Annotated in this window: 55 protein-coding genes, 6 tRNA genes and 1 other annotated feature (2 of these 62 only partly in view); of the genes, 33 read left to right on the top strand and 28 right to left on the bottom strand. The window is 51.6% G+C overall.

The features are described from left to right. The 8 genes from hisF to hisL form a co-directional block, all read right to left on the bottom strand. Positions 1–506 carry the 5' portion of an imidazole glycerol phosphate synthase subunit HisF gene (gene hisF / locus PGR09_RS09970; RefSeq protein WP_045391773.1) on the bottom strand. Its footprint begins 271 nt before the window's first position, so 506 of the gene's 777 nt are visible here — the first part of the coding sequence; its start codon is at positions 504–506; its stop codon lies beyond the left edge, outside the window. After that, positions 488–1,225 (bottom strand): 1-(5-phosphoribosyl)-5-[(5-phosphoribosylamino)methylideneamino]imidazole-4-carboxamide isomerase, encoded by a 738-nt coding sequence (gene hisA, locus PGR09_RS09965; protein ID WP_047045942.1) that lies wholly within the window; start codon positions 1,223–1,225, stop codon positions 488–490. The genes hisF and hisA overlap by 19 nt, the downstream gene beginning before the upstream one ends. Continuing rightward, entirely contained in the window at positions 1,225–1,815 is a 591-nt protein-coding gene (gene hisH / locus PGR09_RS09960; protein WP_430916100.1) for an imidazole glycerol phosphate synthase subunit HisH, read from the bottom strand. The genes hisA and hisH overlap by 1 nt, the downstream gene beginning before the upstream one ends. Beyond that, positions 1,815–2,882, bottom strand: a complete 1,068-nt coding sequence (gene hisB, locus PGR09_RS09955) for a bifunctional histidinol-phosphatase/imidazoleglycerol-phosphate dehydratase HisB (RefSeq protein WP_047066723.1) — start codon at positions 2,880–2,882, stop codon at positions 1,815–1,817. The genes hisH and hisB overlap by 1 nt, the downstream gene beginning before the upstream one ends. Beyond that, positions 2,879–3,940 carry a histidinol-phosphate transaminase gene (gene hisC / locus PGR09_RS09950; RefSeq protein ID WP_337087437.1) on the bottom strand — a complete coding sequence of 354 codons (1,062 nt, stop codon included), beginning with the start codon at positions 3,938–3,940 and terminating at the stop codon, positions 2,879–2,881. Before hisC ends, hisB begins: the two co-directional genes overlap by 4 nt. Beyond that, the gene (gene hisD / locus PGR09_RS09945; RefSeq protein WP_047078084.1) at positions 3,937–5,241 is read right to left on the bottom strand and encodes a histidinol dehydrogenase; all 1,305 of its coding nucleotides are present in this window, start codon (positions 5,239–5,241) and stop codon (positions 3,937–3,939) included. The genes hisC and hisD overlap by 4 nt, the downstream gene beginning before the upstream one ends. 39 nt (positions 5,242–5,280) lie before the next feature. After that, positions 5,281–6,180 (bottom strand): ATP phosphoribosyltransferase, encoded by a 900-nt coding sequence (hisG, locus tag PGR09_RS09940; RefSeq protein ID WP_045379285.1) that lies wholly within the window; start codon positions 6,178–6,180, stop codon positions 5,281–5,283. A gap of 47 nt (positions 6,181–6,227) precedes the next feature. Beyond that, positions 6,228–6,350 (bottom strand) — a sequence feature (His leader region). Then, entirely contained in the window at positions 6,326–6,376 is a 51-nt protein-coding gene (gene hisL / locus PGR09_RS09935; RefSeq protein WP_009654477.1) for a his operon leader peptide, read from the bottom strand. It overlaps the preceding feature by 25 nt. Before the next feature lie 176 nt (positions 6,377–6,552). Between hisL and PGR09_RS09930 the strand changes: the two genes are divergently transcribed. The 4 genes from PGR09_RS09930 to plaP all read left to right on the top strand — a co-directional run bounded on the left by PGR09_RS09930 (position 6,553) and on the right by plaP (position 9,942). Beyond that, positions 6,553–7,377, top strand: coding sequence for an SDR family oxidoreductase (locus PGR09_RS09930; RefSeq protein WP_045391752.1), 825 nt, complete (start codon positions 6,553–6,555; stop codon positions 7,375–7,377). A 36-nt stretch (positions 7,378–7,413) separates the two neighbouring features. Continuing rightward, positions 7,414–8,295 (top strand): LysR family transcriptional regulator, encoded by an 882-nt coding sequence (locus PGR09_RS09925; RefSeq protein WP_315711178.1) that lies wholly within the window; start codon positions 7,414–7,416, stop codon positions 8,293–8,295. Between the two features lie 236 nt (positions 8,296–8,531). Continuing rightward, complete coding sequence (yoeI, locus tag PGR09_RS09920; RefSeq protein ID WP_098949253.1) at positions 8,532–8,594, top strand: membrane protein YoeI; 63 nt, start codon at positions 8,532–8,534, stop codon at positions 8,592–8,594. After that, a complete protein-coding gene (plaP, locus tag PGR09_RS09915) occupies positions 8,584–9,942 on the top strand; it encodes a putrescine/proton symporter PlaP (protein ID WP_015365827.1) in 1,359 nt (452 codons plus the stop codon). The genes yoeI and plaP overlap by 11 nt, the downstream gene beginning before the upstream one ends. Positions 9,943–10,046: 104 nt before the next feature. Here the strand turns inward: plaP and PGR09_RS09910 are convergent, their stop codons facing one another. Beyond that, positions 10,047–10,358: an ArsR/SmtB family transcription factor gene (locus tag PGR09_RS09910; protein WP_015365828.1), complete on the bottom strand. Its 312-nt coding sequence runs from the start codon at positions 10,356–10,358 to the stop codon at positions 10,047–10,049. A 238-nt stretch (positions 10,359–10,596) separates the two neighbouring features. Here PGR09_RS09910 and fusA point away from each other — a divergent pair, with 238 nt between their 5' ends. Beyond that, positions 10,597–12,699, top strand: coding sequence for an elongation factor G (fusA, locus tag PGR09_RS09905; RefSeq protein ID WP_047045925.1), 2,103 nt, complete (start codon positions 10,597–10,599; stop codon positions 12,697–12,699). A gap of 38 nt (positions 12,700–12,737) precedes the next feature. Here fusA and sbcB read toward each other — a convergent pair whose 3' ends face one another. Together sbcB and PGR09_RS09895 are read right to left on the bottom strand one after the other, a co-directional pair. Then, positions 12,738–14,159: an exodeoxyribonuclease I gene (gene sbcB / locus PGR09_RS09900; protein WP_430916098.1), complete on the bottom strand. Its 1,422-nt coding sequence runs from the start codon at positions 14,157–14,159 to the stop codon at positions 12,738–12,740. Positions 14,160–14,314: 155 nt separating this feature from the next. Further along, positions 14,315–15,463: an acyltransferase family protein gene (locus PGR09_RS09895; RefSeq protein WP_213797628.1), complete on the bottom strand. Its 1,149-nt coding sequence runs from the start codon at positions 15,461–15,463 to the stop codon at positions 14,315–14,317. A gap of 386 nt (positions 15,464–15,849) precedes the next feature. Here PGR09_RS09895 and dacD point away from each other — a divergent pair, with 386 nt between their 5' ends. The 7 genes from dacD to cobT all read left to right on the top strand — a co-directional run bounded on the left by dacD (position 15,850) and on the right by cobT (position 21,828). Beyond that, positions 15,850–17,016 carry a serine-type D-Ala-D-Ala carboxypeptidase DacD gene (dacD, locus tag PGR09_RS09890; protein WP_015365831.1) on the top strand — a complete coding sequence of 389 codons (1,167 nt, stop codon included), beginning with the start codon at positions 15,850–15,852 and terminating at the stop codon, positions 17,014–17,016. 151 nt (positions 17,017–17,167) lie between these two features. Then, a complete protein-coding gene (gene sbmC / locus PGR09_RS09885; protein WP_047036583.1) occupies positions 17,168–17,638 on the top strand; it encodes a DNA gyrase inhibitor SbmC in 471 nt (156 codons plus the stop codon). 101 nt (positions 17,639–17,739) lie between these two features. Continuing rightward, positions 17,740–18,798 carry an FUSC family protein gene (locus PGR09_RS09880; protein ID WP_430916097.1) on the top strand — a complete coding sequence of 353 codons (1,059 nt, stop codon included), beginning with the start codon at positions 17,740–17,742 and terminating at the stop codon, positions 18,796–18,798. 168 nt (positions 18,799–18,966) lie between these two features. Next, a complete protein-coding gene (locus PGR09_RS09875; RefSeq protein ID WP_015365834.1) occupies positions 18,967–19,290 on the top strand; it encodes a DUF496 family protein in 324 nt (107 codons plus the stop codon). Positions 19,291–19,462: 172 nt separating this feature from the next. Then, on the top strand, positions 19,463–20,005 hold the full coding sequence (gene cobU / locus PGR09_RS09870; protein WP_289578546.1) for a bifunctional adenosylcobinamide kinase/adenosylcobinamide-phosphate guanylyltransferase: 543 nt from the start codon (positions 19,463–19,465) through the stop codon (positions 20,003–20,005). Further along, positions 20,002–20,742 (top strand): adenosylcobinamide-GDP ribazoletransferase, encoded by a 741-nt coding sequence (gene cobS, locus PGR09_RS09865; protein WP_047045915.1) that lies wholly within the window; start codon positions 20,002–20,004, stop codon positions 20,740–20,742. Before cobU ends, cobS begins: the two co-directional genes overlap by 4 nt. Before the next feature lie 27 nt (positions 20,743–20,769). Further along, the gene (gene cobT, locus PGR09_RS09860) at positions 20,770–21,828 is read left to right on the top strand and encodes a nicotinate-nucleotide--dimethylbenzimidazole phosphoribosyltransferase (RefSeq protein ID WP_430916095.1); all 1,059 of its coding nucleotides are present in this window, start codon (positions 20,770–20,772) and stop codon (positions 21,826–21,828) included. Positions 21,829–21,866: 38 nt separating this feature from the next. Here the strand turns inward: cobT and PGR09_RS09855 are convergent, their stop codons facing one another. Continuing rightward, positions 21,867–22,976, bottom strand: a complete 1,110-nt coding sequence (locus PGR09_RS09855) for an adenosylhomocysteinase (RefSeq protein WP_213797632.1) — start codon at positions 22,974–22,976, stop codon at positions 21,867–21,869. Between the two features lie 199 nt (positions 22,977–23,175). On the opposite strand from PGR09_RS09855, the gene PGR09_RS09850 reads away from it, so the two are divergent. Further along, positions 23,176–23,910 (top strand): HPP family protein, encoded by a 735-nt coding sequence (locus PGR09_RS09850; protein WP_430916094.1) that lies wholly within the window; start codon positions 23,176–23,178, stop codon positions 23,908–23,910. A gap of 8 nt (positions 23,911–23,918) precedes the next feature. Here PGR09_RS09850 and PGR09_RS09845 read toward each other — a convergent pair whose 3' ends face one another. Both PGR09_RS09845 and shiA read right to left on the bottom strand, forming a co-directional pair. Next, positions 23,919–24,659, bottom strand: coding sequence for a lipoyl protein ligase domain-containing protein (locus PGR09_RS09845; RefSeq protein ID WP_289578549.1), 741 nt, complete (start codon positions 24,657–24,659; stop codon positions 23,919–23,921). A gap of 12 nt (positions 24,660–24,671) precedes the next feature. Continuing rightward, positions 24,672–25,991 (bottom strand): shikimate transporter, encoded by a 1,320-nt coding sequence (shiA, locus tag PGR09_RS09840; protein WP_289578550.1) that lies wholly within the window; start codon positions 25,989–25,991, stop codon positions 24,672–24,674. Between the two features lie 287 nt (positions 25,992–26,278). Between shiA and PGR09_RS09835 the strand changes: the two genes are divergently transcribed. The 4 genes from PGR09_RS09835 (at position 26,279) to PGR09_RS09820 (ending at position 29,598) form a co-directional block, all read left to right on the top strand. Then, positions 26,279–26,776, top strand: a complete 498-nt coding sequence (locus tag PGR09_RS09835) for a molybdopterin-dependent oxidoreductase (RefSeq protein ID WP_045391638.1) — start codon at positions 26,279–26,281, stop codon at positions 26,774–26,776. 10 nt (positions 26,777–26,786) lie between these two features. After that, positions 26,787–28,703 carry a putative bifunctional diguanylate cyclase/phosphodiesterase gene (locus tag PGR09_RS09830; RefSeq protein ID WP_045391635.1) on the top strand — a complete coding sequence of 639 codons (1,917 nt, stop codon included), beginning with the start codon at positions 26,787–26,789 and terminating at the stop codon, positions 28,701–28,703. Positions 28,704–28,917: 214 nt separating this feature from the next. Beyond that, positions 28,918–29,250: a DUF1971 domain-containing protein gene (locus PGR09_RS09825; protein WP_045391632.1), complete on the top strand. Its 333-nt coding sequence runs from the start codon at positions 28,918–28,920 to the stop codon at positions 29,248–29,250. Positions 29,251–29,259: 9 nt separating this feature from the next. Further along, on the top strand, positions 29,260–29,598 hold the full coding sequence (locus tag PGR09_RS09820; protein WP_045391899.1) for a DUF1869 domain-containing protein: 339 nt from the start codon (positions 29,260–29,262) through the stop codon (positions 29,596–29,598). 46 nt (positions 29,599–29,644) lie between these two features. Here the strand turns inward: PGR09_RS09820 and PGR09_RS09815 are convergent, their stop codons facing one another. Then, positions 29,645–30,535, bottom strand: a complete 891-nt coding sequence (locus tag PGR09_RS09815) for a LysR substrate-binding domain-containing protein (RefSeq protein WP_430916093.1) — start codon at positions 30,533–30,535, stop codon at positions 29,645–29,647. Between the two features lie 131 nt (positions 30,536–30,666). On the opposite strand from PGR09_RS09815, the gene PGR09_RS09810 reads away from it, so the two are divergent. The 4 genes from PGR09_RS09810 to PGR09_RS09795 all read left to right on the top strand — a co-directional run bounded on the left by PGR09_RS09810 (position 30,667) and on the right by PGR09_RS09795 (position 35,514). Further along, positions 30,667–31,239, top strand: a complete 573-nt coding sequence (locus PGR09_RS09810) for a hypothetical protein (protein ID WP_430916092.1) — start codon at positions 30,667–30,669, stop codon at positions 31,237–31,239. A gap of 271 nt (positions 31,240–31,510) precedes the next feature. Then, complete coding sequence (locus PGR09_RS09805; protein ID WP_045391623.1) at positions 31,511–32,521, top strand: LacI family DNA-binding transcriptional regulator; 1,011 nt, start codon at positions 31,511–31,513, stop codon at positions 32,519–32,521. A 94-nt stretch (positions 32,522–32,615) separates the two neighbouring features. Then, the gene (locus PGR09_RS09800; RefSeq protein WP_047078077.1) at positions 32,616–34,022 is read left to right on the top strand and encodes a glycoside-pentoside-hexuronide (GPH):cation symporter; all 1,407 of its coding nucleotides are present in this window, start codon (positions 32,616–32,618) and stop codon (positions 34,020–34,022) included. Positions 34,023–34,158: 136 nt separating this feature from the next. Next, positions 34,159–35,514, top strand: coding sequence for a right-handed parallel beta-helix repeat-containing protein (locus tag PGR09_RS09795; protein ID WP_315711160.1), 1,356 nt, complete (start codon positions 34,159–34,161; stop codon positions 35,512–35,514). A 43-nt stretch (positions 35,515–35,557) separates the two neighbouring features. Here the strand turns inward: PGR09_RS09795 and PGR09_RS09790 are convergent. From PGR09_RS09790 to PGR09_RS09780, 3 genes are all read right to left on the bottom strand, one after another. Continuing rightward, positions 35,558–35,633 (bottom strand) — tRNA-Asn (locus tag PGR09_RS09790). Between the two features lie 275 nt (positions 35,634–35,908). Next, positions 35,909–36,550, bottom strand: coding sequence for a hypothetical protein (locus PGR09_RS09785; RefSeq protein WP_430916091.1), 642 nt, complete (start codon positions 36,548–36,550; stop codon positions 35,909–35,911). Positions 36,551–36,810: 260 nt separating this feature from the next. Beyond that, a tRNA-Asn gene (locus tag PGR09_RS09780) sits at positions 36,811–36,886 on the bottom strand. 5 nt (positions 36,887–36,891) lie between these two features. On the opposite strand from PGR09_RS09780, the gene PGR09_RS09775 reads away from it, so the two are divergent. The 3 genes from PGR09_RS09775 to PGR09_RS09765 all read left to right on the top strand — a co-directional run bounded on the left by PGR09_RS09775 (position 36,892) and on the right by PGR09_RS09765 (position 38,718). Next, on the top strand, positions 36,892–36,984 hold the full coding sequence (locus tag PGR09_RS09775) for a DUF5951 family protein (RefSeq protein ID WP_221694692.1): 93 nt from the start codon (positions 36,892–36,894) through the stop codon (positions 36,982–36,984). A 95-nt stretch (positions 36,985–37,079) separates the two neighbouring features. Then, positions 37,080–38,519 (top strand): EmmdR/YeeO family multidrug/toxin efflux MATE transporter, encoded by a 1,440-nt coding sequence (locus tag PGR09_RS09770; RefSeq protein WP_430916090.1) that lies wholly within the window; start codon positions 37,080–37,082, stop codon positions 38,517–38,519. Between the two features lie 123 nt (positions 38,520–38,642). Continuing rightward, positions 38,643–38,718: transfer RNA gene (locus PGR09_RS09765), tRNA-Asn, on the top strand. A gap of 92 nt (positions 38,719–38,810) precedes the next feature. Here the strand turns inward: PGR09_RS09765 and PGR09_RS09760 are convergent. Next, positions 38,811–40,265 carry an AMP nucleosidase gene (locus tag PGR09_RS09760; RefSeq protein WP_045390191.1) on the bottom strand — a complete coding sequence of 485 codons (1,455 nt, stop codon included), beginning with the start codon at positions 40,263–40,265 and terminating at the stop codon, positions 38,811–38,813. Positions 40,266–40,393: 128 nt separating this feature from the next. Beyond that, on the bottom strand, positions 40,394–40,633 hold the full coding sequence (locus PGR09_RS09755) for a histidine kinase (protein WP_045390193.1): 240 nt from the start codon (positions 40,631–40,633) through the stop codon (positions 40,394–40,396). A gap of 148 nt (positions 40,634–40,781) precedes the next feature. Here PGR09_RS09755 and PGR09_RS09750 point away from each other — a divergent pair, with 148 nt between their 5' ends. Further along, positions 40,782–42,359 carry an alpha/beta hydrolase gene (locus PGR09_RS09750; RefSeq protein WP_047077737.1) on the top strand — a complete coding sequence of 526 codons (1,578 nt, stop codon included), beginning with the start codon at positions 40,782–40,784 and terminating at the stop codon, positions 42,357–42,359. Here the strand turns inward: PGR09_RS09750 and PGR09_RS09745 are convergent. From PGR09_RS09745 to PGR09_RS09735, 3 genes are all read right to left on the bottom strand, one after another. Then, positions 42,270–43,202, bottom strand: a complete 933-nt coding sequence (locus PGR09_RS09745; protein WP_072056436.1) for a nucleoside recognition domain-containing protein — start codon at positions 43,200–43,202, stop codon at positions 42,270–42,272. The two genes, PGR09_RS09750 and PGR09_RS09745, sit on opposite strands and share 90 nt — an antisense overlap. Positions 43,203–43,280: 78 nt before the next feature. Further along, complete coding sequence (locus PGR09_RS09740; protein ID WP_430916089.1) at positions 43,281–43,994, bottom strand: 4'-phosphopantetheinyl transferase family protein; 714 nt, start codon at positions 43,992–43,994, stop codon at positions 43,281–43,283. Between the two features lie 117 nt (positions 43,995–44,111). Further along, positions 44,112–44,187, bottom strand: a tRNA-Asn gene (locus PGR09_RS09735). A gap of 313 nt (positions 44,188–44,500) precedes the next feature. Here PGR09_RS09735 and nac point away from each other — a divergent pair. The 3 genes from nac (at position 44,501) to ldtA (ending at position 47,493) form a co-directional block, all read left to right on the top strand. Next, on the top strand, positions 44,501–45,418 hold the full coding sequence (gene nac / locus PGR09_RS09730; protein ID WP_430916088.1) for a nitrogen assimilation transcriptional regulator NAC: 918 nt from the start codon (positions 44,501–44,503) through the stop codon (positions 45,416–45,418). A 106-nt stretch (positions 45,419–45,524) separates the two neighbouring features. After that, positions 45,525–46,475: an HTH-type transcriptional regulator Cbl gene (gene cbl, locus PGR09_RS09725; RefSeq protein WP_045390486.1), complete on the top strand. Its 951-nt coding sequence runs from the start codon at positions 45,525–45,527 to the stop codon at positions 46,473–46,475. Positions 46,476–46,551: 76 nt separating this feature from the next. Continuing rightward, complete coding sequence (ldtA, locus tag PGR09_RS09720; protein ID WP_045390203.1) at positions 46,552–47,493, top strand: L,D-transpeptidase; 942 nt, start codon at positions 46,552–46,554, stop codon at positions 47,491–47,493. 52 nt (positions 47,494–47,545) lie between these two features. Here the strand turns inward: ldtA and PGR09_RS09715 are convergent. Together PGR09_RS09715 and mtfA are read right to left on the bottom strand one after the other, a co-directional pair. After that, positions 47,546–47,621, bottom strand: a tRNA-Asn gene (locus PGR09_RS09715). Between the two features lie 100 nt (positions 47,622–47,721). Further along, on the bottom strand, positions 47,722–48,522 hold the full coding sequence (gene mtfA / locus PGR09_RS09710; protein WP_161801904.1) for a DgsA anti-repressor MtfA: 801 nt from the start codon (positions 48,520–48,522) through the stop codon (positions 47,722–47,724). Positions 48,523–48,612: 90 nt separating this feature from the next. Here mtfA and PGR09_RS09705 point away from each other — a divergent pair. Beyond that, positions 48,613–48,702 (top strand) — tRNA-Ser (locus tag PGR09_RS09705). A gap of 646 nt (positions 48,703–49,348) precedes the next feature. On the opposite strand, the gene PGR09_RS09700 is transcribed toward PGR09_RS09705, so the two are convergent. Further along, positions 49,349–51,097, bottom strand: a complete 1,749-nt coding sequence (locus tag PGR09_RS09700; RefSeq protein WP_430916087.1) for a hypothetical protein — start codon at positions 51,095–51,097, stop codon at positions 49,349–49,351. A gap of 1,127 nt (positions 51,098–52,224) precedes the next feature. Beyond that, positions 52,225–53,367, bottom strand: coding sequence for a porin OmpC (gene ompC / locus PGR09_RS09695; protein WP_045390209.1), 1,143 nt, complete (start codon positions 53,365–53,367; stop codon positions 52,225–52,227). Between the two features lie 545 nt (positions 53,368–53,912). Between ompC and drpB the strand changes: the two genes are divergently transcribed. Genes drpB through PGR09_RS09675 form a run of 4 tightly spaced genes read left to right on the top strand, consistent with a single transcriptional unit; the run spans position 53,913 to position 56,880 of the window. Continuing rightward, positions 53,913–54,194, top strand: a complete 282-nt coding sequence (gene drpB / locus PGR09_RS09690; protein WP_045390212.1) for a cell division protein DrpB — start codon at positions 53,913–53,915, stop codon at positions 54,192–54,194. Between the two features lie 42 nt (positions 54,195–54,236). Beyond that, the gene (locus PGR09_RS09685) at positions 54,237–54,932 is read left to right on the top strand and encodes a phosphohydrolase (RefSeq protein ID WP_045390215.1); all 696 of its coding nucleotides are present in this window, start codon (positions 54,237–54,239) and stop codon (positions 54,930–54,932) included. 57 nt (positions 54,933–54,989) lie between these two features. Continuing rightward, entirely contained in the window at positions 54,990–56,414 is a 1,425-nt protein-coding gene (locus PGR09_RS09680) for a DNA cytosine methyltransferase (RefSeq protein ID WP_047045510.1), read from the top strand. Then, entirely contained in the window at positions 56,395–56,880 is a 486-nt protein-coding gene (locus PGR09_RS09675; protein ID WP_045390221.1) for a very short patch repair endonuclease, read from the top strand. Before PGR09_RS09680 ends, PGR09_RS09675 begins: the two co-directional genes overlap by 20 nt. On the opposite strand, the gene yedA is transcribed toward PGR09_RS09675, so the two are convergent. Beyond that, on the bottom strand, positions 56,855–56,977 hold the 3' end of the coding sequence (gene yedA / locus PGR09_RS09670; protein ID WP_045390224.1) for a drug/metabolite exporter YedA. The gene runs 789 nt beyond the window's last position; the window shows 123 of its 912 coding nt (coding positions 790–912); its start codon lies off the right edge, out of view; the stop codon is at positions 56,855–56,857. The genes PGR09_RS09675 and yedA overlap by 26 nt on opposite strands.

The raw sequence follows: 56,977 nt of genomic DNA, 5'->3' as shown, positions 1-56,977 counted from the left end.
CGCTTTTGTACTTCCTGTACCCAATCCAGCGTCTCCCATTGGGTGACGCGAGTTCGGCTCTCATCGCCGGTGTACTGATTAACGTGATATTTTCCGGTCTGTTCATCAAACCAGGTATCAATCCCTACCACGATGCACTGCACGCCAAAGCGATCGGCGAGACGGGTGATTAACGTTGGATCCGCAAGCGCAGGCGAGTTAATTGAAATTTTGTCGGCGCCGAAGGAGAGGATCTGCGCCGCGTCTTCCAGCGACTTAATTCCACCGGCTACGCAGAACGGAATATCAATCACTTCCGCTACGCGCGATACCCAGCTTTTATCGACTACCCGGCCATCGCTGGAGGCGGTAATATCGTAGAACACCAGTTCATCCGCGCCTTCATCGGCATAGCGTTTTGCCAGCGGAACGATATCACCGATAATTTCGTGGTTGCGAAACTGCACGCCTTTTACTACCTGACCGTCGCGGACGTCCAGGCAGGGGATTATCCGTTTTGCCAGCATTGAATGGCCTCCGTTACGTTGAATTTACCTTCCAGTAGCGCGCGGCCGACGATCACCCCGCGAACGCCGGTTCCGCGCAGCGCGGCGATATCGCTGAGACCGCCGATCCCGCCGGAAGACTGGAACGCCACCTGCGGATAACGCGCGCAGACCTCTTCATATAGAGAGACGTTGGAACCCGCCAGAGTACCGTCACGGGAGATATCAGTACACAGCACATGTTGCAAGCCGACCGGCAGATAGCTTTCCACCAGCTCTTCCAGAGTGACGCCAGAGTTTTCCTGCCAGCCGCTCACCGCCACCTGTTTATGACCCTCGGCATCAATGCGTACATCCAGCGCCAGCACCAGATGCTCGGGGCCAAAGCGTTTAAACCAGCCTTTGACCTCCTCCGGCGATTTCACTGCCGTTGAACCGACCACCACGCGCGCCACGCCGGCATCAAGCAGTGCGGCAACGTCTTCTTGCGTACGTACGCCGCCGCCGACCTGCACAGGTACCGTAACGCCGGCAACTAAGGTCTTAAGCAGCGGAATCTGGCGTTTTGCCGGATCTTTCGCCCCAGTCAGATCAACCAGATGCAATACTTCTGCGCCCTGATCCGCATAGGATTGCAGGCGCGGTAACGGATCGTTGCCATAGTCGCGCTGCTGGCCATAGTCGCCCTGATGCAGGCGCACCACGGTACCGTCAATTAAATCTAAAGCTGGAATGATCATTACATCTCCAGGAAATTTTTCAGCAGCTGCGCACCGGAGCTACCTGAGCGCTCAGGGTGGAACTGTACGCCAAAGAAGTTATCTTTCTGTACCGCCGCGGTGAAGGCCTCGCCGTAGTTGCATTGGGCGATAGTGTACGGATTGACCTGCATGGCGTAGCTATGGACGAAATAGAAATAAGCGCCTTCTTCAATGCCGCGGAACAGGCGATCGCCGGCTTTGGCATAGACCCGGTTCCATCCCATATGCGGCAGCGGCAGTCCGTGGTCGGTCATTTTCGGCACTTCTTCATCAATAATGCCCAGTAGCTCAACACCGTTATTCTCTTCGCTGCGCGCACCGAGTAACTGCATGCCGAGACAAATCCCCAGCACCGGCTGGGTACAGGCTTTAATCAAGTCAATGAGCTCGCGTTCGCGCAGCTGATCCATCGCAGCCTGCGCGGTGCCGACGCCGGGCAGAAAAAGTTTATCGGCACGCAGAACAACATCCGGCTCGCGGCTGACCACTGGCTCATAGCCATGGCGGCTCACTGCAGATTTCACCGAGTTGAGGTTGGCGCACCCGGTATCGAGGATCACCACGTTCATCACAATACCCCTTTTGAAGATGGCAACGTGTCGCCCTGGACCCGAATGGCCTGGCGCAGCGTACGGCCAAAGGCCTTGAACAGGCTCTCGACGCGGTGGTGATCGTTCTTACCTTTGGTTTTCAGGTGCAGCGTCACCGCCATGGTATAGGAGAGCGAGCGGAAGAAGTGTTCGACCATCTCGGTGCTCAGGTCGCCGACGCGCTGATAGGTGAAGTCAGCTTTATATTCGAGGTGTGGGCGACCTGAGATATCCAGCGCACAGCGCGCCAGGCATTCATCCATCGGCAACACGAAGCCAAAGCGGTTAATGCCGCGCTTATCGCCCAGCGCCAGCTTCAGCGCTTCGCCTAACGCCAGGCCGGTATCTTCTACGGTGTGGTGATCGTCGATGTAAAGATCGCCGCCGACGTTAATCTCCAGGCGAAAGCCGCCGTGGGTGGCAATCTGATCGAGCATGTGGTCGAAGAAACCCACGCCGGTGTGGATCTTGCTGCCGCCTTCACGATCCAGCCAGACTTTAACGTCAACCTGGGTCTCTTTGGTGATGCGCTCAACGTGAGCGTAGCGGTCGCGACGGGTCAGCTGTTCGCAGATGGTCGGCCAGTTCAGCGTTTCACTGTTATAGCGCAGGCCGATGATGCCCATGTTATCCGCTAACTCTATATCGGTGGCGCGGTCGCCGATGACGTAACTGTGGGCTTTATCCATTACGCCCTCTTCCAGCCACGGCAATACCAGTTGGGTCTTCGGCTTACGACAGTCGCAGTTATCACCAGGCATGTGCGGGCAAATCAGCACGGATTCAAAGTTAACGCCCTGCGAGGAGAAGACCTGCATCATCAGGTTGTGCGGGCCGTCGAACTCCTCCTGCGGCAGGCTATCGGTACCAAGGCCATCCTGGTTGGTGATCATCACCAGCTTATAGCCTTCCTGCTGTAGCTTAAGCAGCGCCGGGATCACCTGCGGTTCGAAGGCCAGTTTTTCAAACCGGTCTACCTGAAAATCAACCGGCGGTTCAGAGATAAGCGTACCGTCACGGTCAATAAAGAGAAACTTCTGGGTCATACATTCTCCGCAGTCAAAGCGTCAATCACGCGCTGGCTCTCTGCACGGGTACCGATAGTGATACGCAAACAGCCGCTTAATGAGGGTTGTTTATTTTGGTCACGTAATATAATGCCCTGATCCCACAAAGATTTAAACACCGCGCTGGAGGCGGTTATCCGCGCCAGCAGGTAGTTGGTCTCGGAATCGAAAACCTGCTCGACGCAGGCGATGCCGCGCAGCGCATTGACCAGGTATGCGCGTTCATCCAGGATCTGCGCCACACGCGCGCGCATAGCGGCAATGCCTGCCGGGCTTAATGCCTGGGCGGCGATATCGGCGACCGGCGTCGAGAGCGGATAAGGCGCGATGACTTTCAGCAGTACATTAATCACCTCTGCGTTAGCCAGCGTAAAACCGCAGCGCAGCCCGGCCAGCGCAAAGGCTTTCGATAAAGTGCGCAGGATAACCAGGTGCGGGTACTCGTTTAGCCAGTTCGCCAGAGATGCCTGGGGGCAGAACTCAATATAGGCTTCATCCGCTACCACGATCGCTTTACCGCGCGTCATTTCCAGCAGGGCGCGGAAATCTTGCGGATCGATTATCTGCCCGGTCGGATTATTGGGGCTGCAGACAAACACCACTTTCACGCCGGTGAGATTCGCTTCGATACCCGGCAAATCGAGCTGCCAGTCGGCGAGCGTCGGCACCGTACGGCATTCAACGCCGATGGTTTCGGCGCTGACGCTGTACATGCCGTAGGTTGGCGGGCAATAAAGGACAGCGTCCTCGCCCGGTTCGCAAAAGGCGCGGATCAGCAACTCGATGCCTTCGTCAGCACCGCGGCTCACCAGTACCTGTTCTGGTTTTACGCCGGCATATTGCGCGTAGTTTTCGATAACCGCCTTCGGCTGTGGTTCTGGATAGCGGTTTAACGTCTGTTCGGTCAACTGGAATTCCACGGCGGTGGGGAATTCGTTGGCGTTCAGCCACACGTCGCCTTTCCCCCCAAGACGGCGGGCGGATTGATACGGCGTCAGCGCGCGGATATTGGCGCGGGCTAAGTCTTCAATGCTCATGCTTGCTCCTTAAGGGCGGCTACGCGCAGCGTTACGGCGTTTTTGTGGGCGGTCAGCAGTTCGGCTGCGGCCAGGATCTCGATAGTCGGGGCGAGGGCGGCGAAGCCTTCACGCGTCAGTTCCTGTACGGTCATGCGCTTTTGAAAATCAGCCAGACCGAGGCTGGAACAGGTCGCGGTGTAGCCGTAGGTCGGCAGCACGTGGTTGGTACCAGAGGCGTAATCACCTGCCGATTCTGGCGACCAGTCGCCGAGGAATACCGAACCGGCGCTGGTGATACCGTCAACCAGTTCACGGGCGTTACGGGTCTGGATAATCAGGTGCTCCGGTCCGTACTGATTTGAGATCTCTACACATTGGGCGAGATCGCGGGCGACAATAATACGGCTGGCGGAAAGCGCTTCACGCGCGGTTTCGGCACGCGGCAGGGCCGCTAGCTGACGTTCAACCGCTGCGGCGACCCGGGAGCCTATGTCGGCGTCCGGGGTCAGCAAGATAACCTGGGAATCCGGGCCATGTTCCGCCTGCGAGAGCAGATCGGAGGCGACGAAATCCGGCGTCGCGCCGCTGTCGGCAATCACCAGAACTTCCGACGGGCCAGCGGGCATATCGATAGCCGCGCCGTCAAGGCGCTGGCTGACCTGGCGTTTGGCCTCGGTGACGAAGGCGTTGCCAGGGCCAAAGATTTTAGCGACTTTCGCCACCGATTCCGTGCCGAAGGCCATTGCCGCGATAGCCTGCGCGCCGCCGACGTTAAAGATATTACGCACGCCGCAAAGCTGCGCCGCATAAAGGATTTCATCGGCAATCGGCGGCGGCGAGCAAAGTACCACTTCCTGACAGCCGGCAATGCGCGCCGGTGTGGCGAGCATCAGCACCGTTGAAAACAGCGGCGCCGAACCGCCCGGAATATATAAGCCGACGGAAGCGATAGGGCGGGTAAGCTGCTGGCAGCGAACGCCGGGTTGGGTTTCAACATCGACAACCTGCAACTGCTGCGCGTTGTGAAAGGTCTCGATATTGTTGACCGCCACCGCCATCGCTTGTTTGAGCTCGTCGCTGAGGCGCGCGCCGGCGGCGGCAATCTCTTCGTCAGACACTTTGAGCGCTGTGACGGTGGTTTTATCGAATTTGGCGCTATATTCGCGTAAGGCGGCATCGCCATTCTCTTTTACGTTAGCGAGGATCCCGGCTACCGTTTTGCTGATGCTCTCGGAAGCTGAAATCGCCGGGCGCGTTAATAGTTGTTGCTGTTGTGCGGCGCTGCAGCTATTCCAGTCGATAATGGTATTGAAGCTCATGGTCATTTCCCCTGTTTGTCCCGTAAACGAATTGCTGGATTACTCCATCATTTTCTCTATCGGTAGCACCAGAATAGAACTGGCGCCCAGCGCTTTCAGTTTTTCCATGGTTTCCCAGAACAGGGTTTCGCTGCTGACCATGTGCATCGCTACCCGCTGTTTGTCTCCTGCCAGCGGCAGAATAGTTGGCCGCTCTGCGCCCGGCAGCAGCGCCACCACTTCTTCCAGCCGTTCGGTCGGCGCGTGCATCATGATGTATTTCGATTCGCGGGCCTGGATAACCCCCTGAATACGGGTCAGCAGACGGTCGATCAGCTGCTGTTTCGCATCGTCCATCTCACCGTCGCGCTGGATCAGGCAGGCTTTGGAACGATAAATCACTTCAACTTCGCGCAGGCCGTTGGCTTCGAGGGTTGCGCCGGTAGAAACGAGATCGCAGATGGCATCGGCAAGGCCAGCGCGTGGGGCGACTTCGACGGAGCCGTTCAGCAGACAGGATTTAAAGGAGATACCTTTCTGATCGAGATAGCGCTTTAACAGGTGCGGGTAAGAGGTGGCGATGCGTTTACCGTCCAGCGCCGCCGGGCCATTCCAGTTTTCATCCACCGGTGTCGCCAGCGACAGGCGGCATCCGCCAAAATCGAGACGGCGCAGGGTGAAATAGCGCGGGTCTTCGCCCTGCGCGCGGCGGCTCAGCAGCTCTTCTTCCAGCACGTTCTCGCCGATAATGCCAAGGTCGACAACGCCGTCCATCACTAGCCCCGGAATATCGTCATCGCGAACGCGCAGAATGTCGATCGGCATGTTTTCCGCAAGGGCGATCAGACGCTGGGTGTGCAGGTTGACTTTAATGCCGCAACGGCCGAGCAGTTCGCGTGAATCTTCACTCAAACGGCCTGATTTCTGAATAGCTATGCGTAAACGGGTGTTGTCTAACATTGTTGTTTTCCTCTGAATACCTGTCTGAATCTGTCCGAATTCGGTCCAAAAAAAAGCCCCCGGAAGTGAATCTTCCGGGGGCTCTCTTTGCGTTCATGCACCACTGGAAGATCCAAACGTCTTCCAGCACACATCGCCTGAAAGACTAGTCAGGATGATGGTGATGATGGTGGTTTTTAAATTGAACGCTGTTCATAAAATTCTCTTTGAATGACTATGCATTTGATGTCTTTTAACCTAAACCAGTTCCGGCGCATAAAGCAAGCCCTTTTTTCCATCATTAATTCATTTCATATTCGTCGAACAAATTGTCAGGTCTCGCAGGCTGGCGTAGCCTAGTATCAGCACAGCGAATGAGTCAGGAGCCAGGGTATGAAAAAGGTCGCGATTGTCGGATTAGGGTGGCTGGGCATGCCGCTTGCGTTGTCATTGCGCGCGCGTGGTTGGCATGTCACCGGCAGTAAAACGACGCAGGATGGCGTAGAGGCGGCGCGGATGTGCGGTATTGAAGGATATCCGCTGCGTCTTGACCCCCAGCTGATCTGTGATGCTGAGGATCTGGACGCGATGATGAACGTCGATGCGCTGGTCATCACGTTACCAGCGCGGCGCACGGGCCCCGGGGAAGATTTTTATCTACAGGCGGTGCAGGAGATTGTCGATACCGCGCTCTCGCGGCATATTCCACGCATTATTTTTACCAGTTCGACCTCGGTTTATGGCAATACTGAAGGGACGATGAAGGAAAATTCGCCGCGCGATCCGCAAACCGCCAGCGGCAGGGTTCTGAAAGAGCTGGAGGACTGGCTGCATGCGTTGCCGGGTACCTCGGTGGATATTCTGCGTCTCGCCGGGCTGGTGGGGCCTTCTCGCCACCCGGGGCGTTTCTTTGCCGGTAAATCGGCTCCGGATGGCCAGCACGGGGTCAATCTGGTGCATCTGCAGGATGTTATTGCCGCGATTGAGTTATTGCTTCAGGCTCCGAAAGGCGGACACATCTATAATATATGTGCGCCAATGCATCCGGCGCGAGGTGTCTTTTATCCGCAGATGGCCCGTGAACTTGGGCTGCCGTTACCGGTATTTACCGATAACCCGGAAGGCGGTAAAGGCAAAATCATTGATGGCAACCGGATCTGCTATGAGCTTGGCTTTGAATACCAGTACCCCGATCCGCTGGTGATGCCGATGGAGTAACCACCAGCAGGCATTCGCGTACCGTAAGGGGGGGCGATGAAACCACTGCTGGATGTCCTCGTTATTCTTGATGCCTTAGAAAAAGAGGGGAGCTTTGCCGCGGCCTCGGCAAAGCTCTATAAAACCCCCTCGGCGCTGAGCTACACCATCCATAAACTAGAAAGCGATCTAAATATCCAACTGCTGGATCGTAGCGGCCATCGGGCGCGCTTTACTTGCACCGGGCAGATGCTGTTGGAAAAGGGGCGTGAGCTACTTCATGCCGCTCGTGAACTTGAGCTGCAGGCTATCAGGTTACATCAGGGCTGGGAAAATACCCTGACCATCAGCGTCGATATGACTTTTCCTTTCTCTCTTTTAACTTCACTCATGGAACAGTTTTATCAACAGCACAACGTGACCCGTTTGCAATTCACCAATGCTGGAGGTTGGGATGCTATGGCGGCAGGCGAGGTCGACATGGTGCTGGGCGCGCTTAACGAGCCGCCAACGCTGGTGGGTTATGGTTTTAGTCTGCTTGGCGAGCTGGATCTGTGTTTTGTGGTCGCGATTAATCATCCGCTGGCGCAGGCTAAGGAACCGCTGAATTTGCGGGTGTTACAGCGATATCGGGCGATTATCTGCGATGCCGGTTTGCTGCAAAGCGAAAAGCAGGAGAGTGTGACGGTTTTTGATATGAACGGCCTGTTGGAGCTGGTATGCGCCGGGCTGGGCTGGGCCTACTTGCCGCGTTATCTGGCTAAGGCCTGGCTGGAGAAGGGCAAATTGGTCGAGAAACGCATTACCACACCCGCGCGGCTGCATCGGGCATGGATTGGCTGGAATGAAGACGTTTTTGGCCTTGCCGCGCAATGGTGGTTACAAGCGATATTAGCAAATAGTGCTATTCGTCAGATCTACAATACTAAAATAGTATGAATATTAGGCGGTTAGAATTCTTAGCCTATTAATAAACCTTACAACATCTTGTCATTAAGCCAGAAGTTGTTGCAAAATACGCAGCCTGAAAACCAGAGACTAGCCGACGCTTTTTTTAAAGTGTCGGTTATTTTTTTGGTCGAAAGACACATCATTCAATACCAAGAGGCCGGGCTTCGTACCGGATAGATATTTACTAAAAACCGACAGTCGTTGTCGCTGAGGAATAGAAAGAAATGGGGCAATTTTTTGCTTACGCGCTGGCCTTCGCCGTAAAAGGGGATAACTATGTCGCATAACGCTACTCCAAATACCTCTCGCGTGGAATTACGTAAAACCCTTACGTTAGTTCCGGTTGTAATGATGGGCCTGGCCTATATGCAGCCGATGACGCTGTTCGATACGTTCGGTATCGTCTCTGGTATGACCGACGGCCACGTGCCGACGGCCTACGCCTTTGCGTTAATCGCTATTCTTTTTACTGCGCTGAGCTATGGGAAGCTGGTACGCCGCTATCCTTCCGCTGGTTCAGCGTATACCTACGCCCAGAAATCCATTAGCCCGACCGTTGGCTTCATGGTGGGTTGGTCCTCTCTGCTCGACTACCTGTTCGCGCCGATGATCAATATCCTGCTGGCGAAAATCTACTTTGAAGCGCTGGTGCCTTCGATTCCGTCGTGGGTGTTTGTTATCGCGCTGGTCGCGTTTATGACCGCCTTTAACCTGCGCAGCATCAAGTCCGTCGCCAACTTCAATACCGTTATCGTGGTGTTGCAGGTGGTACTGATTGCCGTGATCCTCGGCATGGTGGTGTATGGCGTATTTGAAGGCGAGGGCGCCGGTACGCTGGCCAGCAGCCGTCCGTTCTGGTCCGGCGATGCGCACGTTATCCCGATGATTACCGGGGCGACGATACTCTGCTTCTCATTTACCGGCTTTGACGGCATCAGCAATCTGTCTGAAGAGACCAAAGATGCAGAACGCGTTATTCCGCGCGCTATCTTCCTGACTGCGCTGATTGGCGGCCTGATCTTCATTTTTGCTACCTACTTCCTGCAGCTGTACTTCCCGGATATCTCGCGCTTTAAGGATCCGGATGCCTCACAGCCTGAAATCATGCTGTATGTGGCAGGTAAAGCCTTCCAGGTGGGCGCGCTGATCTTCTCCACTATCACCGTGCTGGCCTCCGGTATGGCGGCGCACGCTGGCGTTGCGCGCCTGATGTACGTAATGGGCCGCGATGGCGTATTCCCGAAAAGCTTCTTCGGCTACGTGCATCCGACCTGGCGCACTCCGGCGATGAACATCATCCTGGTTGGCGCGATCGCGCTGCTGGCGATTAACTTTGACCTGGTAATGGCGACCGCGCTGATTAACTTCGGCGCGCTGGTGGCGTTCACCTTCGTTAACCTGTCGGTTATCTCGCAGTTCTGGATCCGCGAGAAACGTAACAAGACGCTGAAAGACCACTTCCAGTATCTGTTCCTGCCGATGTGCGGCGCTCTGACTGTCGGCGCGCTGTGGGTTAACCTGGAAGAGAGCTCGATGATCCTGGGTCTGATCTGGGCCGGTATCGGTCTGATTTACCTGGCGTGCGTAACCAAAAGCTTCCGCAACCCGGTACCGCAATACGAAGACGTTGCGTAATCACGCTTTATGCTAACAAAAGCCGGAGGGAAACCTCCGGCTTTTTTGTTTCTGGCGTCCGCTGAATATCCCCGGTGGCGGCCGGGGGGCAGGGGATGGAGCGCTTACTTCTCCTGTCGCATCACGTTAAGCAGCGTATCCAGCAGTCCTGGAAAGCGGGCATCCAAATCGTCGCGGCGTAGCGAAATTAAGTTTTCCCGCCCCTGAGGACGTTGCCAGATCACGCCGCTGTCGCGCAGTACCCGCCAGTGGTGAGTCATGGTGGATTTAGCGATATCTTCTTTGCGTAGCGCGTTACAACTCTGCTCGCTGCCGTCGGAGAGCGTGCGGATGATTTCCAGCCGCAAGGGGTTACCCAGGGCAAAAAGGACATTTTCCAGGCGAATTTGTTCACGTTCGGGGTGATTGGCGATCATAATATTCCTGTGTCGGCGGTTGTGCTGTTTACGCGAACAGCAGTCCGTATCGGCGGCTGGCGGCTAATATACCCAAACTCCTTTTCTTGCGCCACGCGCGCCGTCGCAACCTGACCGATAACAGTGATAGAGAAAACAGTTCGAATATACTCGTACAGTTGTACTATTATAGATGCCGTAAACCTAACCGCGGCGGATTTAGCCGCTCATTGACAGTCAAAATGACTAAGGACGCATCATGCCCCGACCCATCCCCCTCGAACGTTATCGCAACATCGGTATCTCCGCGCATATCGATGCCGGTAAAACCACCACCACTGAGCGCATTCTGTTTTACACCGGAATGAGCCATAAGCTGGGTGAAGTACACGATGGCGCGGCAACTACCGACTGGATGGCGCAGGAGCAGGAACGTGGGATTACCATTACTTCCGCAGCGGTAAGCTGTTTCTGGCCCGGGATGGACCGCAGCTTTGAGCCCCATCGTATTAATATCATTGATACTCCGGGGCACGTGGACTTCACTATCGAAGTAGAACGCTCGATGCGCGTGCTGGACGGCGCGGTGATGGTCTATGACTCGGTCGGCGGCGTGCAGCCGCAGTCGGAGACCGTCTGGCGGCAGGCCAACAAGTATCATGTACCGCGACTGGCTTTCGTCAACAAAATGGACCGCCCGGGCGCCGATTTCTTCCGCGTGGTGCAAATGATGATCGACCGCCTGAAGGCCAATCCGGTGCCGATTGTGATCCCCATTGGCGCCGAAGAGCATTTCACCGGCGTCGTTGACCTGATAAAGATGCGGGCCATTCAGTGGGATGATGCAACGCAGGGGATGACGTTCAGTTACGCGCCTGTACCCGATGACCTGCTGGCGACGGCCCGGCAGTGGCGGGAAAAAATGGTCTCGGCCGCGGCGGAAGCCAGTGATGAGCTGATGGATAAATATCTTGAGAGCGGTGAACTGAGCGAAGCGGAAATTGTGGCCGGACTACGTAAACGCACGGTCGGCGGCGAGATCCAGCCGGTGCTCTGCGGTAGCGCTTTTAAAAATAAAGGCGTACAGAGGATGCTCGACGCGGTCGTTGAATTCATGCCGTCGCCGCTGGATATTCCGGCTATTCAGGGTATTGATGACAAGGGGCAACCGGCGGAACGTCACCCGAGCGACGATGAGCCGCTGTCGGCGCTGGCGTTTAAACTCATGACCGATCCCTACGTCGGCCAGTTGACCTTCATTCGCGTCTATTCCGGGACGTTGAAAAAGGGCGATGCGGTTTTTAACCCGGTGAAGGGCAAGAAAGAGCGTATCGGGCGTATCGTGCTGATGCATGCCAACGATCGCCACGAAGTCGACGAGTTGCACGCCGGCGATATTGCCGCCTGTGTTGGTCTAAAAGATGTCACGACGGGCGATACGCTATGCGATCCGGATGCGGTCATCACTCTCGAGCGCATGGAGTTCCCGGAACCGGTCATTTCGCTGGCGATTGAACCGAAGACTAAGGCCGACCAGGAGAAAATGGGCATTGCGCTGCAGCGGTTGGCTTCCGAGGATCCGTCGTTCCGCCTGCACACCGATGAAGAGTCCGGACAGACGATTATCTCCGGGATGGGGGAGTTGCATCTGGAGATTATCGTCGACCGTATGAAACGCGAGTTTGGCGTTGAGGCGAATATTGGCCGTCCGCAGGTTACCTATCGGGAAACCATCCGTAAAACGGTGAAGGATGTGGAAGGTAAATTTGTGCGTCAGTCCGGCGGTAAGGGGCAGTATGGGCACGTCGTGCTGACACTGGAGCCATTGGCGGCGGGGAGCGGCTTTGTATTTGAAGATGCCACCAAAGGTGGGGTGGTACCGCGTGAATACATCCCTTCTGTGGAGAAAGGGCTGCGTGAAGCGATGGGCGCCGGCGTGCTGGCGGGCTATCCGGTCGTCGACGTTAAAGCGACTCTGACGTTTGGTTCGTATCATGACGTCGATTCGTCCGAGATGGCTTTCCGTATGGCGGCAATTTTCGGCTTCAAGGAAGGGGCGCGAAAAGCGGACCCGGTGATCCTGGAGCCGGTGATGCACGTCGAGGTGGAGACGCCGGAAGAGTACGCGGGGAATATTATGGGCGATCTCTCTTCCCGTCGCGGGATGGTGCAGGGGATGGAGGAGCGTTTCGGTAGCCAGATTATTCGTGCCGATGTGCCGCTGGCCGAAATGTTCGGTTATTCTACTACGCTGCGCTCGATGTCGCAGGGCCGCGCGACCTATAGCATGGAGTTCCATCATTACGCGGAAGCGCCGCGTAACGTGGCCGACGATATCATCGCCAGCCGCGCGAAAAGTTAAGTCAGTATTCCCGGGCTACGGTTACGGCCTGGCCCGGGTTAAACGATTTCCTGCGCATATTGCCACAGCGCTTTCAACAGGGCCTGTTTTTCACTATCGTCAGCGTACTGTTGATACAGCAACTGCAGTTCATCGGCATAGGCCTGCAAAAATTCCGGCGTAAAGACGTTACGGCGGTGCTCTAACCAGCGTTGCTGTTCGTTTTCATCAAGCGTACCGGGGAAGTTACGCGCGCGGTAGTTAAACAGCAGGCGTTCAATGCGTTTATCAGCAAAGGTAATATCCAGCGCCGGCAGATTTCGGGGTTCGGTTTCCAGCACAATTTTCATCGCCGCGCGATCGGCATCACTAAAGAATCCGTTGTAAAGTTGGGCGTCAACATTATCCGATGGCGTGAACGGTTCGGCTTCGGCATATAGCGCGACTACCTTTTCGCGTACCTGCGGATTTGCGCGCAGCAGTTGGGCGTTCTCCAGGCAGCGCTGAATATTAATACCTAAACGGTCGGCATCCTGCGGGCGCAACGTATTGGCCTGCGCCAGCACCGGGCATTTATTTAAATGCACCAGCTTAATTGGCGCTGCCGGTAAATCACCGAGTTCATCTCGTGGAGTATACAGGCGTTCGCGCAGTGTATCGGCATCGAGCTCCAACAACGGCGACATATCCCCCGCCAGATCAACCATAATCACCGCATTGCGGTTATCCGGATGCCAGGCTAGCGGCGCGACCAGGCTGGTGTTGCTGCGGGCGGCGCCGAACATACCGGAAACGTGGACTAGTGGTTTTAACTGCGGCACGTCGATCAACGTCGCCAGCTTGCGTTTATTACGATGACTGTACAGATATTCAAACAGACGCGGCTGATGGGTCTTCACCAGTTTCGCCATCGCGATGGTGGCGTACACATCGGCCATCGCATCGTGGGCATTACTATGCTCAATACCGTTTGCGACGGTCAGATGCTCAAGGCGGAAGCTTGGCAATCCTTCTTCGTTTTCCGGCCAGTTGATACCTTCCGGACGCAGGGCATAGCAGGCGCGCATGACATCCAGCAGATCCCAGCGCGAATTATCATGCTGCCAGCTCCAGGCATAGGGATCGTAAAAGTTGCGATAAAAAATATTGCGGCTGACTTCGTCATCAAAGCGGACATTGTTATAGCCGACGATACAGGTTTTCGGCACCGTGAACAGATCGTTGATGCGGCGGGCGAAAGCGGCCTCGTTGTCACCTTTGGCCAGCGCTTCCTGTGGCGTAATACCGGTAATCATTACCGCCTGCGGCTGCGGCAGATAGTCGTCCGCAGGCTTGCAGTAGAAGACTTCCGGTTCGCCAATGACATTCAGATCGCTATCGGTGCGGATGGCGGCGAACTGCGCCGGTCGGTCGAGCGAAGGGCTGGTTCCGAAGGTTTCGTAGTCGTGGAAGAGGAAGGATTGTTGTTCGCGGTCAGCCATAATTGAAATGTAATCGCTCTGATAATCTATTTGATAGCCTGATTTTCCCTTATTAACATTGAAGGCGCAACTAAAGTTTGTCGCGGTTTTTAATGTCGTGGCGATATTATTTTTAAATAATATCGCCACGTCCTCACATTGTTTATAGCCGTTGTTTAAGCCGCTTCATTCACTTTTATGCTGTTAGGCTTAATAATTTTACGACCCAGTGCAATTCCTCTCTTCTCAATGTATTTGTATAGATTGATGGCAATGCTATAAGTTATTGGTAAAATTATCACAGCAGCAATAACAAAACGGAGCAATGCAGGAAGTTGCACGTAGGACTGATGTTGAACAAGCCATCCAATCATCGGAATAACAATCATCAAATGCAACAGATATACCGAATATGATACGTCACCGAGGAACTGACTGAAGCGGGCGGAAAGTAACTTTCTGCTAAAGAAGACAATACCTTTTAGTGGCGATTTATCACTATGAGGCATCAGAAGAATCGACATCCCAAGGATTATCATAACCTCAATGATCATACGGATAGGTGAAGTAAAGTAACCCATCAAAAATGCAGCGAGTGGAGAAAGTAATGCAACCATAACGTAGATCTTACGGTTCTCTGCTACGGCTTTATAGAGCAACATTCCTGATATAAATAAAGGTAGTTTGAATAAAATCATCGAGGGCATCGGGAATGCTGAGAAATATCCAGGGAAAATAAATGCAGCCATTACGCACATTACAATCAATGCCAGGCAAGTCCTAATGAAACCAATCCCCATGACCAGCATCATGATAAACGGGAAAAGGGCATAGTATTGCATTTCAAGCCCAATACTCCAGTCAGGAAGGACTGTCCTGAATGAATAATAAGGAAGGAAACCAAAGGTGAATGAGATGTGCGTTAACACGTTCGCCATTGATGAGTCGGTATATCTCGCGGTCTCAGTTTGCGTTTCAGGCCATGCCAGCGCGATAGCATCCCGGTAGTGACCAAAGGTTTCACCGAAAATAAATGCCACAATTAGAAGGACATAATAAAGCGGAGCGATTCGGAAAAAGCGCCTTGTCCAAAATGAAGTTACCGTTTTAACGGACATCCAGGGTTCGACATGCTGCCTTTCAATGTAATTTTTAGCCATCAGATAACCGGACAGCAAAATGAAAAGATCGACGCCAAAATCCGGGTTGCTCAGGATAGGGATGTTGCATCGTGTCAAAATACAAATGTGACCGAGCAGGACCCACAAGGAAGCGTAGCCTCGTAAGCCATCAAGCTCAGGAGACCAGTTTTTATTCTGGCTCATCGTTACACCAATGAATATGTTTGTGAATTAGATGTCAATAGATAATATATGATCAGTTGAAATGTCTACATAGGAATTGTTTATGGAAAGTATTTAAGAATAACCTCATGAAGGGTTTTCATATTAATTTTTTATGACATGCATTTTTAGGTTTTTTCTTAATTACTTTTTGTGTTTGAGTGTTTTTAAATCCCATGCTAATTATGGGTGTTAATAGCCTCGTTAAAATAAATGGCGTTATATTAGATAGGTTAGTTGTTATGCTTTTTATTCATTATGAGCATCGATAAATCTACCATGTCATATTTTCTTGCAATTTAACCCTGATCTCTCAGGCGAACTTCCGTAAAAAGGACGGCGAATCTGTAAATCTTGAGGATATGCCGTTGAAAGGCCGTTTTTTATTTGCTGTAACTTTGCTCGCTTCGAGCGTTTCCTGCGCATTTGCCGCTGCTGATTTGCCCGTCACCGTGACGCCGCCTTCGATCCAGGCCGGTTCCTGGGTGCTGATGGACTACACTACCGGTCAAATCCTGACCGCCGGTAACGAACACCAACAGCGTAACCCCGCCAGCCTGACCAAACTGATGACCGGCTACGTCGTCGACCGCGCCATCGACAGCCATCGTATTACCTTTGATGATATGGTCACCGTCGGCAAAGACGCCTGGGCCAAGGGCAATCCGGTGTTTAACGGTTCTTCGCTGATGTTCCTTAAAGCGGGCGATCGCGTTAGCGTCCGCGATCTTAGCCGCGGACTGATCGTCGATTCCGGTAACGACGCCTGCGTCGCGCTCGCTGACTATGTCGCCGGCGGCCAACCGCAATTTGTCGCGTTGATGAATAGCTACGTTGAAAAATTGCATTTGAAAGACACCCATTTTGAAACCGTCCACGGACTCGACGCGCCTGGCCAGCATAGCTCCGCCTATGATTTAGCGGTGTTGTCGCGAGCGATTATTCACGGCGAGCCGGATGTCTATCACATGTATAGCGAAAAAAGCCTGACGTGGAACGGTATCACCCAGCAGAACCGTAACGGTTTGCTGTGGGACAAAACCATGAATGTCGATGGCCTGAAAACCGGCCATACCTCAGGAGCGGGCTTCAATCTTATTGCCTCGGCGGTCGATGGCCAGCGTCGTTTGATTGCCGTGGTGATGGGGGCCGATAGTCCAAAAGGGCGAGAAGAGCAGGCGGCTAAGCTGTTGCACTGGGGCCAACAGAATTTTGACACCGTCCAGGTGCTACAAAAAGGTAAGCAGGTTGGCGTCGAACATATCTGGTATGGCGACAAAGAGCAGATCAAGCTCGGCACCGATCAGGACTTCTGGCTCGCGATCCCGAAATCTGAAGTTCCACGTATCAAAGCAAAATATGTACTGGATACTAAGGATCTGGAAGCGCCTATCGCCGCTAACCAACGCGTGGGCGAAATCTCGCTTTACGATGGCGACAAAGTGGTCGGTCATTGGCCACTGGTGACGCTTGAAAGCGTTGGCAAGGGCGGGATGTTTTCCCGTCTGAGCGATTATCTGCATCACGGCATTTAATCTCCGTACCCTTTGACCCGCCGCGCTCTGCGGCGGGCTTCATTCATTTCGCGCTTGTGGCGACTCTGTGAATCCGCGCACATACTGTTGTTCATCCGGCTGCTAAATTTTATGTATATTTATACAGTATTCTATCAACACTGGAGGCGCTATGAACTACAGCATTCAATCTCTCGACGCCCGCAAGATTGCCGGGTTTCATATGGTTGGCCCGTGGGAGCAGACCGTAAAGCAGGGGTTTGAACAACTGGCGGCGTGGGTCAGTCACCATCAGGTGCCGGCGCAGGAGTGGGTGGCGGTTTATTACGATAATCCGCAGCAGGTACCGGCGGAAAAACTGCGTTGTGACACCGTTGTTACCGTGGCGGATGATTACGTCATCCCGCCGAATAGCGAAGGAGTCATCCTCACCGCGATCGCCGGCGGCGACTACGCCTGCGCCAGCGCGCGGGTCATTAACCATGATTTCTCCACGCCGTGGCTGCAGTTCTTTGACAGCCTGCTGGAGAGCAGCGATCTTCAAATTGCCGATAAACCCTGTTTTGAAATCTACCTTAACGACGGCAACCAGGACGGTCACTGGGATATTGAGATGTACGTGGCGGTGAATCGCGTCGGCTAATAAACCTTTACCCCTGATTTTGACAAGGTTTCTTACACTAGCGCAGTGCGCTTGCGAAAAAAGCGGCTACAATTGGCTTTTTCTGTTTGCCGGAGCAGGCCGTGCGCGCTGATAAATCACTTAAGCCATTTGAGATCCGACTGTATCGTCATTACCGAATTGTGCACGGTATCCGCATCGCGCTGGCTTTTGTTCTGACCTTCTTGCTGGTGCGTCTGCTGAACGTGCCGGAGGGCACCTGGCCTTTGATCACCCTGGTGGTGGTGATGGGGCCTATCTCTTTCTGGGGCAATGTGGTGCCGCGGGCCTTCGAACGTATTGGCGGCACTATCCTTGGTTCGGTATTGGGGCTGGTAGCGCTCAAACTTGAGCTTATTTCACTGCCAATCATGGTGCTGTGGTGCGCGGTGGCGATGTTCCTTTGCGGCTGGCTGGCGCTCGGCAAGCGGCCCTATCAGGCGCTGCTTATCGGCATTACGCTGGCGGTGGTGGTGGGCGCGCCGCCGGGCGATATGAACACCGCGTTGTGGCGAAGCGGCGATGTTATCTTTGGTTCACTGTTGGCGATGCTGTTTACCGGTATCTGGCCGCAGCGGGCGTTTTTGCACTGGCGCATCCAGATGGCGAATTATGTCACAACGTTTAATCGGCTGTATCAGGCCGGTTTTTCGCCAAATCTGGTTGAGCGCCCGCGGCTGGAAAAACATCTTCAGAAAGCGCTCAATGACGTGGTGAAAATGCGCGGGTTGATAACCCCGGCCAGCAAAGAAACGCATATTCAGAAAGCAATCTTCGAAGCCATCCAGACCGTCAGCCGTAATCTGGTATGCATGCTGGAACTGCAAATCAACGCTTATTGGGCCTCTCGTCAGGGCCATTTTGTGATGCTTAACGCCCAGACTTTGCGCGAAACCCAACGGATGACCCAGCAAACGTTGCTGACTATCGCCCATGCCCTGTATGAGGGAAACCCGCAGCCTGTTCGCGCCAACACCGAGAAGCTCAACGAGATTATGGTCGAGTTGCGACAGCTTATCAAAGAGCATCAGGACGATAATCTGTCGGAAACGCCGATTCACGGCTATGTTTGGCTGACCATTGAGCTGGCGCGCCAGCTTGAGCTGCTGTCGCACCTTATTTGCCGCGCGCTGCGCAAATAAAAGGCAGATACGTGCGCGAAGTGAACAGGTTGCTTCGATTCAGCAGCATTTAGGGTTATGATAAACGCAAAGGAAAAAACATTGTCATCAGCGACTGCTAGCAGTTATGTTAGCCCTATAGGGCAGTCGCTTTAGCGAATCCGAATCTCAAATATTAGGGGTGTAAAAATGGAAACAACTAAGCCTTCTTTCCAGGACGTTCTGGAGTTTGTTCGTCTGTTCCGTCGTAAGAACAAACTGCAGCGTGAAATTCAGGACGTTGAGAAAAAGATCCGTGATAACCAGAAGCGTGTCCTGCTGCTGGACAACCTCAGCGATTACATCAAGCCGGGTATGAGCGTTGAAGCCATTCAGGGTATCATCGCCAGCATGAAAACCGACTACGAAGACCGCGTTGACGATTACATCATCAAAAACGCCGAGCTGTCGAAAGAGCGTCGCGATATCTCCAAAAAACTCAAAGTGATGGGTGAAGCCAAAGTCGGCGAATAAACTACCCACTTCTTCCGGCGGCATAGCAGGCCGCCGGATTCCTCCATCTTCCCGCCTTAAACCTCCGTATAAGCATCGCCCTTTAAGCCGACAGTTTGTTATACTGCCGCCGTGAACTTATTGATACCGGAAGGGTTTATCACATGCAGTCCCAGCTTCAGGTACCGCCGCGATGATACTAATTACCGGCGGCGCGCGTAGCGGCAAAAGCCGTCACGCCGAATCTTTACTCCAATCCTGCGCGTCGGTGCTCTATATCGCCACTTCAGCCGTTATTGACGATGAAATGGCCGCACGCATTCAACATCACCGTAATAGCCGTCCGGCGCACTGGCGTACTGCAGAGCGCAGCCGTGACCTGGCATCACTCATTACCCCCGATAATGCACCCGATGAAGCCATTTTGCTTGAGTGCGTCACTACACTGGTCACCAATATTCTGTTCGCTGAAGGTGGGGAAACGGATCCTGATGAATGGGATTACGCAGCGCTGGAAAGGATAGTCATGCAAGAAACCACTCTGCTGATTGCTGCCTGCCGCGCCTGCCCGGCGCCGGTGCTGTTGGTCACCAATGAAGTGGGGCTGGGAATAGTGCCGGATAACCGGCTGGCGCGGCATTTTCGCGATATTGCCGGGCGCGTGAATCAGATGCTGGCCGCGGCCGCCGATGAGGTGTGGCTGGTTGTTTCAGGGATAGGAGTCAAAATCAAATGATTAAATCGTTCTTCGCCACGCTTTCTTTTATGAGCCGCTTGCCGGTTCCGGCCCGCTGGTCGCAGGGGCTGGAAATCGATCAATATGAGCGCGGGATCGTCACTTTCCCACTGGTGGGGTTATTACTTGGCGCGATTGCCGGGCTGGTGATGCTGGCGCTTCATGCCTGGTGCGGCCTGCCGTTGGCCGCGCTGTTTGCCGTACTGGCGCTGGCGCTGCTGACCGGCGGTTTTCATCTTGATGGCCTGGCGGATACCTGCGATGGGATCTTTTCCGCCCGCCGCCGCGAGCGGATGCTGGAGATCATGCGCGATAGCCGGTTGGGGACGCACGGCGGACTGGCGCTGATCTTTGTGCTGGTGGCGAAGGTCTTCGTCATTAGCGAACTGGCGCTGCGCGGTACCTCGATGCTGGCGACGTTGGCTGCCGCCTGCGCCGTGGCGCGTGGGATGTCGGTGCTGTTGATGTACCGCCAGCGCTATGCCCGGGAGCAGGGGCTTGGTAACGTATTTATTGGCAAGGTGACTTTCCGACAGACCGTCATTACCCTGGCGCTATCATTGGCGCTGGCAACGCTGCTGCTGGGCCTGCATGGCCTGCTGGCTGCGGTTATAACGCTGCTGGTGATATCGGCGCTTGGTCAGGCGCTGAAGCGCACGCTGGGCGGGCAAACCGGCGATACGCTTGGGGCGGCCATTGAACTGGGCGAAGTTATCTTTTTACTGGCGTTGCTATAGAGCATATACCGCGCTGACAGGAAGCATATGAATACATTAACTGAATGGTTAGCAGCCATCCCGCGACTGGACGAAAGCGCGATGTCGCGCGCAGGTGAGCATATTGACGGCTTGTTGAAACCGCCTGGCAGCCTGGGGCGTCTGGAATCGCTGGCGATTCAGTTGGCAGGCATGCCGGGTCTACAGGGCGCGTTACGTTTTCCACGTAAAACTATTGTGGTTATGTGCGCCGACCACGGCGTCTGGCATGAAGGCGTTACCGTCTCGCCACAGGCGGTGACCGCGATTCAGGCGGTCAATATGACCCGTAAGAATACCGGCGTTTGCGTGCTGGCAGCGCAGGCGGGGGCTGATGTTCAGGTGATTGACGTCGGGATTGACGCCGAACCGATCCCGTGGTTGGTGAATATGAAAGTGGCGCGCGGTAGCGGCAATATTGCCTGCACCGCGGCGATGAGCCGGGAGCAGGCCGAAACGCTGCTGCTGGCGAGCATGCGCTACACCCGTCAGCTTGCGGAGCAGGGCGTGCGTCTGTTCGGCGTGGGCGAATTAGGAATGGCTAACACGACCCCCGCTGCGGCAGTAGTCAGCGTGCTGACCGATCATGATGCCGGCGATGTTGTGGGCATCGGCGCGAACCTTCCGGTATCGCAGCTGGCGCACAAGGCGGAAGTCGTACGCCGGGCGATAGCGGTCAACCAGCCTTCAGCGGGCGATGGTCTCGACGTGCTGGCAAAAGTGGGCGGTTTTGACTTGCTCGGGATGGCCGGGGTCATGCTGGGCGCCGCTTCCTGCGGATTGCCGGTGATACTTGATGGTTTCTTATCATACGCGTCGGCACTGGCGGCCTGCCGGATTGCCCCACAGTTGCATCCGTATCTGATTCCGTCGCATCTGTCGGCGGAGAAGGGGGCACATATTGCGCTGGAGCATCTGCAGTTGAAGCCTTATCTGGATATGGGGATGCGCTTAGGCGAAGGCAGCGGCGCGGCGTTAGCGATGCATCTGGTCGAGGCGGCAGGGGCAATGTTCAACGATATGGGGACGCTGGCGGAGAGCAATATCGTGCTGCCGGAAACCCGTTAACCGGCTTCGGGGCGCCGACCGGCCCCCCGAAATAGTGCTTACAGCGCCTGCTGCCACACGCTTTGCGGCAGCAGATAAACATCCGCTTCTGCTTGCATGCCGTCGGTGACGATGTGACGAATGCCGCTGGCCATCACCGCAAGGGTGACGTCAAACGCATTCAGGCTATCGCCAAAACCGGCGGTAAGGTTGAGCATTGAGCCATCGGCCATCAGATAAATTGTTTTCTCCGGCAGCCGATAAGCGTTGATATAGGGCATAACCTCTTCATGCGGGAACTGGCGCAGGTGTTCGCAGTCAATCTCTTCCGCCACGTGGCCGACGTTGAGAATAAACACGCCATCTTTAGCGCTGTCCAGCGCCAGGCTGTTGACCACTTTCTTGCCGCCGGTGGCGGTGGCTACGACGTCGGCTGATGCGATTGCATCCTGTAAATCCACGACATGCCAGCCGTCATAAGCGGCCTGTAAACGGCGCGCCGGATCGATTTCCGCCACCATGACCTGGCCGCCGAAGGCTTTTGCCGCCGCCGCGACGCCTTGCCCGACCAGGCCGTAGCCGATCACCAGCACTTTTTTCTCATGTAGGGTAAGGTGAGTGGTCTGGAAGAAGGTGTGCCAGGCCGTCAGGCCAACCATATGGCGGTTATGTAGCCCTTCTTTGACCGGCAGATCATCCCAGTTAAAAATTGGATAGCCGGGGCGGATATCACCGAGACGATTGACGCCGGAGCCGGTGGCTTCAAGGCCGGCGACGACATTGCCGAATTCGCCGCGCTGGTGGAGCAGGGTGGTGATATCTGCGCCCATCTCACAAAGGTGAGTTGGCCCCCAGGCGATGGCTTTTTCCCATGATTGCTGCCAGTCGGCATCGCTCATATTGCGCCAGGCGCAAGCTTCCGCGCCGCGTTCTACTAGCCAGGCGACGACCTCATCCTGCACGGTGGTTGGGTTACAGGTGGTCAAAAAGACTTTCGCCCCTTTCTCCAGGAGCCCCTGCACCAGCGGGATCATTTTCATATCCAGATGCATACAGCAGGCCAGGCGTACATGGCTGAGGTCGGGAAGGGCCGCCACCTGGCGCAGGGTACGCGGCATATTCTGGCTGGCCCATGCCACTTCTTTCGTTAAATTTGTCTTATTATTCACCGTATTGTGACCTTTAATCCGTAGAGTGGGTTTAACCCCGGTGGGGAAGATGATTCTAACGCAGCGTGCAAAAATCACATAACCCGCACTGCCCGATAAAGTTGCAAATAATAGGCATCATAAATACATGGTTGTTAATGAAGAGTTAAATTAAGACAATGAAACATCATTTATTCCTATGATGTGAGCGATTCGTTCGATGTTACGCGTTTTACAGCGCCCGCTATTTTCTCGTGCGCGTATTTTTCTCGGCCGTTTAAAACCTCATGCCTTACCCGTTGCGAAAAAGCATATTGTGCTGGGATCGATCGGTGCGGGAACCGGACTGGCCGTCACCAGCATGTTCAGCCACTGGCTGCTTGGCGAGGTGAATCTGTGGTTTATTGCGCCGATGGGCGCCTCGGCGGTATTGCTATTTGGCGTGCCCAGCAGCCCGCTTGCTCAGCCCTGGTCTATCGTCGGCGGCAACGTGCTTTCGGCGCTGATCGGCGTCACGGTGGGGCTGTTAGTGCCGGATACAGCGATCGCCTGCGGCCTGGCGGCGGCGCTGGCGATCGCCGGGATGTACTTTTTGCGTTGCCTGCATCCACCTGGCGGCGCGGTGGCGCTCACGGCTATTCTTGACGGCGCCGGCGTACACAGTGAAGGCTACCAGTTTGTACTGACGCCGGTGCTCCTGAACTCCATGATGCTGGCGCTGCTGGCGATTGTCTTCAATAACCTGGTCGGTCGCCGCTACCCGCATCCGCTGGCCGCGGAAGAAGTGAAGCCGAATGCGGTACCGATGGGGATTACAGTCACTCGTGCAGATATTCATGCCGCGCTGCTGGAGGGGCAATTCCTCGATATCGATGAGGACGATGTTCAGGAGCTACTGGAGAATATCGAACAGCAGGCTCGGTTGCGTCTTGCCGCCGATCAAAAAGCGCGCTAGTGACGCTGTTAACCCACTCGTTGCAGCGTCTTAGCGAGCGCCAGCCTGAATCGCTCGATGAGGTCGGTTTCACCCGGCAATAATTCGGCAAGCGTAATCGTTTTGTCCGCGCCATAGACCTTGCCGCTACCGAGCTGCGCCTCAATACTGTTGGCCGCCTGATGCGCTGCCTTCAGGTCGGTATCCAGTAATATCACCGCATGGGCCAGAACGATGTGCCCCTGGCTTTCGGCTACGGGCCGCCAGTACTGAGCGGTACCGGCAATCTTGCGCGCGTTCTCTCCCTCGCCGCAGGCAAGGTTATAGCGCCCGTCGCAGAAGGAACCGTTGACGGCCTGAAATTGGCTTTCGACGCCAAAGGTCGCCAGCGTGCGTTGCAATATTCCACACAACAACAGATAAATAGGTTCGGCGGCTTCGCCTAACGGCTGGGTTACCGGCCAGGCAAGACTCAGGTTGAGGATCCCCGGCCCCTGCGGCACCAGCCCGCCGCCGGAGCGACGGATCCATATCGGCCAGCCGCGGGCGGCAAAGGCTTCGCTGACCGCGGGCAGATTGGCGAATTTCCGGTAACTGCCGGGTACCACGAACCCCTGCGGCGCCTGCCAGAGCTGAGCGACGGCTTCACCGCGGCGTGCGCGCTCGAACAAAGGCTGTTCGGCGAGCGTTGGATCATTGCAGCGGACAATGGGCAATTCGTCGGCGTTGAACCCGTCAGGCCAGCAGTCCGTATTCTGTGGTGTTATCACGAAGCCCCCTTTTTATGCCGGATGGCGATTTTTCATCAACATCGCCGTGACGGCAGAGATCAGGCAGCCGACCGTCAGATAAATCGCCACGCTGTGCCACGAGCCGCCAGAGAAAGTGACCAGCGCGGCGGCGATAAAGGGCGTGAAACCGCCGCCGACCACGCTGGCCACCTGGTATCCGACGCCTGCGCCGCTATAGCGATAGCTGGCGCCAAACATTTCGGTAAACATCGGTTGCTGCACGCAGACCACCATATCATGGGCGATGTTGGCCAGCATCAGGGCAAAAAACAGGATCCAGAACAATGAGTGCTGCTCCAGCGCCATAAAGAAGGGGAAGCCGCTTAATGTCCCGATCAGCGCCCCGGTAATATAGATCCGACGGCGGCCAAACCTATCCGCCAGCCACGCAAAGCAGGGAATGGTAAAACAGCTAATACCGCCCACCAGCAACCCAATATTGAGGAACAGTTCACGCGGCAGGCCGAGGTTTTGCGTCGAGTAGTTGAGGGCGAATGCGGTCACGATATACATCGTTAACAGTTCACACAGGCGCAGGGCGATGATTAATAAGAAGGCACCCGGATGGCGTACCAACGCTTCCAGTACCGGCAGGCGTTTTTTCACCGCGGCGGGCGTTTTTTGCAACTGCTGTTCAAACTCCGCCGACTCGGCCATGCCGTTGCGGATCCACAGTGCCGCCAGTACCAGCACTACGCTAAACAGGAACGGCAGGCGCCAGCCCCAGCTCAGGAACTGCTCATCGGTGGTGAAACTGCTGACAAGCGATACCAGCCCAGTAGAGAGCAGCAGACCGACGCCGTAACCCACCTGCACGCCGCTGCTATAGAACGCTTTTTTGTTTTTCGGCGCGCTTTCAACCGACAGCAACGCCGCGCCGCCCCATTCGCCCCCGACGGCGAAGCCCTGCACCGCGCGCAAAATCACCAGCAAAACCGGCGCCCACCAGCCAATCTGGTTAAAGGAAGGCAGTAGGCCGATACAAGCGGTGGCGATCCCCATCATCCACACGGTCATCATTAGCATGCGCTTACGGCCTAAACGGTCGCCAAAATGGCCGAAGATAATGCCGCCGAGCGGGCGGAAGAGGAAGCCGACGCCGAAAGTCGCGAAGGCTGCCAGCGTGCCCATCGCCGGGCCAATTTGTGGGAAAAATTCGCGGTTGAACACCAGTGCGGCGGTGATGCCGTACAACAGAAAATCGTACCAGTCGACGACGGCGCCGGCAAAGCTGCCCCATGCCGCGCGACGAGCGCGATTAAGAGAACCAACCCCCTTGCCGGAGTCGGGTGAAATAAGCGTTGAGTCCATGTCTGTCCTGTTTGTTGCTAATTTGTTATTATTTGAATGAGACGTTTTCTTATCTTCGCGCCGTTAGGGAGATTACCGCGCACAAGCGCAACTGAAAAGTTTTTTACCTGCAGGAAAGACAATAAAGTAAAAAATGTCTAAATCGAACATTTAATTTCCACCGCTGGCGCGGGTTAACTGTTGACCATGACTGCTATTTTATTTTTGTCGCCCCACTGGGACAGCTTTTAAGAATTCACGTAAATGGTTTACAATTACTATCTCCAACGCTGGATATGGTGGGTGATATGCGTCTAATTTTTGCAGTTTTATTTTATGTTTTAGTTTTACCTAATGCTTTCGCAGAAAAACTGCCTGCGCCAACGGGCAAACCCGTTTTAACCATTTCAGGAAAGATTACCAATACAAACGAAGGCGATACCGCCGTATTTGATGTTGCCGCGTTAGAAAAATTGGGCAATGAGACAGTGATCACAACCACACCCTGGTATTCAGGAAAAGTGCGCTTTGACGGTATTTCACTTAGCAAACTTATGGACTTAGTGGGTGCGCAAGGTAAGACGGCGAAAGTGATGGCTCTGAATGATTATACAACCGAGGTGCCGGTGGAGGATTTTCATAAATTCCCGGTGATCCTCGCGCTGAAGATGAATGGCGAATATATGCGCATTCGTGACAAAGGGCCGCTTTTTATTGTTTATCCCTACGATAGTAGCGCGGAGTTACAGAACCAAATCTATTATTCCCGCTCGGCATGGCAGGTTTCAAAGATTATAATTGAGTAAGGCTCTGATCTTGAATCGAATACTCACTGCCATTATTTTGTCGCTTTTTATTGTCACCGGATACATTACCTATCTGGTGCATGAGCGGCAGAGTGAGCTGCAAAAATTAACACGTTACACCGACTCGTGGTCCGTATCCCAGATGGTCTCTGAATATATGCGTCTTGAGGCTCGTTTAAGCGCCCTGGCGCTGAACGTGAAGGGGACCGACCGCGATGAGGTACGCCTGCGCCTGGAAATAATGATGAGCCAGATCGAGCTGCTACAGCAGGGCGATCTTGGCCAGTTCATCAGAAAAAGCGAGCAGCGGCAGGCCACGGTTACCAGTCTGATTCAGATCCTCGATCAACTCGATCGGCAACTGGACACCATGACGCCTGAGCAGATGGTGACTCTGTTGCATACCATGAGTAAGTTGGATGGCCCGATGACCTCACTGGCCTCCATGACCCTGGCGCAGGACTTTGATGTCGTTAATCTTACGCACGATAAGATTCAGCATCTTTATTACATCTATTCGGTGATTTCAATCTTGCTGATTACGATGTGTATTTCTCTGGGTTTATTGATGCTTCGGCAAAATAATAACTTGCGTCGAGCGCATGTGCGCATGAAGTTGTTAGCTAACGATTTGCAGCTGTCGAAAGAGAAACTGCAGGTACAAAACCGCCGTTTGCAATATGACGCTTATCACGATTCGTTAACAGGCATGCCTAACCGCCTCTCTTTCTGGCAGAGGCTGCAGGAAGTGGTTAATCACGTAAAACCTTATAATGGTTGCGCTGTGGTTATGTTGTTCGACCTGGATAATTTTAAAGATGTTAACGATACCCTGGGACATGATGCGGGTGACAAACTGCTGCAGGAGCTCGCCAGCCGCCTGTCGTTCTTCCGTAAAACATCAGAAACGCTGTACCGGCTTGGCGGCGACGAATTTGCCCTGGTATCGCAGGATCTGAGCGAAGAAATGGCGCTGGAGCGGGCGGATGTGATCCGCGAGAAAATCAGCCAGCCCTACTATATCTACGATTCATTGATTAACATCGGCGCTTGCATCGGCATCGTTATCTCCGATGGTGAAAGTCGTACCGATTACTTATACAAATGTGCCGATCTGGCGCTGTATGAAGCGAAAAAGTCTGGCGCGGGCCACGTGGAGATTTTCCGTCCTGGCATGTTGCAACGTTTACAGGAAAACAAATCCTTTGAGGACGATCTGCTGCATGCGCTGGAAAATGACCAGTTCAAGGTTTACTACCAGCCAATCGCCGACACGGTGTCGCGTGAAATCTACGGCTACGAGGCGCTGGTACGCTGGTTCCATCCGCTACGCGGTATGGTACCGCCCGTTGAGTTTATTCCGGTGGCGGAGAAAACCGGCCTGATAAACCAACTTGGCGAGTGGGTGCTGAAAACTGCCTGTGAGGAGGCTGCCCGCTGGGAACAGCCGCTGAAGGTTTCGGTTAACGTCTCACCGATTCAACTTATTAATACTTCGCTTACCGAGACGGTGGCAGCGGTGCTAAAGAAGACCGGACTCGACCCGCGACGCCTTGATCTTGAGATTACGGAGTCTGATGTGTTTAACGAAAATACACGCTCGCTGGAGATCCTCAGCCAGTTGCGCGAGCAGGGGATTCAGATCTCTATTGACGATTTTGGTACCGGCTATTCGTCATTGTCGCGTCTGAGTTATTTCCCTTTCGATAAGATCAAAATTGATCGCTCGTTTGTGGTCAATATACCTATGCAAAAAGATGACCTTGATATTGTGCGCCTGATTATCAGTATGGGGAAAAGCTTGCATATGCGCATCGTCGCCGAAGGCGTTGAAACCGAGGAACAGTTAACTTCGCTGCAACAATTAGGTTGCGATCTCGTCCAGGGATATTTGATCGGGAAGCCGGGGCTGTTAAATAACAACTGAAAAAAGATCATCTTCGGTCTTTAAACTGGCGCCTGTGAACTATCGCAGGCGCTTTTTTATATTTTAAATAAAGCTAATCCGGAATGGGTATAAATAGGGGTAGAAGTAATAGATTCGAAAAAATAATACCCTTAGCAATTAAAAGGGGTATATGATATGCAATATATCGTTCCATTCGCGGCGTTATTTCACGGCGCGGAAAGAGAGGCAAATCATGCAGCGAATCATTATACCTACCCATTATGTTCAGACCCGTTCCACCCCTATGTGGACCAAAGAGACCGCACCCGCGTCTATCTGGAAACGCCATCTTGATGCCGGCACGCGACAGGGCGTCTATCCGCGTCTGTCGGTGATGCAGGGTGCAATACGCTATTATGGTTATGCCGATGAAACGAGCCCAGACCCTGTTGAAACGATGACTATCGAAGCGGGGCAGTTTGGTGTCTTCCCTGCGGAAAAGTGGCACTGCATTGAGGCATTATCTGACGATACCGTATTTAATGTCGATTTTTACGTCGACCCTAAAATTCTGATTGAGGGATAAGCTATGTCTATGAACAGTGAAAATAAAGGTTATTCATTAGCGATAGTCAATGGCAACAATCACGAAAAATATGAGAAAGTTTATTTAAAGCCGATGGCGCTCTATGTTCCTGATATCGCGGCTCAGGCCGTAGCAGAATTACTCTCTGGGATTTCGAGCGATAATTTACAGGGTAAAGGGGTTAGTCTGACGGTAACGAATAATAATAATGGCGTGTCGGTGGATAAAGACTTTGACTCGCTTGACTCCTTACAGGACCCGCAGATCGCCGCTGACGCGGTGAAAGAGCTCATCAATATTGTGCGCGGCTATGAGTCTGACGAAGAGACTAACGTCTGCGGCTGGTAATACGCCGTCTGGCAGATATCGCCCGATATCTGCCTTTTAACAGGCTTCAACTAAGCGCGATCTGCCGCAGTAGCCAGTTCCGCAACGCGTTGATATCGCCGCGCTGGGCTATCTCTGGTGTCGCCACCAGATAATAGTTCGCTCCGGGTAAGGACATCTCAAATGGCGCTACCAGAACCCGGCGTTGCAGCAGATCGCGCGCCAGCAGTTCGCTGGCAATAACCACGCCTTGTCCCGCCACAGCCGCCTGGAGCGCATGCGTCTCGTCGCTGAAGGTTAACCCTGCGCCGGTATTCAGTTGTGATGGCCCGTAGTGGCGCAGCCAGTTCTCCCAGTCTGGCGAATCTGCCGGAACGTGACGATGTTCAACGTGGAACAGGGTAGCGTGACGCAAATCCTCCAGCCGTGTAATACCCAGCGCTGGGCTGGCGACGACGATAAAGCGGTCTTCATGTAGCAAGGTGCAGTGCAGTTCACGCTCCGGTTTTTCACGATAGCGAATCGCGACGTCGACGCTGCGCAAGTTGAGATCCACACGCTCGACGCTGGTATGGAGCCGCAGGTCAATGGCGGGAAATTCCGCTTTAAATGCTGCCAGCCGCGGTACCAGCCAGTGGGTCAAAAAGTTGGAGGTGGTGGTGACGGTGAGCGACGGCGGCTGGTGTGAGCGAACAATTTGCGTAGTCGCTTCTTCCAGCGCGCTAAAGGCGCGTTGCGTGCCTGCGTAGAGGATTTCGCCGCTGTCGGTCAGGCTGACGCCCATGGCATTGCGTTCACAGACCCGGCACTCCAGCACAGATTCCAGAAGTTTTATCTGATGACTCACCGCAGTAGCGCTCACTCCGAGCATATCGGCGGCGCGCTTAAAACTGCGGCAGCGGGCCACGGCATGAAAGGCGCGCAGCGCGCCCAGCGGAGGAAGGCGGGTTTTTCTCATGGCTGAATTTTTCTCATCTATGGCTGAAATCTATGCGTTTGCTGTACTCATTATACAGGCGGTAGCCTACTGATATGTGAAATAGACGCTGAGTTTAATTCATCAGCGTTTGCCATTATCAGGAGTGAATAATGAGTATCTATTCTAATCAGCACGCCGGTGGGGCAACAATTTGCGTAGTCCCGTTCACGCAAGCTATCGCGCTAAGTGGCGTATTCGCGGCGGGGGCGCTGCTATTGAGCGTTTCCTCCATGATTGGCGCTATCGGTACTCTGGCGTCTCTGCTGACGCTGGTGGGAGCTTTTGCCGTTGGCTATGCAATCGCGCGTTGGCAGCCGTGGTCAGCACGTTTTAGCGTTAGGGTATCGTGCCACGCCTTTGTGCTGTCCGCTATGGGCTGGTTAATGTTACTGGTGCTGTGGAATAGCGGACACGGTTGGCTATCTCAAATGCCGGGGATCGCCTTTGGTGGATTAGGTCTGGGCATCGTCTGGCAAAACAATGCTACAGCAAGATATTCGTCGGGCATGATGGAGAACATCCCGATAATAGCGGGTATCGTTATTATTATCCTGGCGACTCTGCTAACCAATCACTATGCGGATTCGGGAAAGGGAGGTTTTGTCTACGCACTGGCGGTCCTGGTGGATCTGGCATTGCTGGGAGCGGTGCTGGTGAAAATTAGGCAGCAGGAAATGTCGTAAATCGGCCTGTTATTGACCATGGCAAATCCTACCTATCATCTACGCAAACGTAACACCACGACGACTTTGGTTCTGGCGTGGTGCCCGTTATCCTCTGTTTGTCAGTGAATCCATTAAATATAAGTCGTGAACACTTAGTCATTTTGGTGACAGCAGAATTGAGAGAAAAATCGCTGTTTTATGTAACGTGACAACATGTGAAGTGGCTTACATTTTTGACTTTCATCACACTTTATAGTTACGTCATTCTTGGTCGACGCAGTTATTTACTATGGCATCCATTAAAGACGTAGCAATAAAAGCTGGAGTATCCACCGCTACGGTCTCACGCGTGCTGAATAATCATCCCAGCGTGGCTCCAGAAACTCGCAAAGCAGTTCGTGAGGCAATGGATTTCTTATGCTATGTGCCCAGCAAGAGTGCGTTTCAATTGAGTGGGAAATGTTCTGGGCTGATTGCTGTTGTTCTGCCAAACCTTGTCAACCCACATTTTTGTGAACTGCTGGCGACATTTGAAGAAGAGGCAAGATACATCGGTAAAACGGTTATCGTCAAAACTCATCAGAATCAACCGCAGCTAGATAAGCAAATAATATATACGCTTATTAGTATGGGTATTGACAGTTTGCTATGGGTACCAACAGAAGCCGAAAGCGAACTTGCAGAATGGCTCATCGCAACTAATATCCCCGTTGCCGTGGTTACGCTGGTATCGCGATTTTTCAATTCTGTTTCTATCGATCAAAGTAAAGGGGCGGAAGTTATAGCTGAGCATTTTATTCAGACCGGTCATACCACGTTTGGATTTGTAGCGCAGGAAGGCGCGGATAACCGAAAGGTTTTTTCATGGGCAAAACGAATTACCGGCCAGGGATTGTCTATAGATAAAGAAAATCAGTTTTGGATAGCGAAAGGTGAGGGTGAGAAAACGTCAGGGCATATTAGTATACTCGATGATATTATTGTCAGGCTAGCCGCGAGAATAAATCATTGCTCATCTCTCTGGGTTTATAACGATGTGGCTGCTAGTTATATTATTGATGGGTTAAAAGAAAAAGGAATATCTGTGCCTAAAGATATTGCCATCGCTAGTTTTGATAATACTTTACTGGCACAAACTAAAAAAATTACCAGTGTGGCGCAACCGATAAGTGAAATCGCCCATCTGGCTTTTCAAATGATTAACAACGAAACGAAGCAAGGCAGTATTGAAATGCACGAAATTGTCTCTCGGTTAATTATTCGGGAGAGTAGCGTGAGTATTAATATTACTTTGTTTTAATCTATATACGCCATTATTAACTTATAAATATAAACTAACATTGGTTTACTAACCTCTGTTGAACACTTATGACTGTATACCTTAGAGGTTTTCTATGTCTGCAAACTCAATCGAAAGGCAAGGTGTTTACGGCAAACTGCATTTAAAAGAAAAAATTGGTTATGGAATGGGAGATGCTGGTTCTTGTATGATTTGGAGTGTACTGGCGTTATATCTAACATGGTTCTACACAGATGTTTATGGCTTAGCTCCCGGTGTTGTCGGTACCTTGTTTCTGGTCATTCGTATTTTTGATGCCTTTAGCGATCCGGTTATGGGGGCGATTTGCGATCGTACTCGTAGCCGATGGGGTAAATTCCGACCATGGTTATTATGGATGGCATTGCCATTTGGTTTGGGAGCAGTACTGATGTTCACAACGCCCGATTTAAGTATGAATGGAAAAATTGTTTATGCCTGGGTGACATATCTTGTGATGTCATTGATTTATACTGCTATCAATATTCCATATTGCTCAGTAGCTGGTGTGATCACGCTAAACCAGAAAGAGCGTTTAGGCTGTTTGTCATGGCGATTTTTCCTCAATGGATTGGCGACGCTAATTGTCTCTTCTTCAATTTTACCCTTAACAGACTGGTTAGGTAACGGTAACAGAGCGGCTGGTTTTCAGTTGACTATGGTAATCATGGGAGGCGCTGCGACACTAATGTTCTTCTTTTGTTTTGCCAGTATCAAAGAACGTGTTACTGCAATTAAAGTTAATGACTCTTTAATAAATGATCTAAAAGATATCATCAAAAACGATCAATGGTTATTGATGATATGTATTACTTTCCTTAATGTTTTTCCGGCATTTATTCGTGGTGCAGTGACTATTTATTATGCTACCTATGTTATGCAAGCCTCCGTCGGATTTACTACGTTTTTTTTGGCTCTTGGTGTTGCATGTAACATGTTAGGTAGTGTTATAGCGAAACCACTCACCGATCGTTTTGATAAAATTAAGCTGTTCCGTTCGATTAATATCGTTCTTGGCTTCCTTTCTTTAGCTCTATGGTTTGTCGATCCCAGATCTTTGCTGCCACTACTTACACTCTTTATCATCATTAACATCCTGCATTTAATTCAATCAGGCCCAATATTATGGGCTATGATGTCCGACGTTGATGACTACGGTGACTGGAAATACGGTAAACGCCTTACCGGTATTTCATTTGCCGGTAATTTGTTTATGTTAAAAATGGGCCTGGCAGTTGCTGGTGCGATTGTTGCGTGGATATTATCATTAACGGGTTACATCGCTAATAAACCTCAACAAAACACAGAGACTATCGAAGGTATCATTATTATGTTTTCTTTACTGCCAATGATTACCTATTTTCTTAGTGCATTTGTAGTTAGATACTTTAAATTGAATAACCACTTTCTTGAGCAAATTAAAGTGGAACTCGCTAAGCGTGAACTTAATAACGGTTCTTCACCGCATCATGACATCGGGTGAGATACGACCACAGTGGTTAATCATTAGTTAAAATTCTTCTGAAAGAAATCAGGGGAGGTGTTACTTATTATAATGTTCAGAAGGTCACTAGAACCATAATATCTACCTATCCTAATAATGTAGAGGGAAATAACGCATGTCGAGTAATAATTATTATGATGTAACAGAGTGGAGTGAAGGTAACCCTTTTGAAGATATCGGTTTTGTGATTAATAGTATTATTGCTGATATTAAAAACCGGCAGACTGACACAGATGTTAATGATGGCGGGAAGCCGGGGGCCGTGATCTTTATTCCACCTGGAGACTATCATTTGCTCACTCAGGTAGTAATAGACGTCAGTTATTTGAAAATTAAAGGGGACGGACATGGGTTTACCTCTTCAAGTATCCGTTTTAATACCCCGGAAAATGAGTGGGCAAGCTGGCATGAATTGTGGCCAGGCGGTAGCCGTATACTTGTTGATATAACACCATCAGCTACGACTCCGGAAGCGGAAGGGGCGGCTTTTTATATTGAGCGTAGCGGTGACCCAAGAATAAGCTCAGTTGAGTTTGCTGATTTTTGCATTGATGGGTTACATTTTGTAGATGATGGTTCGGGAAATAACGACCCTGAAAACACCTACCTCAATGGTAAAACGGGTATTTATATTGCCAGTGCGCAGGACTCATTCCGTATTAGTGGAATGGGATTCGTATATCTTGAACACGGCATCACTATATATAATGCCGATGCATTGGCGATACATAATAACTTTATTGCCGAGTGCGGTAATTGTATAGAACTCCGCGGATCGGGACAGGCTTCAAAAGTAACTGATAATTTGATAGGTGCCGGTTATAGAGGATATTCTATTTATGCAGAGAACTTTGGTGGCCTTCTGGTTACAGCAAACAACATTTTTCCCCGCGGTAAAAGCAGTATTCATTTTTCTGGTGTCGTCCGTTCTGCAGTTAGCGGCAACAGGTTTCATTCATTCTATCCAGGGATGTTGGTTTTTGAGAAAAGCTGTTCAGAAAACCTGGTGACGGCAAACCACTTTTTCCGTGAACATGAACCTTGGGAACCTATGCAGGCGTATAGTAATGGTTTAGATGACTTGTATGGGTTGCTATATATAGAGGGTGAGAATAATTCGATCATTGCTAACCATATTTCTGAATCGATTGATAAACAGTATATCGTTCCCGTTGGCGCTACACCTGTGATAATACGGTTGGCATCAGGAGATAGTAACTATATTTCTGACAATCATATTGTTGCTACCACCGATACATCATCGTTAAAAGGTCATGCAGAATCTTGTTTCTCTACACAAGTTAGAGCGCTGCTGGCATTAGAGGGGTTGGAAGTTCTCGACGTGACGACCGTACAGGTCGACGCAGCATCTCAATGTAATACCATACTTGATTCCGGAAGTGACGATCAGGTTGTGCTTGATAAAGCGGTCAATGCGTTTAGAGCAACGCCGGTACCCGGCTTGTCATAATAGAAAAGCAAAAAGCCTGCTCGAAAGCAGGCTTTTCTGAATTTGGCTCCTCTGACTGGACTCGAACCAGTGACATACGGATTAACAGTCCGCCGTTCTACCGACTGAACTACAGAGGAATCGTGTGAACGAGGCGCATGTTAACGAGTGAGTGACGGGTTGTCAAAGGAGATTGCGTCATTTGCGATTGTTCGCTGGTAAAATCATCAATGGCAGCGATTTTTTCAGCACTTAAGCGAAGATTTAAGCAGTAAAAAGGCGGGAAGACTCACAAGTGGATCCGGAAAACACTCTATTCCGCAGTTGCATTAAAGAGTCATTTAGACGATGAGAGTACAATCGTCATTCGGATACACCTGCCTACAATACAGGTGTAACTTGAGACGTGAATGGATTATTTTTCATCGTGTTCTGCATTTAGCCGCCATGGCTGCAAATAACCATTTTTAATTCTGTTTAAATAATCTTCAATTAAACTCTTGGTTTGCGGGGCGAGGGTATAAAATTCATATAACGTACAAGCTATATTAGATTGTAAATCTATAGTGCTGGAGATGTTCTCAGGAATAATGTACATTTGGCGGTTTGTCATAGTTCTAATGTATAATCTTCTGCCAACAATAGGGTTTTCAGCGAATAAATTAACGCCAATCTCAATGATGACTTCTACAGGAAAATATAAAACGTACCACTGTTTTTTATTATGGTTGTTAATTAAAGATTCAACCATTTCGGCAGGGGATAGACGTTTCAAATTATCAACACAACGAAGAATGTATCGGTACATTACAAATTGTTTTAGTAGCGCCGTGAAGGATCCTAATAAAAATAAAAGGGTAACCGTTGATGCTATTACTACTAAAAACCATTCTCCTGTTGATAAAACCGAAAAAGAAGATGCGATAACTAAACTTATTATGAACGAAAAGATAAATGTTAAGCTTTGTAATTTATATTTTTCTTTTGCAAATTTAAATAAAAAGTAAGTCAGGAGAAACCCACACAGGCAATAAAAAAATAATAATGATCTATCCATGTATTTAATCCTGGTATGTGTGTGTTAAAAATATTTTCTCAAAGTATCTAAATATTTCATACTAACTTGATTCTATGCTACCACGAAGACAGTAAACCTTGCTATTCCTGTTGGCGCGTAAACGCAGCAGGGAATAGGCATTTTCGACTGTGCTCAGCAGGTTTTGTCGTTATGTTTGATGTCTGTGGATGAAGCGAACGAACAGAAGAGAGTGGAAAGCAAAAAAGCAGACGTCGCTGAACGTCTGCTTTTCTTAAAATTGGCTCCTCTGACTGGACTCGAACCAGTGACATACGGATTAACAGTCCGCCGTTCTACCGACTGAACTACAGAGGAATCGTGTGGAGTGGTATCTTAGCGGCGAAAAAAAATTTGTCAAATATCAATTCAGTGGTGGGGCTTCGCTTGCTGCATCTCTCAACAAATTGTCGTAATTGCCAACAAATTATCAGGAAAAATACTTTGCAGGATTAGCAGTTCTCAATCATCATTTGAAATGTTGTTTCAACTCTTCTCACTAAGGTCTCCCTTGAACGTCACTTCAGCAGTACGCCAGGCCGTAGCGCGCACGTCCTGGTTTAAAAAACGCAAGAGCTATCGGGTGCTCTACTGGCGTGAAATCAGTCCCCTTGCCGTACCGATCCTGTTGGAAAATGCCTGCGTGTTATTGATGGGTGTGCTGAGTACTTTCCTTGTTAGCTGGCTCGGCAAAGAAGCGATGGCCGGGGTGGGCTTAGCCGATAGCTTTAATATGGTGATTATGTCGTTCTTTGCCGCGATTGACCTTGGCACCACCGTGGTGGTGGCCTTCAGCCTCGGCAGGCGCGATAGAAAGCGGGCGAGGGCGGCTGCGCGGCAGTCGCTGGCGATCATGACCTTGTTCTCGATTGTGCTGGCGGCGGTTATTCACGCTTTTGGTCAGCAGATTATCGATATCGTTGCCGGAGACGCCACGGTTCAGGTTAAAGCGCTGGCCCTAACCTATCTCGAACTGACCGTGCTGAGCTATCCGGCGGCGGCCATTGCTTTAATTGGTAGCGGCGCGCTTCGCGGCGCGGGAACCACCAAAATACCGCTGCTAATTAACGGTGGGATGAATATTCTCAATATTATTATCAGCAGTATCCTGATTTACGGCCTCTTTTCCTGGCCGGGGCTCGGCTTTGTCGGCGCTGGACTGGGGCTGACTATTGCCCGCTATATTGGTGCGTTGGCAACAATCTGGGTACTGATGACCGGTTTTAACCCGGCGCTGCGCATTTCGCTGAAGAGTTACTTTAAACCGTTTAACTTTGCCATTATCTGGGAAGTGATGGGTATTGGTATCCCGGCGAGCATCGAATCGGTACTGTTTAACGGCGGCAAGCTGCTGACGCAAATGTTTGTTGCCGGTATGGGGACCAACGTCATCGCCGGAAACTTTATTGCCTTCTCGGTGGCTTCGTTAATTAACTTGCCGGGTAACGCGCTGGGATCGGCCTCCACCATTATTACCGGTAAACGTCTGGGGAAAGGGCAAGTCGGCCAGGCGGAACGTCAGGCCTGGTTCGTGTTCTGGCTGTCGACCATTATCCTGACGCTTATCGCCTGGGGCACCGCACCTTTCGCCGGCCTGATCGCTTCGTTCTATACCAGCGAAGAAGATGTAAAAGTAGTGGTTAAAGAATTATTGTGGCTCAATGCCCTGTTTATGCCAATTTGGTCGCTTTCGTGGACCTTGCCCTGTGCCTTTAAAGGCGCACGCGACGTGCGTTACACCATGTGGGTGTCGATGCTGGGTATGTGGGGCTGCCGGGTGGTTGCTGGCTATACGCTGGGGATCATGCTGGGTATGGGCGTTATCGGCGTCTGGCTGGGTATGGTGCTTGACTGGGCGGTGCGCGGCCTGTTGTTCTATCGTCGGATGATCACCGGGCGTTGGTTGTGGAAGTACCCGCGATTAAAGGCTCGGCTGGAAGAAAAGTCATGAATATACTGAAAAAGCGTTACTTTTTAGACGAAGTGAGGAATAAATAGGCAAACGATCGCCATTATAAAAAACATCTTTGACATGGCTGAGCGTGCTCGCTAATATTCGCCCCGTTCACACGATTCCTCTGTAGTTCAGTCGGTAGAACGGCGGACTGTTAATCCGTATGTCACTGGTTCGAGTCCAGTCAGAGGAGCCAAATTTAAAAAGCCTGCTTTAGAGCAGGCTTTTTGCTTTTCTGCATCCATACAATTTTTCCCTGCGCACATAGCGCGCAGGGCTCGCCTGGGATTAACGGAACGGCGGTTCGTTGAAGGTACGCAGCTTGCGGGAGTGCATGTGGTCGCCCTCGGCGCGCAGCAGATCGATGGCGCGGATCCCTATCTGCAGATGCTCGGAAATCGCCCCTTCGTAAAAGCGGTTCGCTTGTCCGGGCAGTTTGATTTCACCGTGCAGCGGTTTATCGGAGACGCACAGCAGCGTGCCGTAAGGAACGCGGAAACGGTAGCCCTGTGCGGCAATAGTGGCGCTTTCCATATCAATCGCCACCGCCCGACTGAGATTAAAGCGCAGCGCCGAGGCGGAATAACGTAACTCCCAGTTGCGGTCATCGGTCGTCACCACCGTACCGGTACGCAGACGCTGTTTGACCTCTTCGCCCGGCATGCCGCTAACCTGTTTAGTGGCGTCATACAGCGCGCGCTGCACTTCGGCGATGCTCGGGATGGGAATATCCGGCGGCAGCACCGCATCCAGCACGTGGTCATCACGTAAATAGGCGTGCGCCAGCACGTAGTCGCCTATCGACTGGCTCTCACGCAGGCCGCCACAGTGGCCAATCATCAGCCAGACGTCAGGACGCAGCACCGCGAGGTGATCGCAAATATTTTTAGCATTCGCCGGGCCGACGCCGATGTTGATCAACGTAATGCCCTGACCGTCGTTAGTGATCAGGTGCCAGGCCGGCATCTGGTGCTTTTTCCACGCCAGATCTGAAATCGCCTCTTCCGGGGCCTCCGTGTCGGCGGTGATCCAAATCCCGCCCGCACAGGAGAGGGCAATGTACGGGCTATCCGGATCGAGGATCTGGCTACAGCCCCAGCTGACGAACTCATCGACGTAACGAGTGTAGTTGGTAAACAATACATACGGCTGGAAGTGCTCAACCGGCGTGCCGGTATAATGCTTCAGACGTGCCAGCGAAAAATCGACGCGGCGGGCGTCAAAATGCGACAGCGGATAATACTCGGTAGCGTGGAACAGACCATCGGCGGTTTCATCGCCAATCTGCGACAGTTCGGTGGTCGGAAAATAACGTGTTAATCCAGCGCTCATTGAGCGATCAAGCGTCAGGGCTGAGCCATCAATCACGTAAGGAAAGGGAATTTCGTGCTGCGAATGGCCAACGCTAATATGCGCGCCGTAATCCTGATACAGCAGAGTTAATTGTTCCAGCAGGTAAGCGCGAAAGAGTTTTGGGTTAGTAATGGTGGTGGTGTAGCAGCCCGAATGGGTGAATCGCCCCCAGGCACGGGTTTTTAAGGCTTTGTGCTCGGCGCCATCCCATGAAACAGACAGTTGAGGATAGACGAATAAGCCTTCAGCACGGGCTATTTCATCAGGAAGGATATTGTGGTGAATGTACTCGCCAATGGCCTTACGCAACGCGTTTACCGCTCTTTCATACTGCGCTTCCAGCTGGGAAAGCGCCTGCTCCGGGGTCAGACTGACGGCCTTCTGGTTCATCATTCGCTCCTTGTTTCAGGTCTGCTGATACTGTCGATAGTATGCTACAGCGTGAAAATGGCGAAGGAAAATTACTGTCCCGGGTAAATATTCAAACGCGTTGATAATAAAAGCTTAGCCGCGCAGGGTCAGGCAGTCTGTGCCCAGCGTTCGGCGCTAAAATTACTTGCGCTTATCACTCTTAATGTCGCCGCGCTGTTATTGTTGATGTAATAAAGCGCATTAGGACCAGGCGTTAACTTATCGCCTTCCTGCAGTTTGCATCGGCTTTCGATTTCAGCAATCACCACGATCTGACCGCTCTGTAGAACCACGCAAGTTCTTGCTGGAGATGAATTTTTCCGTACTTTTTTTACCCACCATTCCATTTTTTCACCCTGGCTTGATACACTCGGCATGATAATTGACGTGTTATCGCTTTAAAGACAACTGAAACTACCCATTGGTTTAATTTACGTTTAGCTCACGTTGTTAAATCTTAACTCTGCGATGCAGCGGGACAGGCAAATAACGCTTATGGCTTTGATGCGGCTTAACAAGTTTCTGAATCATTCTGAATTAAGAATAGTCTCGCTAGCGAAAAAAACGCTGGCAGCGGCGGTTATTGTGGTGGTGGTATTTTTCATCGGACGAATATATGAATCGGAACGTGGACCTGCATTGCAGCGCTGGCATACCTGGTCTGGCGATGAGATGACCGCTGATGAAATCGACCGCGCCAGTTTTGCCAGCTATCTCAAACGGGAAGATGAGATTTTCGCCGATTTGCGGCGTGAGGTCAGTGACCAACTGCCTGCCGCTGACAAAACGCCGATAAACCGCTTTTATCGCGACAGCCTGGTCTATCCACCACGCTTTAAGCCTGACTGGAATCGCTCCTTTATACTATTGCCATCCGGCAAACCGCGTGGTGCGGTGGTGCTACTGCATGGTTTAACCGACTCCCCCTACAGCGTGCGCTATCTGGCGGAAGAGTATCAACGGCAGGGGTTTATTGCAGTGGCGCCGCGCTTACCCGGCCACGGTACCGCCCCGGGCGCATTAACCCACGTTGATTGGCAACAGTGGCTGGCGACAACGCGCCTGGCGGTTCGGGAAGCGACGCGACTTGCCGGTGGGGATGTGCCGCTGCATCTGGTGGGATATTCTAACGGCGGCGCGTTGGCGCTGAAGTATGCGCTCGATGAACTGACCGATAAATCGCTGGTCAGGCCGCAGCAGATAATACTGTTATCGCCGATGATTGGCGTAACCGCTTTTGCCCGTTTCGCAGGACTTGCCGGGCTACCCTCGGTGTTTCCCGCCTTTGCGCGTGCGGCGTGGCTAAATGTCGTTCCGGAGTTTAACCCCTATAAGTACAATTCCTTTCCGGTTAAGGCGGCGCGCCAGTCGTGGTTGCTGACCCAGGCCTTGCAAAAACAGATTCTTGCGGCGGCGCAGAGCCAACGCTTAACCTCTCTCGCCCCGGTGTTAACCTTTCAATCGGTGATTGATTCTACAGTCAGCACCCGGGCGGTGGTTGATTCGTTGTACCGCTATTTGCCGGACAACGGCAGCGAACTGGTGATTTTCGATATTAATCAGGCGGCGAACCTGCGGGCGCTGTTTCGCCCGGCGACCTACTCAGCGGTGAATACCTTGTTACCTCCGGCGCCGCGTCCGTACTCTACGACTATCGTGACGAACGCGACTGAGCACACCCTCGATACCGTCGCGCGCCTGACGCTGGCGGAGCAAACCGCAGAGAGAACGCAGGCGCTGCATCTGGCCTGGCCGCAGGATATGTACTCGCTTTCGCATATTGCGGTGCCATTCCCCATCACCGATTCGCTGTATGGCCGCGAGCCGACGGAGAAAAACCTTAGCGGTATTAGCCTTGGCACCATTTCGCTACGCGGCGAGACCGCGACGCTGAGCGTCGGCCTTGATACGTTAATGCGCGCTACTTCTAACCCGTTTTTCCCCTATCTGCTGCAGCGGATCAATCAGCGTCTGCCGTCGTTCTCAGAACCACAGGATGTGCAGTACCGTCCGCAGCGCAATACCGATGAGGGCGGCAGGGGCGACGAAGCGGAAAAGACGCACAAATCTTGAGCTGACGCCAAGGAAAATGCCGATGCCGGGTAGGTCGAAGGTCTGGATGAGGATCCCTGCGGAGGCGTTAATTTGGCTGAGCGTCACTTTACCCTGCTGCGCCAGCTCGGAGATAACCCCAAAATAGGCGGTACCGCCCGCCACGCATTTCACCAGCGCGGGTAGGACGAAGTTTTCGGGGATATGTAGCCATAGCAGCAGCGGCATCAGTACGCGCTGCAGCATCTCGATGACGCCAGCCGCCTGCATCAGTCCGACGATAGTCAATGATAAAATTAGCATCGGCACGGCGCCAAGCGCCAGGCGGATAGCGTCGGCGCCGGCGCTATTGATGACCGCAATCAGCCCGTGATTATTTTGTTCGCTTTCCGGGAGCACTTCTGCCCGGCTGCTCTCGACAATGGATAACTTACGCCCGGTGGCGTACCAGCAGACCGCTGCGGCGCAGAGTCCACCGACAATCGAAATGGTGATTGCGGCCAGCCAGTGCAGGCCGAACGGCGTTAAGGGGTAGAAAACGTTGCCCTGGCCCATGGCGAACACCATCGCCAGGGTGGCGGCCATTTGTCGGTCGGAAACACCACGTTTATCCATAATCGCCAGCGTGGCGAGCGGGGCGGCAAAACTCACAAAATTTATCTGAATCAGCGCGAAGGCGCTCATGCCGGTCAACCCAAAGGGCTTAAGCAGCGGCGCCAGCCAGCGCACGATGATGTCGAGAATTCCGCGGACTTCGAGATATTTCATTATGATCAGCATGACGACCATAATGGGTAATAAGGTATAAAGCGCTACGTCGACGGAGGATTTCCCCGCTGACATAATGATGCCGATGACATCCATTTATCTATCACTGTATGCAGGTCAAATAGTTAGCGCCATCATAATCCCGAAGGGGCAAAATGAACATGCTTTCGTGTGTTAGCGTAGACAGGTAAGAACGGTGCCTTCACTGAAGTGATATTCGCCGCTGAACTGGCTACCTGCGGCAAAGGCGTCGCTGAGCGTTTTATTGAGGCGTAACGTGAAACGCTGTTTTGCCGGGTCGAGTGCGACTATGGCGGCGGCATCAAAATCAAACATCTGCTGTACGCGCGGATATAGCGCTTTGAACAGGCTTTCTTTGGCCGAGAAAGCCAGCAGCAGCGCCCACTCCTTATCCAGAGCACAACAGGAAAGCAGCGTCTGTTCCGGTCTCGAGACAAACATATCGGCGCTTTCCAGCATGATTCCCGGTTGCAGATGCTCGATATCGACCCCGGGATACAGACCGTCGTCCTCGGCGCTAACCACCGCGATGGCAATATCTTCGCTGTGCGAGACGCTTCCTCGCCAGCCTGCCGGCCAAATTGGCGCACGATCCGTAGCGGTTAACACCGGTTCGAAACAACCTGATTGTTGCAGCAAATAGCGCGCGCAGTAGCGCCCGGCCAGATATTCGGCTTTACGTTTTGCGACGGCGCCAGTAAGAGAAGGAGGGAGCGGGATGGCGTACTGGCTAAAAAGAGCATCCTGTAGTTGCGACCTGGCGAAACGTACCCGACAAAATGTCAACGCCGGGTCAGCACGAAGATAGCCGCATTCGGCATGCTGAATAAAGGGGAGATCGTGAAAGCTGTTGGTAACGATAAACATGCAGACTCATCAGGAAAAACCAGTATGGCGCTACCATAGCGCAGGTGATGAACGAAGCAGAAGAGTTGTGTGAAATATAAAGCAAAAAGCCTGCTCGAGGGCAGGCTTTTCTAAATTTGGCTCCTCTGACTGGACTCGAACCAGTGACATACGGATTAACAGTCCGCCGTTCTACCGACTGAACTACAGAGGAATCGTGTGAACGGGGCGCATATTATCGATGACTGACGGTGTTGTCAAAGGCTGAATCGCCATAAAGCGTGCGACTGCTGACAATTTCAACAATCAAAAGCCTTTTATGATAAATCATACCGAAATGCACCGTGATGGTGCATTTATACCCCTAATGGGGCATATCATGCGCTCATGGAAGCCACCAGTATTATCACAAACCCTTATTTTGCCGCACCAGCAGGGTGATGATGTCGCGAGGTAAACCTGGCAAGCATCTTGCAAAATACCTGTAACTTAATGGCCAGTAGTGGCATTCCCTTACAGGAGGCAAAATGAACTTAAGACGACTGAAGTATTTTGTGAAAATCGTCGATATCGGCAGTCTGACCCAGGCCGCTGAAGTCTTGCACATCGCACAACCGGCGCTGAGCCAGCAGGTAGCGACCCTGGAAGGTGAACTGGAGCAGAAACTGTTGATCCGCACCAAGCGAGGCGTCACGCCAACGGAAGCGGGGAAGATTCTCTATACCCATGCGCGGACCATTTTACGTCAGTGTGAACAGGCGCATCTGGCGGTACATAACGTTGGCCAGACGCTGAGCGGGCAGGTGGCAATTGGCCTTGCGCCGGGAACTGCGGCTTCGGCGATCACCATGCCGCTGTTGCAAACGGTGCGTAATGAACTTCCCGAGGTGAACGTATATCTGCAAGAGTGCAGCGGCAGCGTATTGAATGACAAGCTGCTTGGCGGTCAGCTGGACATGGCGGTGCTGTATGAGCGTTCGCCGGTGGCGGGAGTGGTCAGCCAGCCGCTGCTGAAAGAGGATTTGTATCTGGTCGGTACGCAAAACTGTCCGGGGCAAAGCGCTGACCTTTCAGCCGTCGCGGAAATGAGCCTGTTTTTACCGCGCGACTATAGCGCCGTTTGCGCCCGGGTCACCGAAGCTTTCACTTTACGCCGCCTGTCGGCAAAAGTAATTGGCGAGATCGAATCCATCACCACATTAACTGCGGCAATCGCCAGTGGAATGGGCGTTACCGTATTGCCGGAATCGGCGGCGCGCGCGCTGTGTGCTACGGCTAATGGCTGGATGGCGCGCATCAGCACGCCGTCGATGAGTCTGTCGTTATCACTGAATACCTCGGCACGTGGCGGCTTATCTCCTCAAGCACAGGCCGTCAAAGATATCCTGCTGTCGCTGGTTAGTCGTCCGTCCCTGGAGAATCGTGAATTACAGCTGGTCAGTTAGGTTATATTCTTTTAAGGAATAAGTTGCTGGTTTTTATTATTTGTTTGCCGGGTAAACAGACTTTAACAATAGACATCATGTTATGTCTGAAGACCTGGGGGAAAAGGTGAATTTCCAGCAACTTAAAATTATTCGTGAGGCGGCCCGTCGGGATTACAACCTGACGGAGGTTGCTAACATGCTGTACACCTCGCAATCTGGCGTCAGCCGCCATATTCGTGAGCTGGAAGAAGAGTTGGGGATAGAAATCTTTATCCGCCGTGGTAAGCGTCTGCTGGGGATGACCGAACCTGGCAAAGCGCTGCTCTCTATTGCCGAAAGGATCCTCAACGAAGCCAGCAATGTCCGCCGGCTGGCCGACCTTTTTACCAACGACGCTTCAGGCGTATTAACCATTGCCACCACGCATACTCAGGCACGCTATAGCCTGCCTCCGGTGATTAAAGCTTTTCGCGAACTGTTCCCCGACGTGCGGCTGGAGTTAGTGCAAGGGACGCCGCAGGAAATCGAAGCGCTGCTGCACAACGGCGGGGCGGATATTGGTATCGCCAGCGAGCGCTTAAGTAACGATCCGACGCTGGTGGCATTCCCCTGGTTCCGCTGGCATCACAGTTTGTTAGTGCCAAAAGATCATCCGCTGATTGAGGTTACGCCGCTGACGCTTGAGGCTATTGCACGCTGGCCGTTAATTACCTATCGGCAGGGGATCACCGGACGTTCGCGTATTGATGAAGCCTTCACCCGTAAAGGGCTGATGCCGGATATCGTTCTCAGCGCTCAGGATTCCGATGTCATTAAAACATACGTGGAGCTGGGCTTGGGCGTGGGGCTGGTGGCGGAGCAATCCGGCGATGCTCGCGAAGCGGATACCTTTACCCGTCTGGAAACACGCCATCTCTTTGATGCTAATACCGTTTGGTTGGGGTTAAAACGCGGTCAGTTACAGCGTAACTATGTCTGGCGTTTCATTGAACTGTGCAATGCCGGGTTATCATTGGATGAGATTAAACGCCAGGCGATGGAACCGGAGGAAGTGGCTATCGATTATCAAATCTGAGTGCGGACAGCAGGTCAGCGGGAGGTGCCAAAGCAGCTATAATTCATTCACGTGAGTCGCGACTGAGGAAGGGAAAATGATGGTGCGGCGTATGAAGTTGCTTTGCTCTCTGGTGATGATGTTGGCCAGCTACAGCGCGTTGGCGGTAAGTTATCCGTTACCGCCGGAAGGGAGTCGTCTGGTTGGCAGCCCGATTAAAATTAGCGTGCCCGAGCGTAACACCCAGCCGCTGGAAACCTTTGCCGCGCAGTACGGGCAGGGGCTCAGCAACATGCTGGAGGCTAACCCCGGCGTCGATGTCTATTTGCCTAAATCCGGTAGTTCGTTGATTATCCCGCAGCAATTGATCCTGCCTGCCACCGTACGGAGCGGTATCGTAATCAACGTCGCCGAGATGCGGCTTTATTATTATCCGCCCGAGGGCACTACCGTCGAGGTGCTGCCGATCGGTATTGGCCAGGCGGGGCGTGAAACGCCGCGCAACTGGGTGACGACGGTGGAACGTAAACAGGAAGGACCTACCTGGGTACCGACGGCGAATACCCGTCGTGAGTACGCCAAAGAAGGTAAAACCCTGCCGGCGATGGTGCCCCCCGGGCCAGATAATCCGATGGGGCTATATGCTATCTATATCGGCAGGCTGTATGCCATTCATGGTACCAACGCCAATTTTGGCATTGGCCTGCGGGTGAGCCAGGGTTGTATTCGCCTGCGCAACGATGACATTAAATACCTGTTCGATAATGTGCCGGTCGGCACGCGAGTACAGATAATCGATCAGCCGGTGAAGTACACTACCGAGCCGGACGGCAGCCGCTGGCTGGAAGTTCATGAACCATTGTCGCGTAATCGTTCGGAATTTGAGTCAGACCGCAAAGTGCCGCTGCCGTATACCCCGGCAATACGCGAGTTTGTGCAGGGAGCGGGTGTAAACGTCGGTCGTGCGGATTATGCACTACAGCGGCGATCCGGGATGCCGGTGAATATTAGCAGTTCAGCGGGGGAAGCCAGTTTTTAAGCCATGAACGTTAAAAAGCAAAAAGCCTGCTCGAAAGCAGGCTTTTTAAATTTGGCTCCTCTGACTGGACTCGAACCAGTGACATACGGATTAACAGTCCGCCGTTCTACCGACTGAACTACAGAGGAATCGTGTGAACGGGGCGCATACTACTGGCCTCGCATTTTTGTGTCAACGCTAAATTTAAGCAACTGATTCGAATGGCTAAGTTTAATTCAAAGCGAGCTTTTAATGAACAATCCGCACGTCGTCTTCATCCAGCAGATCGTTTTCTCGTAAACGCTGTAGCGGATCCTGACGATAGAACTGACAGAACCGCTGCCATAGCGCCGGGAAACGAGGGGCGAAAAGCTCTGGGGCGCTAAAGAAATATTCAGATAGCACTGCAAAGCACTCAGCCGGATCGGTTGCCGCATAAGCATCAATGCTGGCGGCGCTTTCGCCGACCAAATCGATCTCATCCTGAATGTTGTTCATCGCCGCATGCAGATCGTGTTCCCAGCCAGCCACTTCTCGCAGAGGGATAAAAGGAACGCCGCTGGCGCGGTCGCCGTTGCGTGAATCCAGTTTGTGCGCGACCTCATGTACCACCAGATTAAAGCCGGAGGCGTCGAAAGAGTCCTGAATATCTAACCAGTTAAGGATAATGGGGCCCTGTTGCCAGCTTTGGCCGGATTGGACAACGCGTTGATTATGTACCAGGCCGATGTCATCTTCCCATTCGTCATCGACGACAAAGGGGGCAGGGTAGATCAAGACTTCATGGAAGCCATCTAACCATTCAAGGCCAAGTTCCAGTACAGGCAGGCAAAAGAGGAGTGCGATACGCGCGCTGTGCAGGGGGGTTAACTCAAATCCCTGTAACGGCACCAGACGTTTTTGCTGTAAAAAACGTGCCGCCATCTGGCACAGCTGCTGCTGTTCCTGTTGAGTGAGGTTCGCTAAAACCGGAATGGCAACCGCTTGTTCCCATGGGATTTCGCCATTGCCTGTCTGTTCTTCTGCTTTCCACGGCCATTTAAACATCATATCGCTCGCAAAGTCGTCACTTGAACTCAATTTAAGGGACTGGAGCTATTAAAATGCCAAAGAACCTGGCATTATAGCAACCTCAACAGCGGAGAGATGCCGGAGCGGCTGAACGGACCGGTCTCGAAAACCGGAGTAGGGGCAACTCTACCGGGGGTTCAAATCCCCCTCTCTCCGCCACTATTCAATCACTTACGCCAAATCCCTTCAACGACATCCATCACACTTGGTATACTGTTGGTATATTCCGTCGCTATATTTTTATCAATCATCATCTTCTGAATCCTCGAAAATCGGTTGCTCCAGTGTCGGCGAAACGGTCAATTTGCGGTCATAAACCCGTACCTGACGCTCTGTTTTATCACCGCAGAAAGTTGTTTAACTTCGCGTGAATTTCACACAAATAGCAGTTGTAAGAAGTATCGCGACCAGGCAACCCTAAAAGGCTTCAGAATAGGGAACTGGTTTGCCCACTGGCTCATAAAATGTCAGGGCCGGTAAGTTGTCAGCCACCCACCGGTAAAAACGTGGTCATGAACTCATCTTGTCACTACATGACTTGAGCGATAATTTACGTAACAGAGCCTCTTCATGTGTAGTGCGGTGATGATTATTCTGCATAAAATCGATTCACTGAATTTACCATCGTAAACATGCTAGCGTGTATAGTCAGCTTGACGGGGTGAATGGATTACATTAAAAAGTTGCAGTTTGTTGATACTTCAACTCCTGCAACTATAAAAAGATCTGATGCGTTGATAGCCAGTAAGAATAAAAACTCTTTTCTTACGGGATAGGATTCACTCGAATAAGAGAGAAAGAGTATTTATTGGCGAAGAAGTATCTTTCTCCAGAACCCTTCTGTTGTGAGCTTGCAAGTCACTTCTGAATATTTTTTTCGCTGTGCTTTTGATGTAATAATTATCTTTAAGGTATTAAAGAGTATCTTGATAAACCCTAAGGCCTGCTGTTTTTTTGATGCTTCAGCAATATAACCATTTTTAGTGCTTCGATCGTAATAAAAGATCTTCTTGTACCTAAAAATCTGTCTCAGCGACACGCCTGATGTTTTTTCCTGATAAATAATTTTGTTTTTTGAAGGCGCCAGAAATCCATTTAACGTAATAATTCTGAAAAATCGCCGTGATTTTTTTTCGAAATTACACTTAAACTCTATACTGTTATCTGGAGGAGATATCGGTTTCATTTTTTCATTAAAAGTAATAGAGTTTAATTCTTCTCGAACATCCTTCATGTCTGCATTATTTTCCCAAAAATCGGGAGCGCCATAAACATGTTTGAAAGCCAGGTTGATGGCGGCTGCACTACCATATTGATGAGCAAGCAGGCTTTTTAGATGAAATGAAATATATGTACCAATTATGTCTTTAACTGGTCGGCCAAAATATAACATATTCACGAGATGATTTCGCGTATCAAGGTAGGCGGTCAACGGTGAGGTCTTAGAGGAGAAATCTTCCTCCGCGTAACAAGCAATGCCATTTGTTGTTAATATATCAAAATCGTTCATCATGCCGAATAAGATATCATCACCGCGAACAAAAAAAGGAAATGCAAAACTCTTGACGTGATTTATCGGGAATGCAAAGAACCACCACGCGCCATAATTAGGGAATTGTATTAGAGTTTCTGTTTTTACCAGGGATTCCACATCATTTAATCGCCACCCTGAGTAAATAGGATGACATACCCTATCAAAAAATGCTCCCTTCTCAACTAAAGAGTCGGGGCGCGCACCTGCGAATAACGAACCAGAAACTGCAGCATTGTCGTTTAACGCATAACTCAATATCGAGTATGTCTTTTTAATGCATTCAGCTTCACAACTTGCATCATCATCCATGAATAATGTATGGGTGAAATCACCTTCATCAATGTAATGAAGTAGGCCTCTCATAAATCCACCCGCACCTCCGGTATTTTTATTTGGAATGACCTTAATTCCATTAGCCTCATTAGCTGTTATATTATTGGAGTTATCAATAACAGTAAAATCAATTAGTCCGCGATAGTTATCATCTTCTAATATTTCTCGCTTTATTCTCATCATTGATGGGATAACGTATTTTTTTCTATCAAAATGTGTAATTGATATCCCAAGCTTAACCTCTCTGCGGGGAGACTGTTTGGTAAACCATTCCCCGCTATTAAGGGAGACAATTCCATCTATCGGAATTATTTCAATATATATAATGCCTCGATTGAGAGTGTTGCCCAAATCCAGGGTGAATATTTCTCGAGTGAGGTTATCCAGTGCCACGGTCGCCGATGCTAGCTCATATTTTGAATTTTCTTCTGTAATGAGCATCGCGCTGATTTTGGCTAACCCAGTGCCTGATGCATTGAACGCGAGATCGTGTATTCCGCATTTTTCTTTCCAGAGAATAGTGGAAAAACCATTGTAATAGGTATCAAAAGAAATTTTCCCTCCGGGAAATATGGTAATGATATTTCCCGAAAATGAAAAAAGGCTCCCTCTGATGTACATGCTTTCAGAAGCCCCAAACCTGGCGTTTGGCATAACCAACCGCTGTAAGCATTTTGCTGTTTCCATTATTCCTCTTTTTGATTATTTAAAGCGCGATACAAAATTGAAATGGACGGTTAACAACTAACCGAGATGATTGTTTACAATACTAGTACTTGGCTATCGCAACCAAATGGCAAACCTGATCAATATTATTGACCATCCGTATTGGTCGCTATTGATGTCGCAATTGTAAGAGAAAACGAACCCCATTACTTTGTTCACGGGTCATGAGATTTTACATATCATAAGACTTATCCATGCGAATTTGAGTCGTTTTCCTGCCTTGCGGTTGGAAACTTATTGTCTCTTGTCATACATGTATTTGCTTACTTTAGAACAACACTCATCGCAGAGATAATCTTTCTCAGCCATTAATCTTTCGAAGAACCCTAGCTTTTTACCGCAGCGCATGCAGTGTTTACATTTAAATAATTTCACTTTGCAATTATACCAATTTGTCGTTTTTTCAATCAATGCATATCAGACAGCTAAGCCTGCTGTAGTCATGCTCTTCATAACAGGTTTAACGTGTTGTGATGCGACACGACATAACTTTCACGCCGTAAACCAGCCCGGTTATTACCTGTTTAAGAGTCACAAAATGTTCTTCCCTGTGAAGGGGATATTTTAAAGGCGTATTTTTCGTGTGGATAATTGTTATGACAGATCGATTTTGTTAAATCGATCGGTCATAACGATCATTTTTGTAGGGGTATTCCATCCCGGTGCAGAAATCGTGGGAGATGTAGGGGGCGAGAGGAGAGAGCCAGCCAGCAATCGAATAGAAGAGTTGCCGGATAATCATCAGTGCAGGGGCGAGAAAATACTGTCCGATCGTGCCAATCATTTTGCCAGATAGTTCATAAGAGCCGTATGCCAACCCAATATTGCTGGATGTAAAATCAATGTAATATAGTAAAATTATTAATTAGCTGATTTTTATGTCGTTAGAATAGGTTCTGAACAGTGGATTAGGGGCAACTTTATTGGGGGAGCAAATCTCCCGCTTTCCTGAACCGTGGGGGCTGGAGCCATTTCCAGGACGAAAGTTTAAATGACTTCAATGGCTGGATGTATGCCGATGCCGCGATCGGCTGACTGCTAAAAACGAAAAAAGCCTGCCCGTGGCAGGCTTTGGTGATGCGGGGCTCTTAGAACTGGTAGACCAGGCCCAGCGCGACTACGTCATCAGTCGCGATGCCGTTAGCGCGATAGAAGTAGTCGTCTTCGTCCAGCAGGTTGATTTTGTAATCAACGTAGGTGGACATGTTTTTGTTGAAGTAGTAAGTCATACCCACATCAACGTATTTAACCAGGTCTTTGTCGCCGCTGTTGTACAGGTCTTTACCTTTAGATTGCAGATAAGCGACGGATGGACGCAGCGGTAAACCGAAATCGTCGAACTGATACTGGGCAACAACTTCGAAGTTCTGCGTCTTGTTGGCAATACCGCCGCCAAGATTGCTGGTGGATTTACCGAAGGAAGTCATGTTGCGGGTTTCCGCGTACATTGCGGCCAGGTAGATGTTGTTAGCATCGTATTTCGCGCCCACGGTCCAGGCATCGGCTTTATCGCCGCCGGCGTAAGCGCTGTTGGCCGCTGCGGCCACCTGATTGTTGGTACGGTCAGAAGAAGCATACGCCGCGCCGAAGCTGATGCCCATGCCGAGATCGTAGGAAGAGGAGATACCGAAACCGTCGCCATTTTCACGGGCCAGTTTACGATCACCGCCGTTATTGGTGCCTTCGCCGGAGCCAGCGTTTTCGTTATTACCCTGATACTGCAGAGCAAAGCTCAGACCATCAACCAGGCCGAAGAAATCGCTGTTACGATAGGTCGCCACGCCGTTGGTACGGCCAAGCATGAAGACGTCAGTTTGGGTGTAGCTGTCGCCGCCGAATTCCGGCAGTACGTCGGTCCACGCTTCGACATCATAGATAACGCCGTAGTTACGGCCGTAGTCCAGAGAACCGTAGTCAGCAAATTTCAGACCCGCGAAGCCCAGACGGGTCCAGGAGTTAGCGCCTTCACCTTCAGTGGTGTTCGCCTGAATATTGTATTCCCACTGGCCGTAGCCGGTCAGCTGATCGTTGATCTGCGTTTCGCCTTTCACGCCTAAACGCGCGTAGGTTTGGTCGCCATCTTCAGAAGCATCGTCAGAGAAATAGTGCAGACCGTCAACTTTTCCGTAGAGGTCAAGCTTGTTGCCGTTTTTGTTATAAATTTCCGCAGAGTGCGCCGCGCCTGCTGCTAATAACGCTGGCAGCATAATAGCCAATACTTTTCTTTTCATTATGTATTCCCTTTAATCATAATTAATATGAATTGTCTAATTCCCTGTGGAATGACGAATTGATACTAGCCGCTTAAGTTCATTTTTAATTAAATAAAAAATGTAATAAAAGTATATTAAAATATTTCAAAATATTTATTTTATATTCAATATATGTATTTTTTATTCTTTGGGTGATTAATATTTCTGTGGTTTATTGGTGTTTTATTTTTCTTGTTGATATTAATGTTCTTTAAATTATCTCTTGAAATAACATTTGCATTGTAAATAATATAAAATATGACAGATTATATATTGATAAATTATATTTGGAATAATGTTGCTTTATAATTAATGGCGCTACATTTCATCAAATCGTCTTATTTAAAAGCATGACCACATCCGTAGTATATAGAGAGCGCCCCAATCCTGCGTTCGCGGGTGGCCGAAAGCGCTCACACCATACTCATGCTTCCAGATAAGCACGATAATTGTATAATGTGACGCACATCACAACTGTGTGATTGGAGATCATGCGCAGTGGTTGACGTATGGAGAAGGATTTAATGGACACTAAAGCGAAACGGAGCCCCGGTGGAAAGCTGGCGTTATGGGCTTTTTACGCCTTTTGCGGTTACTTTGTATGGGCGATGGTGCGGTACTGGTGGATAGTGGGGCGTATTCAAAGCATTCCCGGCGCCAGCATTGATGGTGAATTGGGTTCAACGGCAGGCAAATGGATTGGCGCGCTACTGGGTTTCTTGGTGCTGGGAGGTGTGGGGTCCATCCTTGGGGCGATAGCCTGGTACACGCGTCCCCAAATTCAGGGACATGAACAGCACGATTAAAGTTGCTATGCTCACAGCGGGTCCAGGCATCAGGAAAAGCTCATGTTATTAGCTGAATGGCAACAACGATTTGAAAACTGGTTAAATGCGCATCATGCGCAGGAAGATGCGGCTCATGATATATCTCACTTTCGCCGTGTCTGGAGTACCGCGCAGCAACTGGTCGGCGATAGCGACGCTGACCAGTTGGTTATCCTGACGGCCTGCTACTTTCACGATATTGTCAGCCTGGCTAAAAATCACCCTCAACGTCATCAGTCCTCACGGATGGCGGCAGAAAAAACGCGGTCTATCCTGCAAAGCGCTTTCCCCGACTTTCCCGCCGACCGTTATCCTGCGGTTATGCATGCTATTGAAGCGCATAGCTTTAGTGCGGCTATATTACCGCAAAGCGTAGAGGCGAAAATTGTGCAAGATGCAGATCGTCTGGAGGCTCTGGGCGCGATTGGCCTGGCTCGTGTCTTTGCCGTTTCCGGCGCGTTGAACACTATTTTGTTTGATGCTGACGACCCCTTTGCTGATCAGCGCGATCTTGATGACAAGAAATATGCCCTCGACCATTTTCAGAGTAAATTGCTACGCCTGCCTGAGACCATGCAAACGGAGCAGGGGAGAGCGCTGGCGGTGCATAATGCCCAATTTCTGGTGCAATTTATGGCGAAGCTGAGCGCCGAACTGCGCGGCAACCCTCTGTCGTTGGATGAGGCGGTTTTGCGCCGCTTTGCGCCTGCGGTTTAAATCCGTTGCGACTATTTGTGGTACTCTCTGCAAAAATTGTCCGTGCTGGTTGAGGTTATGCCGCAAAATTTACCAAAAGAAAAGCTCCTGTCTGAGCCGGCAGGGGAACACGCGCAGGCGTTATTGCGCCAGCTGATGACGATATATGATGTCAAAACCCTGGTTGCACAGCTGGTTGCTGTTGGCGATCAGCACTGGAGCCCGGCGATAGTCAAACGGGTGGCGACGGTGAGCCGTGCGGCAAGCCGGTTGACGAACGCGGAGTGTGCGCATCTGGCGAGCCTTTTACCGATTCCGCCGCGCCATCATCCCGACTATGCGTTTCGTTTTATCGATCTCTTCGCCGGCATCGGCGGCATTCGCCACGGCTTTGAAGCTATTGGCGGGCAGTGCGTATTTACCAGCGAGTGGAATAAACACGCTGTTCGTACCTATAAAGCTAACTGGTATTGCGATCCACAGGAGCACAGCTTTAACGCCGATATCCGCGAAATCACTCTCAGCCAGCGCAGCGATATCAGTGATGAAGAGGCGGCGAAGTCTATCCGCGAGGCGATCCCGCAACATGATGTGCTGCTGGCGGGCTTCCCCTGCCAGCCCTTTTCCCTCGCCGGGGTATCAAAGAAAAATGCCATGGGACGCGCCCATGGTTTTGCCTGTGAAACTCAGGGAACACTGTTTTTTGATGTCGTCAGAATTATTGCCGCCCGCCGTCCGCCGATCTTCGTGCTGGAAAACGTCAAGAATCTGAAAAGTCACGATCAAGGAAGAACCTTCCGCATTATCATGCAAACGCTGGATGAGCTTGGCTATGAGGTGGCGGATGCCGATCATGCAGGCGCCGAGGATCCCAAAGTTATCGATGGGCGTCATTTCCTGCCGCAGCACCGCGAGCGTATTGTGCTGGTGGGTTTCCGTCGTGACTTACAGTTGCATGAAGGATTTACGCTGCGCGATATCGCCAGTTTGTATCCGCCGCAGCGGCCAACCTTCGGTGAGTTATTGGATCCGACCGTCGATGCTAAATTCATCCTGACGCCGGTTCTGTGGAAGTATCTTTACCGGTACGCGCGTAAACATCAGGCGCGTGGCAACGGTTTTGGCTACGGTCTGGTCGACCCGACTCATCCTGGCAGCGTCGCGCGAACGCTCTCTGCTCGCTACTACAAAGATGGCGCTGAGATCCTGGTGGATCGCGGTTGGGATAAGGCATTAGGCGAAAAGCATTTTGACGATCCTCAGAATCAACTGCGTCGCCCGCGGCGCTTAACGCCGCGCGAATGCGCAAGGTTGATGGGATTCGAAGCGCCGGGAGAGCACCGTTTTCGTATTCCGGTTTCCGATACTCAGGCCTATCGCCAGTTTGGCAACTCGGTGATTGTTCCGGTGTTTGCCGCGGTGGCGAAGCTGCTGGCGCCGCGAATTGCCGTCGCGGTAAAGCAACGTGTTGCCGGAGAGAGCGATGGCGGACGTTCACGATAAGGCCACGCGTAGTAAAAATATGCGCGCTATCGCTACCCGCGATACGGCTATTGAGAAGCGGCTGGCGGCGCTACTGACGCAGGCCGGGTTCACTTTTAGCGTTCAGGCGGCATCGCTTCCTGGGCGGCCTGATTTTCTGCTGCCTGACTACCGCTGTGTTATCTTCACCCACGGCTGCTTTTGGCATCATCACCACTGCTATCTGTTTAAAGTACCGGCGACGCGCACCGATTTTTGGCTAAAAAAGATTGGTGCTAACGTGCAGCGCGATCGCCGCGACCTGGCGCTGTTGGTAGAACAAGGTTGGCGGGTGCTTATTGTCTGGGAGTGCGCGCTCCGCGGGAGGCTGAAATTAAGCGATGAAGCCCTAAACGAGCGTCTGGAGGAGTGGATCTGCGGCGGCGGGGATTGCGCGCAGATCGACACTCACGGCATCGGTATTATCGATCCGATTGACAAGGCGTAACGGTTGAACGGGCAGGGAAGAGATATTTACCCAGCGTCACCAACACGACCGCGAAAATAATCACCGCCAGCGCCAGCCATTCGATCAAGGAGAGACT

Source organism: Klebsiella sp. 141251 (genome assembly GCF_050600725.1).
In the GTDB taxonomy this organism is placed as follows: domain Bacteria; phylum Pseudomonadota; class Gammaproteobacteria; order Enterobacterales; family Enterobacteriaceae; genus Klebsiella; species Klebsiella aerogenes.
Note: the sequence above shows the minus strand (reverse complement) of the source record. Positions and strands in the feature narration are given on the sequence as shown.

Bases quoted from the DNA above. Each gene is read 5' to 3' on its own strand.
- PGR09_RS09745 (WP_072056436.1), bottom strand. From the start codon at position 43,202: ATGGATGTCATCGGCATCATTATGTCAGCGGGGAAATCCTCCGTCGAC.
- PGR09_RS09675 (WP_045390221.1), top strand. From the start codon at position 56,395: ATGGCGGACGTTCACGATAAGGCCACGCGTAGTAAAAATATGCGCGCT.
- sbmC (WP_047036583.1), top strand. From the start codon at position 17,168: ATGAACTACAGCATTCAATCTCTCGACGCCCGCAAGATTGCCGGGTTT.
- hisA (WP_047045942.1), bottom strand. From the start codon at position 1,225: ATGATCATTCCAGCTTTAGATTTAATTGACGGTACCGTGGTGCGCCTG.
- nac (WP_430916088.1), top strand. From the start codon at position 44,501: ATGAACTTAAGACGACTGAAGTATTTTGTGAAAATCGTCGATATCGGC.
- PGR09_RS09755 (WP_045390193.1), bottom strand. From the start codon at position 40,633: ATGGAATGGTGGGTAAAAAAAGTACGGAAAAATTCATCTCCAGCAAGA.
- PGR09_RS09795 (WP_315711160.1), top strand. From the start codon at position 34,159: ATGTCGAGTAATAATTATTATGATGTAACAGAGTGGAGTGAAGGTAAC.
- PGR09_RS09805 (WP_045391623.1), top strand. From the start codon at position 31,511: ATGGCATCCATTAAAGACGTAGCAATAAAAGCTGGAGTATCCACCGCT.
- PGR09_RS09810 (WP_430916092.1), top strand. From the start codon at position 30,667: ATGAGTATCTATTCTAATCAGCACGCCGGTGGGGCAACAATTTGCGTA.
- fusA (WP_047045925.1), top strand. From the start codon at position 10,597: ATGCCCCGACCCATCCCCCTCGAACGTTATCGCAACATCGGTATCTCC.
- PGR09_RS09680 (WP_047045510.1), top strand. From the start codon at position 54,990: ATGCCGCAAAATTTACCAAAAGAAAAGCTCCTGTCTGAGCCGGCAGGG.
- PGR09_RS09835 (WP_045391638.1), top strand. From the start codon at position 26,279: ATGCGTCTAATTTTTGCAGTTTTATTTTATGTTTTAGTTTTACCTAAT.
- PGR09_RS09820 (WP_045391899.1), top strand. From the start codon at position 29,260: ATGAACAGTGAAAATAAAGGTTATTCATTAGCGATAGTCAATGGCAAC.
- PGR09_RS09875 (WP_015365834.1), top strand. From the start codon at position 18,967: ATGGAAACAACTAAGCCTTCTTTCCAGGACGTTCTGGAGTTTGTTCGT.
- hisD (WP_047078084.1), bottom strand. From the start codon at position 5,241: ATGAGCTTCAATACCATTATCGACTGGAATAGCTGCAGCGCCGCACAA.
- PGR09_RS09750 (WP_047077737.1), top strand. From the start codon at position 40,782: ATGGCTTTGATGCGGCTTAACAAGTTTCTGAATCATTCTGAATTAAGA.
- cobT (WP_430916095.1), top strand. From the start codon at position 20,770: ATGAATACATTAACTGAATGGTTAGCAGCCATCCCGCGACTGGACGAA.
- plaP (WP_015365827.1), top strand. From the start codon at position 8,584: ATGTCGCATAACGCTACTCCAAATACCTCTCGCGTGGAATTACGTAAA.
- PGR09_RS09815 (WP_430916093.1), bottom strand. From the start codon at position 30,535: ATGAGAAAAACCCGCCTTCCTCCGCTGGGCGCGCTGCGCGCCTTTCAT.
- PGR09_RS09895 (WP_213797628.1), bottom strand. From the start codon at position 15,463: ATGAGCCAGAATAAAAACTGGTCTCCTGAGCTTGATGGCTTACGAGGC.
- PGR09_RS09685 (WP_045390215.1), top strand. From the start codon at position 54,237: ATGTTATTAGCTGAATGGCAACAACGATTTGAAAACTGGTTAAATGCG.
- drpB (WP_045390212.1), top strand. From the start codon at position 53,913: ATGGACACTAAAGCGAAACGGAGCCCCGGTGGAAAGCTGGCGTTATGG.
- PGR09_RS09925 (WP_315711178.1), top strand. From the start codon at position 7,414: ATGAAACCACTGCTGGATGTCCTCGTTATTCTTGATGCCTTAGAAAAA.
- cobU (WP_289578546.1), top strand. From the start codon at position 19,463: ATGATACTAATTACCGGCGGCGCGCGTAGCGGCAAAAGCCGTCACGCC.
- hisG (WP_045379285.1), bottom strand. From the start codon at position 6,180: ATGTTAGACAACACCCGTTTACGCATAGCTATTCAGAAATCAGGCCGT.
- PGR09_RS09930 (WP_045391752.1), top strand. From the start codon at position 6,553: ATGAAAAAGGTCGCGATTGTCGGATTAGGGTGGCTGGGCATGCCGCTT.
- PGR09_RS09760 (WP_045390191.1), bottom strand. From the start codon at position 40,265: ATGAACCAGAAGGCCGTCAGTCTGACCCCGGAGCAGGCGCTTTCCCAG.
- PGR09_RS09700 (WP_430916087.1), bottom strand. From the start codon at position 51,097: ATGGAAACAGCAAAATGCTTACAGCGGTTGGTTATGCCAAACGCCAGG.
- PGR09_RS09910 (WP_015365828.1), bottom strand. From the start codon at position 10,358: ATGATCGCCAATCACCCCGAACGTGAACAAATTCGCCTGGAAAATGTC.
- PGR09_RS09800 (WP_047078077.1), top strand. From the start codon at position 32,616: ATGTCTGCAAACTCAATCGAAAGGCAAGGTGTTTACGGCAAACTGCAT.
- PGR09_RS09785 (WP_430916091.1), bottom strand. From the start codon at position 36,550: ATGGATAGATCATTATTATTTTTTTATTGCCTGTGTGGGTTTCTCCTG.
- PGR09_RS09850 (WP_430916094.1), top strand. From the start codon at position 23,176: ATGTTACGCGTTTTACAGCGCCCGCTATTTTCTCGTGCGCGTATTTTT.
- hisC (WP_337087437.1), bottom strand. From the start codon at position 3,940: ATGAGCATTGAAGACTTAGCCCGCGCCAATATCCGCGCGCTGACGCCG.
- ompC (WP_045390209.1), bottom strand. From the start codon at position 53,367: ATGAAAAGAAAAGTATTGGCTATTATGCTGCCAGCGTTATTAGCAGCA.
- ldtA (WP_045390203.1), top strand. From the start codon at position 46,552: ATGATGGTGCGGCGTATGAAGTTGCTTTGCTCTCTGGTGATGATGTTG.
- PGR09_RS09825 (WP_045391632.1), top strand. From the start codon at position 28,918: ATGCAGCGAATCATTATACCTACCCATTATGTTCAGACCCGTTCCACC.
- hisH (WP_430916100.1), bottom strand. From the start codon at position 1,815: ATGAACGTGGTGATCCTCGATACCGGGTGCGCCAACCTCAACTCGGTG.
- shiA (WP_289578550.1), bottom strand. From the start codon at position 25,991: ATGGACTCAACGCTTATTTCACCCGACTCCGGCAAGGGGGTTGGTTCT.
- sbcB (WP_430916098.1), bottom strand. From the start codon at position 14,159: ATGGCTGACCGCGAACAACAATCCTTCCTCTTCCACGACTACGAAACC.
- PGR09_RS09740 (WP_430916089.1), bottom strand. From the start codon at position 43,994: ATGTTTATCGTTACCAACAGCTTTCACGATCTCCCCTTTATTCAGCAT.
- cobS (WP_047045915.1), top strand. From the start codon at position 20,002: ATGATTAAATCGTTCTTCGCCACGCTTTCTTTTATGAGCCGCTTGCCG.
- hisB (WP_047066723.1), bottom strand. From the start codon at position 2,882: ATGACCCAGAAGTTTCTCTTTATTGACCGTGACGGTACGCTTATCTCT.
- mtfA (WP_161801904.1), bottom strand. From the start codon at position 48,522: ATGATGTTTAAATGGCCGTGGAAAGCAGAAGAACAGACAGGCAATGGC.